This is a genomic window from Rhodococcus sp. DT1 (assembly GCF_049844875.1).
GTDB lineage: Bacteria > Actinomycetota > Actinomycetes > Mycobacteriales > Mycobacteriaceae > Rhodococcus.
Genome location: NZ_JBNCLW010000004.1, coordinates 462,389 through 516,609 on the forward strand (window position 1 = coordinate 462,389; position 54,221 = coordinate 516,609).

Here is a 54,221-nt window from a genome sequence, read left to right on the forward strand (position 1 = left end):
GGAGCCGGTGTCCGCGTCGGCGGACGAGGCGGGCACAGAACCCGTGCGCGTGTCCGCGTAGGGACTCGCTCTTCAGGACCCCGGCCGTCGTCACGGCCGGGGTCCTGACTACTTGTGAACCGGGACACATGTGGGCGCGGCGGGATTGAGTTCGCGCACGCACAGCTCTAGAGTCACGTCGAATTGCGCAAAACGGGCGTCGGGGCTCGTTGGGGGGACATGTCGGAGCGCACAGATGCCGGGCGGAACCTGATGAATTCTTCCGAAGTGGCCGTGGCCGAACCTCTTCGCCCACTGTCTGTCTCCGCACGCCGGAGGAACCCGTGAATGCCGGCCCGGCCCCGACGATGACGCCTCGCATCGGTTGCGACGTGGTGACTGTCGCCGACGTAGCCCGGAGCATCGACCTCTTCGGGGATCGGTACCTGCGACGGGTCTTCACACCGCACGAGCTCTCGGTGTGCACCGGGGCAGGCCGCGTTCAGCGACTTGCCGCACGGTTCGCGGCGAAAGAAGCCGTGATGAAAGTGCTCCGCCCGCGCGACGACGCGATTCCGTGGCGCTCCATCGAAATACGCCGTGCGCCGTGGGGCGGATGTGCCGTGCACCTGGACGGTAACGCTGCCGCGCGCGCGTCGGATGAACAGTTGACCGATTTCCAGGTCTCGCTCTCCCACGAGCCCGACTACGCCTTCGCAACCGTGGCCGCGACCCGCACAGCAGTGACAGAAAGAGAACAGGCATGACTGAACAGGCAATCCGCAAGGTGCTCGGAGAGCACGCCAAGCTGTCGGTCGACGCCACAGAACTCGATCTCACTGCGGATCTCTACGAACTGGGACTGACCTCGCACGCGAGCGTCAACGTGATGCTCGCTCTCGAAGACGCATTCGACATCGAGTTTCCCGACGAACTCCTGCGTAAGAGCACCTTTGCGAGCGTCGGTTCCATCCGCTCCGCCCTGACCGAACTGGGTGTCGGGTGAGCGTCGTCGACGCTGCGTTCGGCAGTGCGCCCACACAGTTGTCGTTGCGAGAGCGAGCCGAGATCGTCGGCCGCGACATCGCTGCGGTGTGGGCGGACGAAGTCGATCGCGAAGCCCGGTTCCCTCGTGAGGCCGTCGACGCGCTGCGCGCCCACAAACTGCTCACGTGTGCCGTTCCGGCGGCGCAGGGCGGCGAGGACGCATCGCTGAGCGACCTGTGCGAGATCGCGCGCATCCTGGGCCGTTACTGCGCTTCCACCGCGATGATCTTCGCGATGCACCAGACGCAGATCCTCTCGCTCGTGCGGCATTCGACGCCGGGTGTGGCCGCGTTCGTCGCCGACGCCGCACAGCACGACTACCTCATCGCGTCGGCGACGACCGAACTCGGCACGGGCGGCGACGTGCGCAGTAGCCTCTGCGCAGTCGAGCGCGTCGACGATTCCGTGTCCGTCGTCAAGAACGCCCCGGTCATCTCGTACGGCGAGTACGCCGACGCGGTCCTGGTGACGGCACGCCGTACCACCGACAGCCCGCCGAGCGACCAGGTTCTCGTCGTGTGCCCCCGTGACGGCGTGACTCTCGAGCCGACCGGACCGTGGAACACCCTGGGGTTGCGTGGCACCTGCAGTCCCGGATTCGTCTTGTCCGCAAAGACTTCCGCGGATCTGATCGTGGGTGCGGCGTACTCCGAGATCTCGTCACGGACCATGCTGCCCGTGTCTCACAGTGTGTGGTCGGCCGTGTGGCTGGGAATCGCCGATGCCGCCATGGAGAAATCCCGCGCGTACGTGCGGTCGGCGGCCCGCAAGCAGCCCGGCGTCACTCCGCCCGGTGCGCTGCGTCTCGCGGAGGCGGCCGCCGCTCACCAGCAGTTCGCCGATCTCGTCTTCTCGGCCGCGGGACGTTTCGACCGGACCACGGCTGCGGAAGCAGGTTCGGTGGAGGCCGAATCGCTGACGGGGATGGGGTTCTCGCTGGCGATGAACAATCTCAAGGTCAGTGCCTCCACCGCCGTCGTCGACCTCGTGAACCGGTCGATGCTGATCTGCGGAATCGCGGGCTACCGGGAAGACGGCCCCTATTCGCTCGGCAGGCACCTGCGGGACGCGCACGGTGCCGCGGTGATGGTCAACAACGACCGCATCATGAACAACTCTGCCCAGATGTCGATCGCATACCGAGGGACGATATGACCAGCACGGCCGTCGGGGACCGCACGGAACTCGAACGGGCACGGCAGGACTTCCAGCAGCAGTTGCTCGCCGCGGGACTGCTCGTCGACACCGCGGTTCCCGGGCTCTACGGCCGCTCCGGCGAATTCGAAGACATCGTCGACGGAATCGACCGGGTCGTGGTCGCGGCCGGCCCGGGCGCGGCGGCGACCCGCCTGCGCTTCCCTCCGGTCTTCCCGCGCACCAGTTTCGAGCGAACCGACTACATCGCCTCGTTCCCGCACCTGACCGGTGCCGTGACGACGTTCGCCGGGACCAACGCCGAACACGCCGAGTTGCTCGCCGCTCGCGCGCGGGGCGAAGCGTGGGATGCCTGGCTCGAACCCGCTGATACCGTCCTGGTCTCGGCGGCATGCCACCCCGCATACGCGAAGTACAGCGGAACCCTGCGTGAGGGTGGCGAACTGCTCGATGTGTACGGCTACTGTTTCCGGCACGAGCCGGCAATCGATCCGGCACGCATGCAGGCGTTCCGCATGCACGAGTTCGTGCGTCTGGGCACCGCCGACGACGCCGCGCAGCACCGCGACACCTGGATCGGGCGCGGACTCGAGGTACTGGACTCGCTCGGCCTCGACGCCACCGCGGTGCCGGCCAACGACCCGTTCTTCGGCCGGGCCGGACGCATGCTCGCGGCGAATCAGCGCCACGAGAACCTCAAAACCGAGTTGACGGTGCGGCTCTACGGAGACCTCGACGACGGCACCGCCGTGGTGTCGTGCAACTGCCACCGCGATCACTTCGGAGACACCTTCGGCATCGTCACGCCGGACGGCGAGGTCGCACACAGTGCGTGCGTAGGTTTCGGAATGGAGCGCATCGCGCTGGCGATGCTGCGCACGCACGGCCTTGCCGTCGGCAACTGGCCGGACTCGGTGCGCAACAGGATGTTTCCGTGACCCGACGCCTCATCGACGTCCAGGTCGAGGACTACGTTCCGCATGCGATCCACGGCGCAGACCGGGTGTGGACCGAAACCAACTGCTACGTCGACCTCTGGGTCGAAGTGCTGCACTCGCTCGGACTCGACCCCGTACCGGCCGCGGCGTGTGCCTTCTCCGCGCGCTTCGACGGCAGCCAGTGGACGTTTCTGAAGTTCAAGCCCGAGGACCTGTTCTCCCTGTACGGCATCGAGGTCGCGGAGATGAACGTGTGGCGCCGGCCCATCGAACATCTCGAAGCGAACGCCGATGCAGGTCTGCTGTCGACTGTCGAGGTGGACGCCTTCTGGCTGCCCGACACGGACGGAACCGGTTACCGCCGAGAGCATTCGAAGACGACCATCGTGCCGAACCTCATCGACCGTGAAGCGGAAGTTCTCGAGTACTTCCACAACAGCGGCTACCATCGCCTCGCCGCAGACGACTTCCGCGGTGTGTTCGGACTCGACGAACCAATTTCCGCCTGGCCGCCCTACCTCGAGCAGGTGCGGCTCGGTGTCTCGCTTCCGGAATGCGACGCCTTCGACGCTGTCGTGCGCCGCCACCTCCGCCATCGGTCCGTTGCCAACCCGGTGCGCGCGCTCGCCGAGCGCGTCCTCGACGACGTCGACCAGTTGAGCTCGGGCGGGATGGAACTGTTCCACCGGTGGACCTTCGGTGTGCTGCGTCAGTGCGGGGCGAGCGCCGAACTCGCAGCCGACATATGTGAATACATGGAGGACCACGGCTATCCGGGCACAGCAACCGCCGCGCCGGGATTCCGGTCGGTCTCCGAGGGAGCGAAGAGCGTGCAGTTCCGCATGGCCCGTGCCGCCCGCGGACGGACTGTCGATCCCGCCGAACAACTCGGCCTGATGGCGGATGCCTGGGATGCCTCGATCACGACGGCCGCGCGCGCTGCCGGATCTCGCTAGGAACAGCACTCGAGCATGGATCTCCTTGCCCAAGCTCAGTGGGTATGCACCGCTGTGGAGCCAGGTTCCGTCGGCCACCCCGACGAACTCGACGCGCTCGACCAGTGGCTACCGGTATCCGTCCCGGGCACCGCGGCGGGAGCCATCCGCGACGCGAACGGGGTGGACGCGGCACGACAGGCGCAGACCGACGCGAGCGACTGGTGGTTCGTCACCGACGTGCCCGCGCGCGGACGCGGGCCGTGGCGCCTGTCCTTCGACGGCCTCGCCACCGAGGCGGAGATCTGGGTGGGATCGCAGCGTGTCGCGGTATCGGAGTCGATGTTCGTCCCGCTCGTCGTGGTCCTCGACGAACTGCCTCGCTCGGCTCGAATCGCCCTCCGCTTCCCGTCTCTCGACGCGGCATTGAAGACACGGCGGCCCCGTGGCCGGTGGCGCTCGTCGTTGATCTCCGCCCAGGGTCTTCGCTGGTTCCGCACGACACTCCTCGGCCGCGCACCCGTATTCGGTGGGGTGCCCGCTCCGGTCGGGCCCTGGCGGCCGGTCCGACTCCTCGACGGCGCCGACCCCGTGACAATCTCTCGTCGCGTCCACACGCATCTGGACGGGAGCGACGGCGTGGTGGAGATCGAAGTCGTGCTCGCCGGACCCGCCGTGACATCGGCCCTCGTCACGGTGGGTGAGCAGGAAGCCCGCGCGGAAATCGTCTCCCGGCAGGACGGTTCGCAACTCGTTCGTGCTCGCGTCGTGGTACCGAAGGCACGCTTGTGGTGGCCGCATACCCACGGGCAACCGGCCGGGTACAGCGTCGACCTGCACCTCGACGGGAAGCCCCTGCACCTCGGGTCGGCAGGCTTCCGCTCCGTTACGGCAAACTACGACGAGGACGGATTCGCGCTGCAGGTCAACGGAATCGACGTGTTCTGTCGCGGCATCGTGTGGACACCCACCGATCCGATCGGGCTGAACGCACCGCAGGAGACACGGCGAGTGCTCGAGCGGTGCGTCGATGCCGGCATCAACATGATCCGGATCCCCGGGACCACGGTGTACGAACGCGACGACTTCTATTCGGACTGTGCAGAACTGGGAATCATGGTGTGGCAGGACGTCATGCTGGCCACGACCGACCCGCCCGACGACGCGGGGTTCCGCACGTTGCTCGAGGAAGAGTTGCGGTCGTTCGCGCTGAGGCACTCGGGCAACCCCGCGCTCGTCGTGCTGTGCGGTGGGAGCGAAACGGAGCAGCAACCGGCCATGCTCGGAGTGCAGCGCCCGGTCATCCGCGCCATCGACGACGTGCTTCCGGCGATCGCGGACGCGGTCGCTCCGGGAGTCGTCTGGGTGTCGTCGTCACCCTCCGCGCCTCCGGGCTCGGACGCACTGCCGATCGATGTGAGTTCCGGTGTGGCGCATTATTTCGGGGTCGGAGGTTATCGTCGGCCACTCTCCGATGTGCGTGCGGCAGGCGTGCGGTTCGCCGCCGAATCTCTCGCCTTCTCGATTCCTCCCGGAAACGACGCTGTCGAGGCGGCATTCGGCAGTGTGGCCGTCGCGGGTCACCACCCGGCGTGGAAGGCCGCAGTTCCGCGCGACAACGGGGCGTCGTGGGACTTCGAGGATGTGCGGGATCACTACGTGCGCAGTGTATTCGGCGCCGATCCCGCAGCCGAGCGTTGGTCCGACCCCGAACGCTACCTCGATCTCGGACGTGCCGCCGTATGCGAAGCCTTCACCGAAGTCCTCCAGCACTGGCGTCGGCCGGACTCCGGTTGCCGGGGCGCTCTGGTGCTGGCGGCCCGGGATCTGGAACCGGGTGCCGGATGGGGTGTCCTCGACCATGCAGGTGTCCCGAAAGCTCCGTGGTTCGTCCTGCGCCGCGTGTTCGCGCCTGTCACAGCCCTTCTCGTCGACGACGGGCTGGACGGGTTACGGGTCCTGGTGTTCAACGACACCGACCGTCCGCTCGCCGCCACTCTGCACCTCCGTTCCCACACCGCCGCGGGTGTCGTCTCGACCGACATCACAGTGCCGCTGACGCTCGCTGCCCACGACGCGCGCACTCTGTCGTGGAACGTAGTCACCGGAGGTTTCGCGGACGTGAACCACGCATATCGTTTCGGGACAAAAGCATTCGATGCTGCTTCCGTCCGGTTGGTCGACACGTCCGGCGTCGTGCTCGCCGAGAATGTCCATCTCATCGGGGGCGCCGCCCGTCCCGTCGAGCGCAGCATCGGCCTGAGGGCGACCGCGCACCGATCCGCGAACGGGTGGTCGGTCACGGTGGACACCGACGGCGCTGCTCAATACGTGCGGCTGAACGTGGGCGGGTTCGACGCAACCGATTCGTGGTTTCATCTGCCCCCCGGAGGTTCTCGCACGGTTCCCCTGCGACCGGCCGGCCTCGTGGATCGGCCGACAGGCCGAGTGGCAGCACTCAATTCGGCGGTGACCGCTCCCATACGCGCAGGTGACGGCGGGTAGGTGCTCGTCCGGGGCGGTGGCACCGGAGGCGACACGAGAACGCCGCGGAAACCCGCGCGTGCGTTGCGCCCGTCGAAGGGGTATATGTATTCGCAAGGGGGGTCGCACACCCGTCGAGTCGATGCGCGACGGTGTTCGGCAGCGCCTTCCTCCCCGTTTCCGAGAGGAGTCGAAGTGTCTATTCGATCCACATCCAACATGTCGCCGGTGCGTAGGGAGCAGCCCAGGCCTGCCCGGCGGGTCGAACAGGATGGGCCCTCGTTCACCGAGGTCGTCCACTCCCGGTTGTTCTCCAACTATGTGCCGCCCCGAGGAGAAGCGCACCGGATCGTCTGAGGCCGCCGGGCGATGTGCGGCACACTGGAGTGATGAGTGCATCCACGTCAGCCCAGAGCACCCGCATCGTTCTCGCCTCGCGCCCGGACGCCACACCCACCACCGACAACTTTCGCACCGAGGTCGTGGACCTGCCGGAGGTCGGCGAGGGACAGCTCCTCGTGCGGGTCGTCTATCTGTCGCTCGATCCGTATATGCGGGGACGGATGAGTACTGCCAAGTCGTACGCCCCGCCCGTCGAACTCGGTGACGTCATGGTGGCGGGCACCGTCTGTCAGGTCGTCGAGTCCCGCGCCGCCGACATTGCCGCCGGCGACTATGTGCTGGCGGGCGCCGGATGGCAGTCGCACGCGGTGGTCGACGCCGGGGCAGTGCGGAAGCTCGATCCGACGGCGGCCCCGATCTCGACCGCGGTCGGTGTGCTCGGGATGCCCGGATTCACAGCGTATTCCGGACTGCTGAAGATCGGGCAGCCGAAGCCCGGGGAGACGGTGGCGGTGGCGGCCGCCACGGGCCCGGTGGGATCGGCGGTGGGTCAGATCGCGAAGCTGAAGGGCGCGAGGGCAGTAGGTATCGCGGGTGGCCCCGAGAAGTGCCGCGCACTGACCGAAGAATTCGGGTTCGACGTCGCCTTGGATCATCGCGATCCCGACTTCGCGCAGAAGCTGAAGGACGCCGTCCCCGAGGGTATCGACGTGTATTTCGAGAACGTCGGCGGCGCGGTGCAGGACGCGGTGTGGCCGTTGCTCAACACCTACGCCCGAATCCCGGTGTGTGGACTGGTCGCGCAGTACAACGGCGCTGTCGAGGAGCGGGCAGACCGCCTGCCGAGGTTCTTCTCGTCGGTGCTGACCAAGAGCCTGACGATCCGGGGCTTCATCCAGACCGAGTTCGTCAAGGAGATGTACGGCGACTTCCTGCGCGATGCCTCGGCCTGGGTTCGCGACGGATCGTTGAAGTACCGGGAGGACATCGTCGACGGCCTGGAGAACGCACCGGCGGCGTTCATCGGGATGCTCGAGGGAAAGAACTTCGGAAAGATGCTGGTGCGCGTGGCACCCGAAGAGTAAGCGGGGTCAGCGGCGCGGCGTGCCGGTGCTCCAGAGCGCCCAGAGGATGAGCACCGGCTGGAAGAACAGCCTCACCAGGCGCTTCCGGTCGGTGTCGAGCCCGAACGCGCTGCGCCGCCCGCGGTACTGCGCAAGATTTCCCGGAAAGACCGCCGCGAAGAACAAGGCGGCGATCCGGCCCACCCGGACCCGGTCGCGACCGAGGACGGCCAGCCCCGCGCCGAGCATGATCTCCACTCCTCCGGACGCCATGACCACCCCGTCCTTGTCCATGGGCACCCAGTCGGGCACCTGGGCCTGGAAGTCCTTACGGCCCCAGAACAGGTGACTCAGACCCGCGAAGACCAGTGCGGCGGCGAGCAGGAGTCGCGCGGCCGTACGGGGGCGTGTGGTGGGCGGTGTGTCCGTCCGAAGATCACTCATGCCCCGATGCTACGGAGCGCGACCGCGCTCGTGGCCGGATCAACCGATGCGTTCGAAGACCGCTGCGAGTCCCTGCCCGCCTCCGATACACATCGTTTCCAGGCCGTAGCGGCCCTCCCGCCGGTCGAGTTCGCGCAGCAGGGTGGCCAGGATACGAGCGCCCGTCGCCCCGACCGGATGGCCGAGCGAAATACCCGATCCGTGCGGGTTCAGCCGCGGATCGTCCGGCTCGAGCCCCCACACGCGCATGACCGCCAGCGCCTGTGCGGCGAAGGCTTCGTTGAGCTCGATGACGTCCATGTCGGCGAGCGTCAGGCCGAGGCGGCCGAGCGCCTTCTCCGTGGCAGGGACCGGGCCGATTCCCATCGTCCGTGGCGGGACACCTGCGACGGCCCAGCTGGCGAGCCGCGCGAGCGGACGCAATCCGAGCTTCGATGCCTTCTCCGCGGTGGTGACCACCGCGAGCGCGGCACCGTCGTTCTGGCCGCTGGCATTACCGGCGGTCACCGTGGCATCCGGATCTATCCTGCCGCGGATCGGGCGCAGCTTCGCGAGTCCCTCGAGGGTCGTGTCCGCGCGCGGATGCTCGTCGGTGTCGACGGTGATCGGATCGCCCTTGCGCTGGGGAACGCGCACCGGGACGATCTCCTCCGCGAAGATTCCGTTCTTCTGTGCGGCAACCGCGCGGTGGTGCGACTGCACGGCAAGCGCGTCCTGGTCCTCGCGACTGAGAGAGAATTCGGCGCGCAGGTTCTCGGCGGTCTCGATCATGCCGCCGGGCACGGGGAAATCGCGACCGCCGGCGGTCACGCGGGCACGCGCGAGCCGGTCGTTGAGGGCGACTGCCTCTCCCTTCACGCCCCAGCGCATTCCGGTCGCGTAGAACTCGGCCTGGCTCATCGACTCCGCGCCGCCCGCCAGGACGAGGTCGCTGCCGCCGGACTGCACCTGCATCACGGCCTGGAGCACCGCCTGGAGCCCGGAGCCGCAACGACGGTCGACCTGAAGGCCGGGAACATCGACACCCAGGCCGGAATTCAGCGCGGCGATACGGCCGATGGCAGGGTTCTCACCGCTGGGGGAGGCTTGGCCGAGAATCACGTCGTCCACGTCCGATCCCGTGATCCCGGTGCGAGCCACGAGTTCCCGGATCACGGTCGCGGCAAGGTCTTCGGGTGCGATGTCCTTCAGGACGCCACCGAATCGGCCGACCGGGGTGCGGAGGGGTTCACAGATCACTACGTCGTTCATGGGTTCCTCGGGGTGGTGTCTCAGTTGGTGCGGGTGCGGACGAGATCGTGGGAGATTGCTTCTGCGGTCGAGATCAGGGAGGGGACGAGAACGTCGTGGACGGTGTCGTCCGGGTATCGCCCGGCGTGGGTGGAGATGTTCATCGACGCCACCACCGCACCGGATTCGTCGCGGATGGGTGCGGCAAGGGAGCGCAGGCCCTCTTCCAGTTCTTGGTCGACGATCGCGTACCCGTCTCTGCGCACCTTCTCGATTTCGGTTCGCAGGTCGTCGACGGTGGTGAGCGTACGAGACGTCATCGGGGTGAGTTCGGCTCGCGTGAGGTACTTTTCGAGTTCGGAAGGCGACAAGCCCGCGAGGAGTACCCGTCCCATGGATGTCGCGTGTGCGGGAAACCTGGTTCCCAAGGTGATGGACACCGTCATGATGCGGCGGACGGGCACGCGCGCGATGTAGACGACGTCGTCGCCGTCGAGCACCGACACCGAGGTCGACTCGTGGACTTTCTCTGCAAGCATTTCGAGATGGGGCCGTGCGACATCCGGCAGGGACAGTGCCGACAGGTAGCTGTAGCCGAGTTCGAGCACGCGGGGTGTGAGCCAGAACTGTGAACCGTCGGTACGCACGTAGCCGAGTTCGACCAGTGTCAGCAGAAACCGGCGCGCGGTGGCGCGCGTGAGGCCGGTCGCCCGTGCAACGTCCGAGAGGGTCTGCCTGGGGTGGTCGGCCCCGAACGCTGTGATCACCGAGAGTCCACGCGCGAGCGATTGGACGTAATCGGTCGACGCGACGGAACCCTCGCGCGGGTCGTTCAGGTCCGAGGTGCTCACGAGGCGGCGCCTTTCGAGGAGGAGTCGAGGAACGAGTGTCGCGCGGGAGATCCACCGCTGCGGATTTCTGTGCTGACGTGGACCGTCCTGCCGTGCTCTGTGCGCGCGATGTGCTCGACATGCAGCGGGACGGTCATCGGTGGTCTCCTGCGGGTCGCTGCGGGCAAGCGGGCCGGTTCAGCGTTCGCTATGTGGACGATCGAACGCTATGCGAACAGCGTAGATCCGCCGGAGCGCGCCTCGCAAGGCGCGCCGCGGAGAGTGTTCACAATGCGAACGCAGGTTCACATTACGCACAATCGGGTCTATTCTGGGATACATGGACAAAGTTGTTGCCTCAGCCGACGAGGCCGTAGCCGACATCCCCGACGGCGTGACCATCGCTGTGGGCGGGTTCGGCCTGGTCGGAATCCCCGAGATACTCATCACCGCGCTCCTGGAACAGGGCGCCACCGATCTCGAGACCGTGAGCAACAACTGCGGCACCGACGGGTTCGGTCTCGGGCTGCTCCTCGAGAAGGGCCGCATCCGGCGCACGATCTCGTCCTATGTCGGCTCCAACAAGGAGTTCGCCCGTCAGTACCTGTCCGGCGAACTCGAAGTGGAGTTGACGCCCCAGGGCACGCTCGCGGAACGGCTACGTGCCGGAGGCGCCGGAATCCCCGCATTCTTCACCCCGGCCGGTGTCGGTACCGCCGTCGAAGAGGGCGGCCTGCCGCTGCGCTACGACGGACACGGTCACATCGCCGCCGCGTCGGAGCCGAAGGAAACCCGCGAATTCGATGGGAAGACCTACGTACTCGAGCGCGGCATCACCGCTGATTACGCTCTCGTCCACGCGTGGAAGGGCGACCGCCACGGCAATCTGGTCTACCGCGCCAGCGCCCGAAACTTCAATCCGCCCGCCGCGGCCTCCGGCCGCATCACCATCGCGCAGGTCGAGCACCTCGTGGAGCCGGGCGAACTCGACCCCAACGAAATCCACACACCAGGCATCCACGTTCAGCGTGTGGTGCACGTCGGCCCGGTCGAGGTCGGCATCGAGAATCGGACGGTGCGAGCATGACCCAGGCAGATATCCGCAGGCTCACCCGTCAGGAGATGGCGGCCCGTGTGGCACGGGAACTGTCCGACGGTCAGTACGTCAATCTCGGTATCGGCATGCCCACGCTGGTGCCGAACTACCTCGATCCCGATATCGAGGTCATCCTGCACTCGGAGAACGGCGTGCTCGGCGTCGGCCCGTACCCGACCGAAGAAGAACTCGACCCGGAACTCATCAACGCCGGCAAGGAAACCATCACGGCTGTTCCCGGTGCGTCGTACTTCGACTCCGCGGCCTCCTTCGGAATGATCCGCGGTGGCCGGATCGACGTCGCGGTTCTCGGGGCCATGCAGGTCTCGGCGAAGGGTGACATCGCGAACTGGATGGTGCCCGGCGCGATGGTCAAGGGGATGGGCGGCGCGATGGACCTGGTCCACGGCGCCAAGCGCGTCATCGTCATGATGGAGCACGTCACCAAGAAGGGCGACCCGAAGATTCTCGAGGAGTGCACTCTGCCCCTCACCGGGCGGCATTGCGTCCAGCGCATCATCACCGACATGGCCGTCATCGATGTCACCGACGCGGGTCTGGTGCTCGTCGACACCGCTCCCGGAGTGACCGTGGACGACGTGCTCGCCGCCACCGCCGCGCCTCTCGCCGTCTAGGGTCTCCCGCCCGGTGGGACACGACGCTCCCGCCCCCGCGTGCCGGACGGTTAGCATCTGCCGACGCCGGACCGACGGAGGAACGCAATGGTGGACTGGGCCGAGGAATGCGACGTACTCGTGGTCGGATCGGGAGCGGGCGGGTGCTGCGGCGCGTACACCGCTGCCCGGGAAGGTCTTTCGGTGATACTCATCGAGGCCTCCGAGCACTTCGGTGGGACCACTGCGTATTCCGGTGGCGGGGGAATGTGGTTCCCCACCAATGCCGTATTGCGGCGGGCGGGTGACACGGACACCCTCGACGACGCCCGTACCTATTTCCGTTCCGTGGTCGGAGACCGCACCCCCCGCGACCTGCAGGACACGTTCGTCACCAGTGGCGCGCCCCTCATCGACTACCTCGAAGCGGACGACAACTTCGAGTTCCAGGTGCTGCCGTGGCCCGATTACTTCGGCAAGGCACCCAACGCCAGCGCCACCGGCCGGCACATCTGCGCGGCGCCGCTGCGGGTGCGTGACGACCTCGAACTCAACGAATCCATCCGCGGCCCCCTCGGTCGCGAACGCGCCGGCGAGCGCCTCCGCAGCACCCTCATCGGAGGACGGGCGCTGGTCGGCCGTTTCCTCGTCGCCCTTCGGCAATACCCGAACGCCGACACCCATCTCGACACCGCCCTCGAAGATCTCGTGGTCGAGAACGGTGGCGTGGTCGGAGCGATCGTCTCGCACGGAGGTGAGCGACGTGCCATCCGCGCACGGCGGGGTGTGGTCCTCGCTGCCGGTGGATTCGAGCGCAACGACGACATGCGGGCCGAATTCGGAGTCCCGGGCCACTCACGCGATTCGATGGGGCCGTGGTCCAACCTCGGCAAGGGGCACCGCGCGGGAATCGCGGCGGGCGCGGATGTCGATCTCATGGACGAGGCCTGGTGGTCGCCCGGACTGACCCACCCCGACGGCCGCTCGGCGTTCGCGCTCTGGTTTACCGGTGGAGTGTTCGTCGACGACCGCGGTGAGCGTTTCGTCAACGAATCCGCACCGTACGACCGGATCGGGCATGCCGCCCTCGCACATGCGGAGAGCGGAAAGCTGACCATGCCGTTCTGGATGATCTACGACGACAAAGACGGTCTCGCACCACCCGTCCAGGCCACCAACGTGCCGGTCGCGGAGACGGAGCAGTACGTCGAGGCCGGTCTGTGGAAGACCGCGGACACGCTCGAGGAACTCGCCGACATGATCGGTGTTCCCGCCGACGTGCTGGCCGCGACGGTCGAACGATTCAACGCCTTCGCGGCGGCCGGCGTCGACGAGGATTTCGGCAGGGGGGACGAACCCTACGATCGCGCGTTCTCGGGTGGCGAGTCGCCTCTCGTGCCGGTGGACACGCCGCCGTTCCACGCCGCAGCGTTCGGACTGTCCGATCTCGGTACCAAGGGAGGGTTGCGCACCGATACCTGTGCCCGTGTCCTCGACACCTCCGGAGCACCGATACCCGGACTGTATGCGGCCGGTAACACCATGGCGGCGGTCAGCGGAACCGTGTATCCCGGCGGCGGAAACCCCATCGGGGCGAGCATGGTGTTCGCGCACCTCGCGGCACGTGACCTGGCTTCACGCACCTGATCCTTCGTCCGGTGCCCGTGTGTCTCCGGCGTCTCCGATGTCGCGCTTCGCGTCCGGCGCATCGGGCCCGGGTGAACCGGCGATTTCGGGCACGAGTTCGTAACGCCGGCCGAACGTTTCGATCAGCGACTGGATCACCGCGATGACCGGCACCGAGACGAGCGCGCCGATGGCACCGAACAGTGACGCACCGATGATCACCGCACCGAAGGCCACGGCGGGATGGATGGCCACGGTGCGCGCGGTGACGCGCGGATGCAGCACGTAGTTCTCGATCTGCTGGTAGAGCGTGCCGAAAACCACGACCCACACGGCGTTGATCGGATGCGTCGTTGCCGCGATGATCGCGGGCAAGGCGATCGCCAGGTAGGTGCCCAGTGTCGGGACGAACTGGGAGACGACGCCCGTCCACAGGGCCAGGGGCAGCCAGTAGGGCACATCCAGCGCGACCAGGAACACCCCGGTCGCCACGGTGCTGAAGGCCGCGAGAATGAGGCGGGAGACGACGTAACCGCCGGCCTTGTCCACCGAGATCTCCCAGACGGTCGAAATCACTCGTTGCTGCTGAGCCGGAAACCAACTCGCCACCGTGCGCCGCAGGGCAGGGCCCTCCGCCGACATGTAGAACGCGAAGAGCAGCATCGTCAGCAACTGGAACACGACTTCGAAGAGCGAGGTCACCACACCGAGCACACCCGGAGTGAACCGGGCGGCGAGTTCGCGCACCGTGTCGGGCGTGATGCGGAGATCATCCGAATCGACCGAAAAGTTGGTGTCGAATGTGCGGTTCGCCCACTGGGTGACCGAGGACAACGCGTCCGGCAACGCGGTGACGAGCTGGGAGAGCTGCTCGGCGAGCAACGCGCCGAACAGCGACAGGAACCCGACCACCAGGAGGACCAGCCCGAACAGCACCAGTCCCGCTGCGGCCCCCCGTCGCATCCCGAAGCGTTCCATCCGGTCCACGACGGGCTCGACGGTGATGCTGAAGAGCCACGCGAGGAACAGCAGCCCGAGGAAGCCTTTGAGATTGTGGAACAGCCACCCGGACATCTGGTACGCGGCGATCGCGAACAGGACGTAGAGGATCACGGGGCGGAACCAGCGGGGAAGCCCGGAGCGCTCGACGCGCCGGGCACCACCCCGCGGCGCCCTCGTCGGTTCCGGGCTGTCTACGTCGTCCATGTCGCCCCCGCGGCCGCTACTGATGCAGGCACAGCGAATCTACCGTGGGGAAAGCAAAACCGGCCCGGACTCGTGAGAGTCCGGGCCGGTGGTGGTAGCGGGGACAGGATTTGAACCTGCGACCTCTGGGTTATGAGCCCAGCGAGCTACCGAGCTGCTCCACCCCGCGTTGCCTGACCAACGATACACGACTTTCGGAGACGATTTCACCAGGGTTCCCGCCGCCGGCGATAGTGTGGGACGGACCACAGATTGATGCGGAGAACTCGATGCGGATCGCGCTGTTCGGCACATGTCTCGGCGACACCCTCTTCCCGTCCGCGCTCGAGGCCACCGCTGTCCTGCTCACGAGACTCGGACACGAGGTGGTGTTCCCGCCCGGGCAGACCTGCTGCGGCCAGATGCACATCAACACCGGATACCAGCCGGACGCGCTGCCGCTCGTGGAGAACTTCGCCGAGGAGTTCGGCGACACCGCGATCGACGCGGTCGTGGTGCCGTCCGGATCGTGCACAGGGTCGATCCGTCACCAGCACCACATCGTGGCCGACCGCTATGGAACTCCGGCGCTCCGCGGACGGGTGGAGGTGGTGAAGGCCAAGACGTACGAGTTGTCGGAACTGCTCGTCGACGTGCTGGGGGTGACCGACGTCGGTGCGTCGTTCCCCCACCGTGTCACCTACCACCCGACCTGCCACTCGTTGCGGATGATCAGGGTGGGAGACAAGCCGCTCCGGTTGCTGCGCCGGGTACACGACATCGACCTCGTCGAACTTCCCGAAGCCGACGTGTGTTGCGGGTTCGGTGGAACGTTCGCGATCAAGAATGCGGAGACGTCCACCGCGATGCTCGGCGACAAGATCAGAAATGTGGCCTCGACGGGTGCCGAGGTCTGCACGGCCGGAGATTCGTCGTGCCTCATGCACATCGGCGGGGGAATGTCGCGTCTGCGGATGGGGACACGCACCCTGCATCTCGCCGAGATTCTCGCGTCCGTCCGCGAACCCGCTCCGGTGGTGGGCTCGTGACCGCGGCCTCGCTGGGGATGCCGCCGATCCCGCCGCGCGGCACCGGAAACGTGCGCGGAACCGAAACCTTCCCTGCCGCAGCACGACACGAACTCGCCGACGCGCAACTGCGGCGCAATATCGGTAAAGCGACGCACACGATCCGCGGCAAGCGACTTGCGGTCACCGAAGAATTACCGGACTGGGAAGACCTCCGGGTCGCCGGAGAGGGAATCAAGAACGACGTGCTCACGCGACTACCCGAGTTGCTCGAGCAGTTCGAAGCAGCCGTCGTCGCACGGGGCGGTGTGGTGCATTGGGCCGCAGATGCCGACGAGGCCAATGCACTGGTGACACAACTGGTTCGGGAAGCGGGGGCGGACGAAGTCATCAAGGTGAAGTCCATGGCCACCCAGGAGATCGGTCTCAACGAACATCTCGAGTCCGAGGGCATCACCGCGCACGAGACCGACCTCGCCGAACTCATCGTCCAACTCGGCCACGACACACCGTCGCACATTCTCGTGCCCGCCATCCATCGCAACCGGTCCGAGATTCGCAGCATCTTCCTCAGCGAGATGGACGGCGTGGATCCCGATCTCGACGCGAACCCGGCACATCTCGCCGAAGCATCCCGGAAATACTTGCGGCACAAGTTCATGACGGAGCCGGTCGCGGTCTCGGGAGCGAACTTCGGCATCGCCGAAACCGGGACACTCGCGGTGGTCGAATCCGAAGGCAACGGACGAATGTGCCTGACATTGCCGCAGACCCTCATCACCGTCATGGGTATCGAGAAGCTTCTGCCCACCTACCGTGATCTCGAGGTGTTCCTCCAATTGCTCCCGCGATCGTCGACGGGGGAACGGATGAACCCGTACACCTCGATGTGGACCGGTGTCACCCCCGGGGACGGACCACAGACGTTCCACCTGATCCTGCTCGACAACGGACGCACCGCAACCCTTGCGGACACCGTCGGACGAGCGGCGCTGCGCTGCATCCGCTGCTCGGCATGCTTGAACGTGTGCCCGGTGTACGAACGCACCGGCGGTCACGCCTACGGGTCGACGTATCCCGGACCGATCGGTGCGGTGCTCACCCCGCAACTGGCCGGCATGGACGAACCCCACGACCCCAATGCCACCCTGCCGTTCGCGTCGAGCCTGTGCGGCGCCTGTTTCGACGCCTGCCCGGTCCGAATCGACATTCCGTCCCTGCTGGTCGAATTGCGGCACCAGAAAGCCGAGCACGCGCGGCCGGGTGCCGAAGCCGCGGCCATGAAGGCGGCCTCGTTCGCGATGTCTTCGGCCGCGCGATGGACCGCAGCCCAGAAGGCCGCGGGCATCGCGCGACTGCTCGCGGGACGGAAGGGTCGCATCACGACGCTGCCGTGGCCGCTGAGCGGGTGGACCGACGCCCGCGATATCGCCGCACCTCCGAAACAGACGTTCCGTCAGTGGTGGGACACCGAAGAACGCCGGGTCACCCTCGAACGGGCGAGACAATCGGGGGAACAGTCATGAGTTCGAAAGACGTTGTCATGGGGCGTATCCGAGATGCACTGATGCTGTCGGACTCTCCTCCCGTGGAGGTTGTCCGCCGCTACCGGACAGGAAGGACACTGCCCGACGACCAGCGTTACGAGATGTTCGCCGACAGGGTGCGTGACTACAAGGCGACCGTGCATCGTCACACCTCCGCGGAACTTGCGAGTGCGCTCTCCGGGATTCTCACCGAACTCGGAGTGCAGAGCCTCGGGGTGCCGCCCGGACTGGACCGGTCGTGGCTCGCGGAATTCGATGGCCGGATCGTCGTCGACTCTCCGGAAGTGCCCGCTCCCGACCTGGGGCAACTCGACGGTGTGCTCACCGGATCGGCTGTGTCGTGTGCGGAAACGGGCACCATCTTCCTCGACGGAAGCCCGGATCAGGGTAGGCGAGCACTCACGCTGGTGCCCGACCTCCACGTGTGCCTGGTGGGACTGGATACCCTCGAAGTCGGTGTGCCCGAGGCGCTGGCGAGGCTGGTGCCCGAGCGGCCCACCACACTCGTCAGCGGGCCCTCCGCGACCAGCGACATCGAACTCGAACGTGTCGAAGGGGTGCACGGTCCGCGGACACTCGTGGTGGTCGTCGTCGGCTGAGCGGCGGAGGTCAGATCCGGGCGACGAAGTTGTGCGCTTCCCGGGCGGCGTGCCGCCAGGTGTCCAAGGTGCCGGCAAGGTCGTTTCCGTCGAGTGGGAAAGCAACCCACTCCTTCATGGTCCGGCTGCCCATCGTGACGTGGTGGGCGGTTCCGGTGTCGACCGCTTCCAGAGCGCGGGAACGGGGAAGTTTGACGATCAAGCGCTGATCCCCACCGAGAAACGCGAAGATTCTGCCTCCCACGCGCAGGCCCGGGCTGCGGAACATCGTGCCCATCTCGACCGCGGGATCACTGCGATACTCGACTGCGATCTCGTCGAGGAATGCTTGTGCCGGATCAGGATCGGCTTCATAGGACAGATCGGTTTCGTCGGACACGGGCTTCTCCTGGCGATGGAGTCGACGGGACAACCGTCCGACAACCGTACCCCGGGATCCGTGGCGCACGGCGTCGATCGCCGGACATAGTCGAGCAGGTGTGGCGTGTCAGTTCTGCAGTTTCCACGATGCCAGGTCGATGGCGGTCGCGACCGATTCGGTCAGCACCTCCACGCGCTCGGCCGGGCCGGGTGTCGCGAGCACCGCATACCGATCCGCCTCACCCATGGGAATGTGACGCGCGATCGCGAACAACCGCGCGCCCGGATCGTCGGGAAGCTCCGTGGGGGACGGCAGCGGTGGAGCATTGCCGTCGGTCAGGCGGTCGAGGAGATCGTGAAGACGCTCGAGTGCCTCCATCAGCGGCGCCATGTCGACCGGCCCCGAGTCGGTATCGGGCCACGGTTCCACCTCCGCGCGCGGATACGGATCGTCCGGGAGCCAGTGATCGATGCGGATCCGTTCTTCCGCAACGCATTCCAGAACGTGCCGTCCGCCGCCGATTTCGGTGTCGAGGAGGATTCTCGCGACGGTCCCCACGTCGTTGCGCTGATCGCCGCCGCCGACCTCGTGTCCCCGTGCAATGAGCACCACGCCGAAACGCGGGCCGTCCGGCGCGGTCGAGCAGTCGCGTACGAGTTGCTGGTAACGCGGCTCGAAGACGTGGAGCGGTAGGCCGGCTCCGGGGAGTAGTGCGGTACCCAGAGGGAACATGGGGAGAATCGGCATCAGGGCATCCTCAGCATCGGGATCGGTGGTTCGTCGGTGGGGTCGCCGCGTTCGATCTCGGTCAGGAGATGAGTTGCCCACGCGGACAATCCGTCGATGTCGAGGCCGTACGGTGGTGCGTCCTCGTAGTGGCGGATACGCGACCTGCCCTGTTCTAGCAGCGAGGCGGCGCCTCGGGGGTTGCCGCGCAGCAGGTGGGTCAGGCCCACGGCGAGCTGAGCGAGACCCTGCCACAGCGGGCGTTCTTCGGGCGGAGCCTTTTTCCACATGGATTCGAACACTTCGTGGGCGTGGAACGGATGCCCCTGATCGAGCAGTCGCTGCCCTTCGGAAATGGTCTCCTCGGTGTCGAGATCGAGGTCGTCGGGGACGCGCGGGACGCCCTCTTCGCCGGGTGGCAGGGGACGGCCGAGCGCGTCACGGGGACGTGCGTTCTGCGGTCGGCCGTCGGGGGTGCGGTCCCGATCCGTCATGGCCTTCAGGGTAGACGACAGTGGACGTCGGCGGATCGCCGCAAAGGCTGGTCAGTACGGTTGCAGCGGCCGGCGGAACTGTGTTCGCGGTGCGGCGCGTGCGACGTCCAGACGCGACGACAACTCGGTGTGCAGCGCTTCGGTCGTGCCGGGAGCCACGCGCGTGTCGGCACCCTGGACGAACAGATACCGGCCGTCGTCGACGACATCGAACCAGCCCACGTCACCCGCCCCGGTAGGACCTGTGCCGGGGGAGCGGAGAAGAAACCGGATGCTGCCGGTCGCCGTCCTGGGTCGGAACAGGACGTCGCGAACGGCCGGTGCCGCCCCACCGCCGAGCGGGAGACGCACGGCGGTGTTGACGGGCAGATCCAGGAGCGAGCGTGTCGGCGCGGTGTGCTCCGGTATCCGGCCGGGTGGAACGGTGGGCAGCAATGCGGCGATCGACCCGGGAAGCCGGCCGATCGGCATGGTCGTGACCTCGATGTCTCCGGCGTTCACGTGCTGCCGGGCCAGAACGGCGTCCTCTCCGGCGACGGCACCCGCGAGGAACAGCGATTCGCCCGGACGGGACGAGTTCGCATAGATCTCGATCGCGATCTCACCCGCGCGCAGAATGTGGAGCGCGCGTTCGAGGACAGGGTCGCCGAGTTGTTGCCGCCATCGTTCGGCTGCGCGGAGGTCGGCGATATGTTCGTCTTCCCACCGGGCCGCGGAGCGGTACCGCAGGGGGAACGGCAGGTCGTCGTCTCCCGAGGCGGTCCACAGAGACCGAAACCGATCCGGTGTCAGGCGTCGGCTCATGTCGGGTCCGCCCCCAGCACGGGCGGCGCGGTGTCCGGTATCGAGCCGATGAGTTCGCTGCCGTGGTCGTTGGTGACGAGGTAACCGGGGACGCGGCGCTGGTCGTCGTTACCCTGCGCCGAACTCGGCGGCATCATGCCGGGATACATGCCCATCGGGCGTGCGCCACCGTTGCGTGACCCGGCCGCTGCCTGTGGTGCCGAGCGGTCGGTTCCCGCAGGTGCCGCTCCGCCGAGGGCACCGGCGCCGAGCCCCTGAACCCAGGGTGACGAGACACCGCCACCTGCGCCGCCGGCGCCGCCGGAGGCTCCGAGGCCGGCGGGAGATCCGGAGGCCCCGGAACCATACGGCTGACCGGGCAGTGGTGACGGCCCCGAGGCGCCGGCCGGTGTGGTCGTTGCCGGATCGGAGCCGGAAGCTTCGAACGGGCTTGGCTGCGCCGCATTCTCGCGCTTCGCGGAACGGTCTTCCGAATTGTCGTGGGGTCCGTCGGCCGTACGGGACGTCGCGGAATCGAGGTCTTCGCGGCGGTTCGAGCCGAACCCTCCCGCCGTCGGATCCACGCCCGCGGAATCTCGGCCGGACTCGCTCGCGGCGCCCCATTGCCGGCCACCGGCAACCTCTCCGCCGGACGCCGTGGCCGCCACAAACGGCGGCGGGAGCACCGGAACCGCCGCACCCGAATCCCGGTAGTACGGCTTGTACAGCGATTCCATCACATGCACCGACTGCACCCGGATCGCTTCCGCTTGTCGTGCGGCCTCGGCCCCGGCCACCGGATCGAGCGCGGTGAACGCCATCGGAATCCGGGCGGTGGGCGGCGGAACGGACGACTTGACCCGTTCCCCGACATCCGCGGCGATGTGCAACTTCTGGGCGACCGCCTGCGCTGCGTCGCACAGTTGCTGAGCCGATTCGCCGAAACGCCGGGTGGCTTCGGCCGCCGCCGTTGCTGCGTCTCCTTCCCAGTGCCGCGCGATCCGGTCGCGGATCATCACGGTGCCGAGCGAGACCGCAAGGCTGAAACCCTTTCCCAGCTCGGCCCATTCACCGGCCAGTGTGGTCATCGCGATAGGGCTGATGGTCTGGGCGATGCGATAGATCTCGGCATGCTCCATGCTGTGGAAGTTCTCGAAGTCGCGGATGTATTCGGGATCGAATCCCGCGTCGAGTCGCGCGGCGAGTTCGTCGTGCCGGGCCTGTCGCCTGGTGACCGACCCGGGCACACCCGAGCCGAGAAGAGGTTGGAGGAGTTCTTCCAGCGGAGTGTCGTCCGACATGCAGCTACCGCCCCTGTCCGACGAATGTCAGCGCGTACGCGCGCTGTGAACCGGTGACGGCTCCTTCGCCGCCGGAACGCGACACGACTCGATGTTCCCCCACCACGACCCCCCGATCTGTTGGTGGCGAGATGCTAGCGCACCGCACCCACCAGGCGCAGTGCGAGATCGGCGTACAGGGTGCTGATGGCCTCGGGCTCGCTGTAGCGGCCGGACGGATACCACCGGCAGATGTCGACGCACAGCGACATGAGTGCGAGGGTGACGCCTTCGGCGTCGGGGACGGTGAACTCACCGGACTCGAGCCCCGCGTCGACCACGTCCCTGACGACCTGGGTCGTCTGCCGGCGCAGCCCGGTGATGATGCGGTAGTGGTCGCGGTCGAGGGCGTTCAGTTCGTACTGGATGACTCGCGCGCGCCGGTGATGTTCGGCTTGCCATCCGGCGAACCGGCCGATGACGGAGGAGAGGCGCGTGACGGCGTCGGCGCCGGGGATGTCGGCGTCCCGCGCTACCCGCAGGGCGAGGTCGTGCCCCTCGTAGGAGATGGCATAGAGAAGCTCTTCCTTCGACTTGTAGTGCGGATACATCGCGGCGGGACTCATCTCCAGCCGGGTGGCGATCTGCCGGGTGGTCGTGCCTCCGTAACCGTGTTCCGCGAACGCCTCGATTGCGGCCTCGCGGAGGCGCGCGGCTGCCTTCGAGGTGCTGATGACGCCGGTGCTCGGTGTGGTCACGGTTTACTCCAGTTCTTGCCTGCTCGTGTGGTTGACAGGCTCACCACAACGCTTCATCATAAGCGAGTGCTTAGAAAATAAGCACTCGCTTATTTCACTCTAGGAGCTTTGGATGCGACGCACCCTGTACGGTCCCGATCACGAGGCCTTCCGGGACTCGGCCCGGGAGTTCGTCAATCGGTTCGTACTGCCCCGCGCAGAGGAACTCATCGATCGCCACGAGATTCCCCGCGACATCTGGCTCGAAGCCGGTAAGGCGGGCTTCCTGGGGCTCGAGATCCCGGAGCGCTTCGGTGGCATGGAGGCCGGTGACTACCGCTTCAACGCGATCGTCGCCGAGGAATTCGCGCGTGCCAACATGGCGCTGTCGTCCTCGATGGGTATCCACTCGGACATCACGGTTCCGTACATCGTGCACCTCGGCAACGAGGAGCAGCGCGAACGCTGGCTGCCCCGTTGTGCAACAGGCGAGCTCATCTGTGCCATCGGCATGACCGAGCCCTCCGGCGGCTCCGACCTCGCCAACCTCAAGACCACGGCTGTCCGCGACGGCGACGACTGGATCCTCAACGGCGCCAAGACATTCATCACCAACGGTTACAACTGTGACCTGGTGGTCGTGGCCGCCCGCACCGACCCCACGAAGGGCGCCAAGGGCATTTCGCTGCTCGTCGTCGAGCGCGGTATGGAGGGCTTCGAGAACGGCCGCAAGCTCGACAAGGTGGGACAGCCCGAGGCCGACACCGCCGAACTGTTCTTCAAGGACGTCCGGGTCCCGGGCGCGAATCTCCTCGGCGAAGAAGGCATGGGCTTCATCTCGATGATGAAACTGCTGCCGCAGGAACGCCTCGGCTCCGCCGTCAACAACGTGCACCATGCCAAGCACATTCTCCTGGAGACTCTCGAGTACTCGAAGGAACGCAAGGCATTCGGTCAGGCCATCGGCACCATGCAGTACAACAAGTTCCTGCTCGCCGAACTGGTGACCAAGATCGAGGTCGCCGAAGCGTACGTCGACCAGGCTGTCGAGGCCCACGCCGACGGCAAGCTCACCGCGGTCGACGCGGCGAAGGCCAAGTGGTGGAGTGCGCAGACCCAGTCCGAGGTCCTCGACGCGTGTGTTCAGATCCACGGTGGGTACGGGTACATGAACGAATACCGTGTCGCGCGGGCATGGCGGGACGCCCGCGTGACGAAGATCTGGGCCGGCACCAACGAAATCATGAAGGAACTCATCGGCCGCGATCTCGGCCTGTAGTCCCGGCAGACGAATCCCGGCCCGACAACTCTCGAAGGAGCTTCCGATGCCCGAAGCAGTGATCGTCTCAGCAGTACGCTCGCCCATCGGGCGCGCGATGAAGGGGTCTCTCGAGACCCTCCGGCCCGACGACATGACCACGCAGATGGTCGCCGCGGCACTCGCGAAGATTCCGGACCTGGATCCGGCGGAGATCGACGACCTGATGGTCGGCTGTGGCCAGCCCGCCGGCCAGTCCGGCTTCAACATCGCCCGCGTGGTCGCCGTGCAGCTCGGCTACGACTTCCTTCCCGGCGTGACCGTCAACCGGTACTGCTCGTCGTCGCTGCAGACCACCCGCATGGCGCTGCACGCGATCAAGGCAGGCGAGGGCGACGTGTTCATCTCCGCCGGTGTCGAGTCGGTGTCGAGCTTCGTGACCGGCAACGCCGACGGCCTGCCGAACACCAAGAACCCCTTGTTCGCGGACGCAGAGGCGCGGACCGAAACTCTTGCCCAGGGCGGTACGGCCTGGACGGATCCGCGATCCGAAGGAACACTGCCCGACGTCTACATCGCGATGGGTCAGACCGCCGAGAACGTCGCGTCCTACACGGGGATTTCCCGCGAAGACCAGGACCGGTGGGGCGTGCGCTCACACAACCGGGCCGAGGAAGCCATCAAGTCGGGGTTCTTCGAGAAGGAAATCACGCCGCTCACACTCCCCGACGGCACGGTGGTCTCCACCGACGACGGCCCGCGTCCCGGCACCACGTACGAGAAGGTCAGCCAGCTCAAGCCGGTGTTCCGTCCGGACGGCACGGTCACCGCAGGTAATGCGTGCCCGCTGAACGACGGTGCGGCGGCGCTGGTGATCATGTCCGACACCAAGGCGAAGGCCCTCGGGTTGACGCCGCTGGCGCGGATCGTCTCGACCGGGGTGTCGGGCTTGTCGCCGGAGATCATGGGTCTGGGCCCGATCGACGCGACTCGCCGGGCGCTGGCCAATGCGGGGATGGGAATCTCGGATATCGATCTGTTCGAGATCAACGAGGCGTTCGCGGTGCAGGTGCTCGGGTCGGCGCGTGAACTCGGGATCGACGAGGACAAGCTCAATATCTCCGGTGGTGCGATCGCGCTGGGGCATCCGTTCGGTATGACGGGTGCTCGGATCACGAACACGCTGCTGAACAATCTGCGTGAGCAGGACAAGCAGTTCGGTGTGGAGACGATGTGTGTCGGTGGTGGTCAGGGTATGGCGATGGTGCTCGAACGCCTGAGCTGATCTCGCCGATATAGGCCCCAGCTATTCCACCGTTAGGCCGCATGTCTGAAAAGACATGCGGCCTAACGGGTTTCAAGAGCTTTCTGCTTTGTAAAACCGCCAGTACTGGGCTATACATCTTGTGTAGGCCCCGTCACACCGAGGAGATCATCGCATGTCTGTGCTCGACAGATTCCGTCTCGACGACCGCGTCGCCATCGTCACCGGCGCATCCTCGGGTCTCGGTGTCGCGTTCGCGCAGGCGCTCGCCGAGGCCGGGGCGGACGTCGTTCTTGCGGCGCGCCGCGTCGACAGGCTCGAGCAGACCGCCGAACTCGTCCGTGCCGCCGGGCGCCGCGCGGTAACAGTCGAGACCGATATCGCCGATCCCGACCAGGCGCAACGCATGGTCGACACGGCTGTCGAGCAGCTCGGCAAGGTCGACATTCTCATCAACAACGCAGGGATCGGCACCGCGGTACCCGCGACCAAGGAAACCCCCGACCAGTTCCGCCGCGTCATCGACATCAATCTCAACGGGTCGTACTGGGCGGCACAGGCCGCCGGCCGCGTCATGCAGCCCGGAAGCTCCGTCCTGAACATTTCGTCGGTGCTGGGCCTGACCACGGCGGGTCTTCCGCAGGCCGCCTACGCCGCCAGCAAAGCCGGCATCATCGGCCTCACCCGCGACCTCGCGCAGCAGTGGGGCACCCGGAAGGGCATCCGCGTCAACGCACTTGCGCCGGGGTTCTTCCGGACCGAGATGACCGACGAATACCAGCCGGGATACCTCGACACCATGAAATCCCGAATCATCCTGGGCCGCACCGGAGACCCGGCGGAAATCGCCGCCACTGCCGTGTGGCTGGTCTCGGAGGCGGCCGCGTACGTGACCGGTCAGACCATCGCGGTCGACGGCGGCCTCACCATCAACTGACCGCTCCACCCATCCCGACGATCCACCCCCACGGAGGTTTGCAGTGAGCTCAACAGTCCGCACCGCCATCGTCACCGGAGCCGCACGCGGTATCGGTGCTGCCGTCGCCAAGCGACTCGCCCAGGACGGCCTCCAGGTCGCTGTTCTCGACCTCGACGCCGACGCCTGCGCCGACACGGTCTCCGCCATCGAGGCGGCCGGCGGCAAGGCGCTCGCCGTGGGCGCGAACGTCGCCGACGAAGAATCCGTCGCTGCGGCCGTGGAGAAGGTCGCCACGGAACTCGGCGAGCCCACCGTGCTGATCAACAACGCCGGGATCACCCGCGACAATCTCCTGTTCAAGATGACGGTCGACGAGTGGGATTCCGTCATGGCTGTGCACCTGCGCGGTGCGTTCCTGATGTCGCGCGCAACGCAGAAGTACATGGTCGACAACAAGTTCGGACGTATCGTCAATCTGTCGAGCACGTCGGCGCAGGGAAATCGCGGACAGGTCAACTACTCTGCGGCCAAGGCGGGCATGCAGGGCTTCACCAAGACACTCTCCATCGAACTGGGCAAGTTCGGTGTCACCGCCAACGCGATTGCGCCGGGCTTCATCGAGACCGAGATGACCGCCGCTACCGCAGAGCGCGTCGGGGTGCCGTTCGAGGATTACAAGAAGGCCGCCGCGGCTCAGATCCCGGTCGCGCGCGTCGGCAAGCCCGACGACATCGCGCACACCGCCTCGTTCCTCGCATCCGAGGGTGCGGGGTTCGTCTCCGGGCAGGTCATCTACGTGGCAGGTGGACCCAAGGACTGAGGCACACCGCAGTCGGCGGCGCCGCGATCCCTGAAGCTCTCGGGGATCGCGGCGCCGCCGTTGTATGTGGCCTGCCGACCGGGTGGCGAGACCCCGTCCGACCACGAGCAACGACCCCCGACTCTTCTGAAACACGGCTGAACCGGGCGCGCTTTCCGTACAGTCGTAACGGCAATGCCGGCGGTTCCGATTTCACACGGTGAAGGCACGCGCGGCGCGTACTGCGGAGATTTCCGCGGTGCGCGCCGACGCCTGCCACAGCTGTAGAGCTCCATCGGAGGAAGCATGAATGTCGTTGTCCCGCAGTGCGGGGTCAGATGAGAAGGCGCGCCGGTGTGCGGGCAACTCTGGTGGCCGCCGTCGCGACTGTGAGCATGGTGTGGCCCGGGTCGGCGATGAGCGACACGGTGGTGGATCAAGGTGTTCGGTACGTCGCGCTCGGTGATTCGCGGGCCGCAGGACCGTACCTCGACGCAGCCGCAATGATCGGTGGATGTGCCCGTTCCGATGTGGGATACCCGGCGCTGGTGGCGCACGCACTGCGTCCCGCGTCGTTCATCAATGTGTCGTGCGCAGCCGCCCGCACCGACAACGTCACCAGAATCCCGCAGGACACGAAGACCGGACAGGTACCGCGCCAGATAGACCTGCTCGCAGCAGACACCACCCTGGTGACACTCAGCATCGGCGGCAACGACGTCGGATGGCGCACCCTGGTCTCCGCCTGTTACACCGATCTTCCGGGCGGAGATGCGCACTGCCGGTCCAATCCGAACGTCGCGACTCGAATGGCCGCCGCACTCGACGCGCTGGGTCCGAAAGTGACGGCGACGCTCGGCAAGATCCGGCAGAAGGCGTCCGGCGCGAGGGTCCTGCTCGTCGGGCACGGCGGCATCTTCGGCGACCGCGGGTGCTGGCCGAACATCCCCACCAGCGACGCCGACGCCTCCTTCGTCAAGGGGTTCTTCGGCCGGATGAACCAGGTACTCGCCGGTGCAGCCGCGAACACCGGTGCCGAATTCGTGGATGTCGCCGGGGGTTCGGAGGGGCACGACGCGTGCGCCGCTCCCGACCAGCGCTGGTTCGAGGGACAGCAGTCGCTGTCTTTTGCAGCACCGATGCATCCGACCACGGCCGGGATGCGTCATATCGCGGGACGTGTCGTGGCTGCGTGGTAGCAGGCCCGATCTCCCACAGTCCCGAGGCGGATCGGGAAGAGTAGTCCCTGTGCGACCGCGCAGGGTCGCGTGGGGAGGGCCCATGTTCGGCGACCGCTGGGGTGTGACCGACGCCGAGGTCGCCCGCCGCTACCCGTGTGACGACTTCGTCCCCGATCCGACTCTTCAGGCGTGGAGGGGCGTCACCGTGCGCGCCGCTCCGGCTGTCGTCTGGCCTTGGGTCACCCAGCTCCAGATGGCGCCGTATTCGTACGACTGGATAGACAACGGTGGCCGTCGTTCTCCGCAGAGACTGCTCGATATCCCTCCACCGGAGCCCGGCCGGCCCTTCACGCGCACGGCGAACCACCCGCAAGGACGGTTGCTCGCGGTCGAAACGCAGGTGCACTACACGGGACGGATCATGGGCGCTGTCATGTCGTATGTGCTCGTCCCCGCGGGCCCGCACACGAGGTTGCTGTTGAAGCTCGTGATGAGCGGGGCCGGCGTGCTGGCTCCGGCGATCTGTGTCGGCGACCTCGTCATGGCGAGAAGGCAACTGCTCAATCTCGCAAGGCTCGCCGAGCACACGTCGCCGCCGGACGACGCACATGGGTCCACGGCGATCTAGCTTTGGTGGGATAGTGCCCGCTATCCGGGCACTTTGTCACCAAACTTTTCACTCGACCTCCGCCGTCCCGTACCGAGTGTTCCGCCACACAACATCTTCCACCGTGCCGCATCACCGTTCCGGCACCGCTGTCGTCTGCGGTGGGCGATACGCGGGTGCCTTCGCCGACCCGCTGGGTTGGAGTGTGCGCAACAGCGGCATCACCCGGAAGGGCACGACGTTCGACAGCACCATCACGCTCGTCGAGCGGGTGATGATCGACGACCGGTTCAACTCGATGAGGGTGTGTTGTAGTCCGAGGTGGGAGTCGGCGGCGATGCGGCACAGGATGTCACCGGTTCCCGTGGTCGAAAATGCTTCCAGCACGCCGGGAATGGATTCCAGTACTTCGCGAATGGTGGCGAGTGCCCCCTGGGCGATCTCCATCGTGACGAACGCCTGGACATCGAATCCTGCGGCGGCGAGATCGACCTGTGGCCCGTATCCGGCGATGAGGCCGCCGTCTTCGAGTCGTCGCAACCGGGCAGCGCCGGTGGCACGAGCGACGCGGAGTCGCCGGGACAGTTCGAGTACTCCGATCTTGGGATCCGAGTGGAGGACTTCGAGGAGCGCGAAATCCAGTTTGTCGAGTTGCAGGACGTCACGCACGATCGTTCCTTCCCGCCGGGTCTCGGAATGTAGGCCGATTGTATAGCTGAACGGTCGGATGCCGGTGTATTCCGGTCCGGTCGACCAGTTCTGCGAGAACAGATTGCCACCGGCTCCCGACGGGTTTCTCCTGGTGACATCCGACGACGAACCACCTCGCACTCGCGGCAGGAGATCGCTATGACTCTCGAACGGGACCTCACCGATACCGAGCGACTCGCTCGCCTGGACCCGGACGAATTACGCAGGCTCGTCGGAGCCGTCGAGTACGACGCGGCACACGATCCGTTTCCGGTCAGCGGCTGGGACGCGGTGTCGTGGGTGGTCGGCAACGCCACTCAGGCGGTGCACTTCTACCAATCCGCCTTCGGTATGGATCTCGTCGCGTACTCCGGGCCCACGACGGGAAACAGTGACCATCACGCCTACGTATTGTGCAGCGGCGCGGTGCGTTTCGTGATCAAGGGAGCTGTCGACCCGGACAGTCCACTTGCCGATCACCATCGGGTGCACGGAGACGGTGTCGCCGACATCGCGTTGCAGGTTCCCGATGTCGACGCGTGCGTGGAACATGCTCGCGCACAGGGTGCCAGGATCCTCGACGAACCGCACGACGTCTCCGACGAGTACGGCACGGTACGCCTTGCCGCGCTCGCCACGTACGGCGACACCCGGCACACGCTGGTCGACCGGTCGCGATACTCGGGCGTCTATCTGCCCGGATATGTCGAACGTGTCTCCTCCTACCGCCGACACGGCGACGCGGGGGCGCGGATGTTCGAGGCACTCGACCACGTGGTCGGCAACGTCGAACTCGGCCGGATGGACGAGTGGGTCGATTTCTACCGGCGGGTCATGGGTTTCACGAACATGGCGGAGTTCATCGGGGACGACATCGCTACCGATTACTCGGCACTGATGAGCAAGGTGGTGTGCAACGGCAACCATCGTGTGAAGTTCCCGCTCAACGAACCGGCGGTCGCGAAGAAGCGTTCGCAGATCGACGAGTATCTCGACTTCTACCGCGGTCCCGGAGCGCAGCACCTCGCGCTGGCGACCCGCGACATCCTTGCCGCGGTGGACCGCATGCGAGATCAGGGCATCGAATTCCTGCCCACACCCGATGCGTATTACGAGGACCCGGAATTGCGTGCACGCATCGGGGCCGTCCGGGTTCCGGTCGAGGAATTGAAGAAGCGCGGCATCCTCGTCGATCGTGACGAGGACGGATACCTGCTGCAGATCTTCACCAAGCCGGTAGGGGATCGCCCCACGGTGTTCTTCGAACTCATCGAGCGACACGGTTCCGCCGGATTCGGCAAGGGCAATTTCAAGGCCTTGTTCGAAGCTATCGAGCGGGAGCAGGCGGCGCGCGGCAACTTCTGACGACGCGCACGGTCATCGGTCCGGTGCCGGCGGCGACTCCGAGACGATTCCGCGCACCGCGAGCGAGAGTGCGTGACGTGCGAGTGGATCGGACACGTTGCCGGACCCGAGCAGGAGCGCCCCGGGCAGGTCGACGACGCAGTACTTCACGAGGGTGAGTGCGGTCGCATCCTCCCTGCCCCACTGTTCGACGGCGAGCACGGTGAGCAGGGTGGTCAGGGTGCGTCGCAGTCCGGCCAGCTGGTCGCGCTGAGACTCTGCGAGGTCCGGGGTGCGCAGATCGTCGAGGGTGACCGCGAGCAGCAGTTGCGCGCCGAACTCGTCGCGCTCCGCATAGGTGGCCGGCGCGAGCGCTGCCGCGACGATCGCTTCCGTGGGGCCGGAGGCCGTCAGGGTGCTGTCGGCGATGTCGCGCTGGAACTCGAGGAATCGGGTGGCCTCGCGTGCCCACACGGACGCCAGCAGACCGTCCCGGGAGCCGAACGCGTTGTAGATCGCACCGTTCGATGCTCCCGAGACGTCGCTGAGTGCCCGGATCGTCACGCCGGGTGTGCCTCGCCGTACCCATAGGTGGCGCGCGTGATCGAGCAGATCGTCGAGGTCGTGCCGGCGAGGTCGTCCCACGGTGTCCCTATCGGTCGGCGGGGTGTGCAGGTGTGGTGACGGTCAGCCCATCGGCTGCTGGAGGGCTGCGACGGCCGAGGTGAACATCGTCTGCTTGATCGCACCCAGCGTCTTGCGGTCCTTGCCTGCGAGAGACCGGACGATGTCGGCCGCACCGGTCTGCAGATCGTCGAGGCCGGCGACGGCGTCCACGAGACCGTCCTGGAGGGCCTGCGGTCCGGGGTAGCGATGTCCGGTGGTCATCGCGGTGACTGCCGTGCGGGGGGTGAGTTTGCTGGTGATCAGGGAGGACATGCCGGGCGTGAACGGGATGTGGATGTCGACTTCCGGGAAGCACAGGTAGCCGCGGTCGTCTCGCATGATTCGGTAATCGTGTGCCATCGCCAGCATCGCCCCTGCTCCGAAGGCGTGTCCGTTCAGGGCCGCGACCGTCGGCACGGGCAGGGTCAGGACGCGCGCGAACAGAGCATGGACGCGGTCCACGTAGGACGTGTACTCGTCCAGGTGCTGCCCGAGCCAGTCGAGATCCAGGCCGTTGGAGTAGAACTTTCCGGAACCGATCGTGACCAGTGCGGCCGCGTCGGTGCCGGCCTCGAGTTCGTCGAGGCACTTCTCGACGGCGGTGAGCCACTCCGGGCCGAAGCGGTTCTCGTCGTCACCGAGGTTCAGCGTCCAAATCGGGCCGTCCTGAGTGATCGATGGCATGTGTGACCCCTTTCGTAGGCAGGTCCGCAACGACGGTGGCGGAACAGCGCCGACCATAACAGAGCGGATGCTCTAAAATGGATCTTCCTCGTGCATGCCGCTGTCCCGGGCGGAGGTGAACGGTGCCTCGAATAGGGGATCCTGGTCAGGCCAGGTCGCGAAGCTGACTGCGCAGGGCCTGCTCGGTGTGCCGGACGGCGGTGCCCACGATCGGCCCGATCAGCTTGCCCAATGCCATTCCTGCCAGACCGCCCGGCAATTGGTATGCGAAATCGACGTCGAGCCGGGTCCTTTCGTCGCCGATCTCGATGAAGCGCCACGTCGAGGCCGACCGCATGCCCGCCACGGACTCGAGGGCGAGGGAGCGGCCGAATTCCCATTCGACGACCTCGACCCGCGAGTCGAGAGTCTTGGGTCCCACGCGCATTGTTGCGTCGTAGACGGTTCCCAGGCCGCTGACCTGCGTGCCCACGGGCTGGAATCGGGTCATTCCGAACATCCACTCGGGAACGGTCCGGTGGTCGTCGACGTAGGCGAAGGCGACGTCGGCCGGAATCTCGGCTGTCGCGCTATGGCGGAGATGGATCATGTCACCGGTCCTTCGAGGTAAGTGCGACGGAGGGTACGGGGAACCGCAGCGCCGGGACAGGGGGATTCCCGAACCCATTGCCCGATCGTCCGCGCAGTGCTTGAATTCGGCGTGACGCACATCACAATTATCCTGCTCAGGAGGCCCGGTGAAGACGAAAGCGGCAGTGATCAAGGGAATCGACCGCCCGTGGGAGATCGAGGAGATCGACCTCGGCGACCCGGTGGCGGGTGAGGTGCAGGTCCGTTTGGCTGCCTCGGGCCTGTGCCACTCGGACGAGCATCTCCGCACGGGCGCAACTCCGCTTCCGTTCTTCCCGGTTCTGGGCGGACACGAGGGTGCCGGCGTGGTCACCAAAGTCGGTCCGGGAGTGACGACCCTCGAGGAGGGTGACCACGTCGTCCTCGCATTCATCCCCGCGTGCGGCCGCTGCCGATCGTGCGCCAAGGGCTTGCAGAACATCTGCGACGAGGGAGCGGGCCTGCTCACCGGGCAGGCGATCTCGGACAAGACTTATCGCGCGAGCTTGAACGGCGACCCGGTCCTGCAGATGTGCCTGCTCGGCACTTTCGCCCCGTACGTCACGGTCAACGAAGCCTCGGTGATCAAGATCGAGAAAGACATTCCGCTCGAGAAGGCCGCACTCCTCGGCTGCGGGGTCGCTACGGGATGGGGTTCGGCCACGGAAATCGGCGGAACCAAGCTCGGCGACACCGTCGTGGTCGTCGGTATCGGCGGCGTCGGCATCAACTCGGTTCAGGGCGCGGCTCACGCGGGCGCCCGGTTCGTCGTCGCAATCGATCCCGTCGAGTACAAGAGGCAGAAGGCGAAAGAATTCGGCGCAAGTCACACGTTCTCGTCACTCGAGGAGGCGGCGCCGGTGATCGGTGAGATCACCTGGGGCGCAATGGCCGATGTCACGATCATCACTGTGGGGGAGATCCACGGGGACATCATCGCGCCCGCGCTCTCGGTCACGGCGAAGGGTGGGCAGGTCGTCGTCGTCGGAATGGGCAACGCAACCGACACGCAGGTCACTCTGAGTCTGTTCGAACTGACGCTTCTCCAAAAGAGACTGCAGGGCGCCATTTTCGGCGGCACAGGTCCGCGTTCGCAGATCCCGAAACTGCTCGACCTCTACCGCAACAAACAACTCGATCTCGACGGCCTCGTCACCAACACCTACAAACTCGAGGACATCAACCAGGGGTACGAAGATATGCACGCGGGCAAGAACCTGCGCGGCCTCATCGTCTACGGAGACGACGACTACTGACCCCGCTCCGCTCGGGTGAGGTGGCCGGGGACCGTCCCCTACGGTGTTGTCCATGGACATGCATGAGGATCCGGTCTCCGGCGACGTCGGGTCGTGGCGGCGTTACGGACCCCCGACCTTGCCGAAACCTCTTGCGGCGGCCCTCGAAGCGTTCGCCGAACGCGGGTACGACGGCACCTCGATCCGGGAGATCGCGTCGAGGGCTGGATTGTCGGTGCCTGGGCTGTACCACCATTACCCGTCGAAGCAGGCCCTGCTCGTCTCGCTCACCACCACCGTGATGCACGACCTGCTCGACCGCAGCCGCCGGGCGCTCGCCGAGGCCGGCCCGACACCGTCGGAGCAGTTCGACGCCGTGGTCGAATCGCTCCTGCGTTTCCATATGGTCCGGCGGGATCAGGCGTTCGTGGCATCCACCGAGATGCGCAGTATGGAACCCGCGAGCCGTGCGGCCTTCGTCGCCTTGCGCGACGAACAGCAGCGCATGCTCGACGGGATCGTCGAAGGCGGGGTGGCGACCGGGGAGTTCACGACTCCGTATCCCAAGGACGCCAGCCGCGCGGTGACGACGATGTGTGTCGGTGTCGCGAGCTGGTATCGCCCGGACGGCCCGTCGAGTCCCGATGACATCGTCCATCGGTACCTGGTCATTGCACGGAGCACCGTCGGGGCGCGGTAGAGCCGGGGTTGACCCACTCTCCGGGATATGCCACCGTAGCGGTCACCGAGCGATCGATCGGTCGGTTGGTCTGGAAGGAGTATCAGCATGGCGGTCGACCTGGCCTACCCCGAGCACGTGCAGGATCTCGTGGCTCGAACCGAAGCGTTCGTTCGCGACGAAGTGCTTCCCGTCGAGGACGCCCATCGGGGCGACATCGCCGCAGCGGGTGGCGATTCCGTACGGGTGGCACTGCAGAGCGCCGCCAAGACAGCGGGTGTCTTCGCCCCCCATGCGCCGGTCGAGTGCGGCGGCCAGGGCCTCGGGATGGTGGACCGAGCTCCCGTGTTCGAGGCGGCCGGCTACTCCCTGTTCGGCCCCGTGGCCCTGAACATCGCCGCTCCCGACGAAGGCAACGTGCACATGCTCGCGCATATTGCGAGCGACGAACAGAAGAGCCGATACCTGGCTCCTCTCGCTGCGGGCGACATGCGCTCGGCCTTCGCGATGACCGAACCGGCACCCGGCGCCGGCGCCGACCCCAACGCACTCACGACCCGCGCCGAGAAGGCGACGGGAGGCTGGAAGATCAACGGCCGCAAGCACTTCATCACAGGGGCGGACGGCGCCGGATTCTTCATCATCATGGCCCGCACCTCCGGGGAGCCGGGGCAGCGCGGCGGAGCGACGATGTTCCTCGCTCCCGCGGACTCCGACGGGCTGAAGGTCGGTCGTCACATCGAGACGCTCGACAAGTCGATGATCGGCGGACACTGCGAGGTCGACTTCGAGGATCTGTACGTCCCGGACAGCGCAGTGCTCGGTGAAGTGGATCAGGGATTCGCCTACGCGCAGGTCCGGCTCGGCCCGGCTCGCATGACACACGTCATGCGCTGGCTCGGTGCCGCCCGGCGCGGTCACGACACCGCGCTCCGGTATGTGGCAGGACGTGAAGGATTCGGCTCCAAGCTCGGTGATCTCGGCATGATCCAGAAGATGGTCGCCGACAACGAGATCGACATCGCAGCGACCCGGGCTCTGCTGGTGCAGGCATGCTGGGAACTCGACCGGGGATCGCACGCCGCGAACGCCACGTCCATCGCCAAGACCTTTGCCGCCGAGGCCATCTTCCGCATTGTCGATCGTTCGGTCCAGATGTGCGGTGGTCTCGGGGTTTCCGAAGATCTCCCCCTCGCCAGGCTCTCGCGCGAGGTCCGCCCGTTCCGCATCTACGACGGACCGTCCGAGGTGCACCGCTGGGCCATCGCAAAGCGTGCCGTCGGTGCGGCGCGCAAGGCCGCCGCAGCCGAAGAAGCAGCGAAGTGACCGCGGTGCACAAGGGGCTCGACCTCGTCGCCCTCGACCGATTCTTGCGTCGATCCGGGGTTGCGGTCGACGGCGAACTGCGGGCAGAACTCATCTCCGGCGGGAAATCCAATCTCACCTACGGCATCCTCGACGACACATCCCATTGGGTCCTGCGGCGACCACCCACGGCGGGACTGACACCGTCGGCACACGACGTCGCCCGTGAATACCGCATCACGTCCGCGCTGCAGGGCAGTGCGGTGCCGGTCGCGCGCACCGTCGCGCTGTGCGAGGACGACTCCGTGATGGGCGCACCGTTCACGGTGGTGGAGTACGTCGGGGGGCGCGTCGTACGCAGCAAGGACGACCTCGATTCGCTGTCCGATACCGACATCGACCGCTGCACAAGCGAACTCGTGCGCGTGATCGCCGAGCTCCACGCCGTCGACTACGAAGCCGTGGGGCTGGGCGGGTTCGGACGGCCCGACGGGTACGTCACCCGCCAGGTGAAGCTGTGGCAGAGCCAGTGGGACAGGGTGAAAACCCGGGAACTTCCCGATGTCGAGCGGCTGCACGCCGCACTCGCGGACTCGATCCCGGAGTCGCCCGCCCCGTCGATCGTGCACGGTGACTACCGTATCGACAATACGATTCTCTCTCACGACGACGTGGGAAGCGTTGCAGCCGTGGTCGACTGGGAGCTGTCCACTCTCGGCGACCCGCTGACCGACCTCGCCATGATGTGCGTGTACCGGCATCCCGCGCTCGACCAGGTGCTCGGGTTCCCCGCAGCCTGGACCAGCAACAGGCTGCCGTCGGCGGACGACCTCGTCGAGCGATACGCCACCGTCTCGGGACGCGACATCGCCCACTGGAGTTTCTACATGGGCCTCGCCCACTTCAAGCTCGCCGTCATCGCCGAGGGCATCAATCATCGCTGGCGGGCCGGCGCGACCGTCGGCGACGGGTTCGACCGCGCGGGTGACGCGGTGCCCGCGCTCGTCGCCGCAGGACTCGACTTCGTGACGGGAGCAGGTTCGTGATCGCGAGCGCCCTCGTCACCGGGGCGACACGGGGCATCGGCCTCGGCGTCGCCACCCGCCTCGCGGAGCGCGGATTCGCGCTGACGATCTCCGCCCGGGACGCAACCCGGCTCGACGAGGTCGCCGCTCTGTTGCGGGATGCGGGTGCGACGGACGTCCGGACCGTCGCCGCCGACCTGGCGGACCCCGACGCCGCGGGCAGGGTGGTCGCCGCACACGCCGACGCGTTCGGCGCGATGAAGGCCCTGGTACTCAACGCGGGTGTCGGCACCGCCGGCACCATCGCCGAGTTCCCCTCCCGCCGGTTCGACAAGACGGTGGCAGTCAACCTCAACGCGCCGTTCGCTTTGATGCAGGCGGCACTGCCGCTGCTGCGGTCCGGTGCGCGGAACGATCCGGGTCGCGGCGCGAAGGTGATCGCGCTCGCGTCCGTCGCCGGTGTGTACGCCGAAGCCGGTCTCGCCGCGTACGGCGCGACGAAGGCCGCACTCGTGTCGCTGGTGGAAACCCTCAACGCCGAGGAATCGGGTAACGGCGTCTCGGCGTCCGCAATCGCTCCCGGGTATGTCGACACCGACATGTCCGAGTGGATCAAAGACCGGATCCCGGCGGAGGACATGCTCGAGGTCGGCGACGTCGTCGAGCTCGTCGACGCACTGCTGAAGTTGTCGTCGCGCGCGGTCCTGCCCCGGCTGGTGCTCAGCCGCGCGGGAGCGAGTCTCTACAGCGCCTGACCTTCCCGCCTGCGCATCACTCGTCGTCCGAGTTCTCCTTTTCTTCGCCTCGCCGGCGAAGGAAGTTGAACCCGGGCACGCCGGTGATCGCCTGACGGAGGTCCTTCACGACGCAGAGCAACTCGTGGATCTCCGGCGCGACCGTGTCGAGCGTGCCGAGGATCGGCATGATCATGTTCATTCGCTCGGACAGCTCGGGAAGCCGGTCGAGCATGAGGATTGCCGCGTGCACTTCCTCCGGCGACAGTTCCTCGATGAACTGGGCCGCGAGGGGCGCAGCCTGACGTGCGAGGGGCTCGTAGGTCTCGAGGAGTTCGCTCGCGATGTCGGCACTTCGTCCGGCGGAGTCGATGATCGTGCGGGCGTCCCCGGCGACGAGAGCGACCTCTCCGACGACCGTCCGGGCCTGCCCGGCGACGGTGCCGACATCTCCGACGATGGCCTCGGCTTGCGTGGCGACGGTGCCGACCTGGCCGACGATGGTGCGCGCTTGTCCGGCGACCGCGTCGGCGTCCGCGACGACCGAAGTCGTCGACGCGATGATCGCCTCGACCCGAGCGACCGCCACTGCGGCATCGTCGACCACGGCGTCGACGCGCCGGATCAGCGATTCGACATTGTCGAGCAGCGCCTCGGCACGGGCGGGCACCGACACCGCGAAGGTGGCGGTGGCGACTGTGCGCTCGACCACCGTGCGCGTGGCACCGAGAAGGGAACCGACGAGAGGGACAGCGGGTAAGGCGATCATCTCGCCATCTTTCACCACGGCGGCCACGGTGCGACAGCAACCTCACGTTTCGGTCGTCCCGTGCGTCTACTCGATGTGAACCTTGCATCGGATGGAAGGATCGAACCCGTGACCGCATCGCGCACGCACACCCTGATCGACACCCCGATCGGTGAGTTGACGTTGGTCAATACCGACGGCGTCCTGTCGGGCCTGTACATGGTGGAGCACCGTCCTTCCCCCGATCGCACTTCCTTCGGGTCCCGGACCACCGAAGGGTTCGACGAGGCGCGGACACAGTTGGACGAGTACTTCGCAGGTGAACGCACCCGCTTCACTCTTCCGCTCGCACCGGCCGGCACCGACTTCCAACGGACGGTGTGGGCCGCGTTGGCGGAGATCGAATACGGCACAACCTGCACCTACACCGCCGTTGCGGCCGCGGTGGGACGGCCCACCGCGGTTCGCGCGGTGGCCGCGGCGAACGCGAGGAACCCGTTGTGCATCGTGGTCCCGTGTCATCGGGTGATCGGGAGCAGCGGCAAGCTCACCGGATATGCCGGGGGTCTCGACCGCAAGCGCCTGCTGCTCGATCGGGAAGCGGCGTTCCGGAGGGCACAGGCCACTCATGCCCCGGTCTGACACGACGGAGCCCACACATCTACCCCCGTTCGAACGGGTGGTCGCCGACCACGGTCCGACGGTATCGAGGGTGTGCAGGGCTCTGCTGGGTCCCACCGACGCAGACGACGCGTGGTCCGAGACGTTTCTCGCGGCGTTGCGTGCGTACCCCGCCCTGCGGCCCGGCAGCAATATCGAAGCGTGGCTGGTCACCATCGCCCACCGCAAGGCGATCGACGTGCACAGGCTGCGTGGTCGTGCGCCTGTGCCGACGGAGATCGTCCCCGAACGCCCCGCAACAGCGGGATTGCCGGGATCAGGCGACGACCAACTGTGGTCGGCGGTGGCGGCGCTGCCGTTCACGCAGCGCGCAGTGCTGGTGTATCACTACGTGGGCGGGTTGCCGTATGCCGAGATCGGCGCGATTCTCGGCAACAGCGCCGACGCGTCCCGGCGAGCCGCCGCCGACGGCCGGGAAGCGTTGCGCCGCTCCTATCACGCCGAAACAGGAAGCCGCTCATGAACTTTCCTATCCCGTCGGTGTCTACTTCCGATCTGGCCTGGCTGCACGACAAACTCGTCCTCGACGCCGAAGCCGCAGGGTTGCTGGATGTCGCCTACCGCGTCGTCGATACTCCGGTGGGTCCGCTGCTGTTGGCGTCCACCACGGTGGGGCTCGTGAAGGTGGCCTTCGTCGCGGAGGGCGAGGACGCCGTGCTCGACGAACTCGCCCGGCAGATCGGGCCACGCATCCTCGACGCACCCGCCCGGTTCGACGACGCGGTACGTCAGCTCGACGAATACTTCGGCGGCACTCGCACCGCGTTCGATCTCCCTCTCGACTTTCGTCTCGCGACAGGCTTTCGGCGGGAGGTGATCTCGCGGCTTGCCGACATCGAGTACGGACGCACCGCCAGCTACGCGGACGTTGCCGCATCAGCGGGAAGTCCTCGAGCGGTGCGTGCCGTGGGGACGGCATGCGCGAAAAACCCCTTGCCGGTGGTTCTCCCGTGTCATCGCGTCGTCCGCACCGACGGAGGACTCGGGCAGTACGCGGGCGGTGTGGAAGCCAAACAGATCCTGCTGCGGCTCGAAGCCGCCGCGTGATCACTGTCGCCCGGCTCCCGGTGGCGCTCCCATTTTCGGTGCGTCCACTGCTCGCCACCATGCGGAGCCATGCGGTTCCGGGGCACGAACGTCACGATGTAGCCACCGGAACGCACTGTATTGCGCTGCGCACCGCGCACGGTATTGCGAGCGCGGCCGTGACACTCCGCGCCGATACCGGCAGCGTGGTGGCGCGGATCGATGCGCCGCGCCGGGCCGACATCGCAGATGTCGAAGCGGCGGTGCGCCGTTGGCTCGACCTCGACGCCGACCCCACCGTCGTCGACGCCGCGCTTGCCGCCGATCCTGTCCTTGCTCCATTGGTGCGAGCCCGGCCAGGCCTGCGGGTGCTCGGCAGTACCGACTGGTTCACCACGGCCGTGCAGACGATCCTCGGGCAACAGGTGAGTGTCGCGGCAGCAGCCACTTTCGCGGGGCGGCTCGTCGCGGCGTTCGGCGACGACGCGCCAGGTGGATTGCGGTGCTCTCCGACACCGCAACGGATCGCTGCCCTCGCGCCGGAAGATCTGCGTGCGGCGATCGGCACCACACGGTCTCGGGCGAACACCCTGCTGGTCTTGGCCCGAGCGGTATCCGACGGCCTCGATCCCGCGTCGGCGTCCTTTTCCCGTGATCTGCTCGCGCTGCCCGGAATCGGGCCGTGGACCGTCGACTATCTCGCCCTGCGAACCGGCGACCGCGATGCGTACCCCGCCGGTGACCTTGTGCTCCGGCGCGCCCTCGAGGTCGGCACCGCACGCGAAGCGACTGCGCTCGCGGCACAGTGGCAACCGTGGCGTGCCTACGCGGTTGCTCATCTGTGGGCGCATGCAACATTGAATCGGCACCCGTAACGCCCGAACGCACGTATTCTTCGACCAGTCCGGAATGTGCCAGCAGTCCGTCAGCAGTACCCGAGACGGGGGTGTAGACCGCCATGTCGACGAAGCCACGCGTCACGTCCGGTCTGTTGTGGCGGTGTATCGCGTGCGTGACAGTTGCCGTCACGGCCATGGTTCTCGGCGCGGGCAGCAGTGTGGCACAGCCGATCCCGGAGCCCCTGCCTTCGCAGGATCCGTTCTACACCTATGACGGTCCGCTGGCGGATTTCGCTCCGGGCACGATTCTTCGCTCCAGGCCCTCGGTGTTTGCCGCACCGGGTGTCACCACGCCGGTCACCAGCACACAGGTCCTCTACCGTACGACCGACCAGCAGGGCGAGCCGACCGACACCGTTGCGACTGTGCTTCAACCGCTCGCACCGGGGCCCACCAAGCTCATTTCGTTCCACATGGCGTACGACGCACTCGGATCCGAGTGCGATCCCTCCTATACGTTGACCGGGAGCGCTGACAGTGGTGTGTCGCTTGCGGAGCAGACCGTCATCGCCGGATATATCGCCGCGGGATACACCGTTGTGGCTCCCGATTACGAAGGGCCGGAACTGGAGTGGACGGTCGGACGCGAATCGGCGTACGCGGCACTCGACGGGATCAAGGCTACCGAAGAACTGCTGTCGCTTCCCGATTCGACGCCCGTCGGCCTGATCGGCTACTCCGGTGGATCGGTACCGACCCAGTGGGGCGCCGAGGTGGCGCCGAGTTACGCGCCCGAACTGAATATCATCGGCGCTGCCGCCGGCGGCGTGCCGGTCGATCTCGCACACAACCTGCCCTACGTCAGCGGTAGCGCGAAATGGGCGGGCGTGATTCCGGCTTTGGTTGTGGCCTATCAGCGTACATACGACCTCGACACGGACGCGTTTCTCTCCGACCGGGGCAAGCAGGTCGTCGCCGAGGTTGCCAACCGGTGCATTGCGGAGTTCGCGTCCGACTATCCGGGGCTCACCGACGCGGATATGGTTCGTGCGCCCTACCGGTCGTTGCTCGACGTCCGAGAAGTGGCGATCGCGATCAACGACAACATCATGGGCACCGCCGGTACCCCGATTGTTCCGATGTTCCTGGCTGTCGGCCACAGCGACCCGATCGGCGACACCATCATGGTGACCGGCGACGTCGAAGGGCTTGCCCATACGTACTGCACTCGCGGAGTCGCGGTGGCCTATTCCCAGTACGACGGCCTCGACCACGAGGAGGCATTCGTTCCGTTCCAGGCGCAGGCGGCCGAGTTCCTGAACAGTCGCTTCGCCGGCGACAACGTCCGAAACGACTGTGCCTCGATCGGAGTCGGAAATTCGCTCGCGCCTGTTCCGGTGCCCGCAGGCTGATGTCGGGGCTCAGGTTCCTCCGGACCGTGCCGCGTGCGACTAGGCGAGTGCGAAGACCGGGAAACCTGGTGCGATAGCCGCCAACTCGTCATCGCTGGAGTTTTTGGTGACACCGTCGAAAAATTTCCCGACTTCCCAGCCCCACCGTTGCAGATACTCGCGCAGCACCGGGATCTTGTCGGCGTCCGCAACTTCGGAGGCGCTGAATTCTTCGACGCGACGCCCGAGGCGAAGTTCCCCGGTGCCGGCTACCCGCAGATTGCGCACCCATTGCGTGTGGCCGCGCGGGGCGACGAGGTAGCGCCTGCCGTCGGAGGTGGTCAGCACATTGACCATGGTGGTGCGCCATTCGCCGCTTTTCCTGCCGCGCACTGCGAGCAGGCGAGAGCCCGCGACGCTGATTCCGAGCTTGGGAAGTGTGTTGAAGAACCGGTTCATGATCGAGTCCAGTCCGGTGGGACCGATGTAGCGGGTGGAGGCATCCACGACGTTTCCTCACTCTCATTCAGAGAGCGGTGCTCTCTGTTGAGAGCCAGTGTGCGCCGGTTGGCGGGGCAGAGTCAAGAGCAGTGCTCTCTGTTGCCGTGTCGCCTGCCCGGGACCGGCCCGTCACCACTGCGAGACGCTTACTCCGGGTCGTCGGCGTAGGTCGTGCGCACGGCTGTCTTCATCGGAAAGCGGACCCGCGTATTGCCGAACATCAATCGGGTGGCGACGTCGACCGACGCGGAGATGTGCGCGGACGCGAGCGCGGGGTTGCGGGTGTGCACCACGACTTCGTCGTGCTGGAAGAACACGAGCTCGCCTGCGGTCGGGTCGGGATCGGTGGTCAGCCGTCGCCGCAGTTCGGCGAGGAGGCACAGCGCCCACTCGGCGGCAGTGGCCTGCACGACGAAGTTCCGGGTGAAGCGGCCGCGGGCACGGACGTCGGGCCCGGACTGAAAACCCGGCGGTGCGGGCGGGCAGGCGCGCCCGAGCCACGAATGCACGACCTCCCCGCGTTCACCGGCCTTCGCTGCACGCTCGACGAATTCCACCGCGTCGGGAAAGCTCTTTCGAAGGACAGCGAGCAGCGACCGGGAGTCACCGGAGGTCGCGCCGTACAGCACTCCGAGCACCGCGACTTTCGCCTTCGCGCGGTCGCCGGCGAACGCAGTGGCGGCAACGGGTGCGTACAGGTCGTCCTCGCCCGCGGCGGCGACCATCCGGGGATCACCGGACATCGCCGCGAGGATCCGCGGCTCGAGTTGCCCCGCATCGGCGACGACGAACGTCCACCCGGGGTCGGCAACCACACTCGAGCGGAGCGCTTTCGGGATCTGAAGTGCACCGCCGCCGCGGCTTGCCCAGCGGCCCGAGACGACGGCGCCGGGGACATAGACCGGCCGGAACCTGTTGCCGTGCACCCAAGTATCGAGCCAGTGCCACCCGTTGGTGCTGAACAGTTTCGCCAGGTCGCGGTGCCGGAGAAGCAGCGGCACCGCAGGATGGTCGATCTCCTGCAGGATGTGCTTGCGCGTGGACTGCACTTCGATGCCTTCGCGCCGGAAGGCGTCGAGTACCTCGGTATGCGAGGCGGGATTGACCGGGCGGCCGAACGCCGACCCGATCTCCTCGGTCACGGCGACGATGCCGGCGGGCATCTCGTAGCCGGTGGGCCGTGGTCCGAGAGTGCGTTCGAGGTGTCGTCGATGGGATTCGGCCGAGAACGGCAGTCCGCCGAACCCCATCTCGGCAGCGGCCAACGTCCCCGCCGACTCCGCGGCCACGAGTAACTCCAGACGGGGATCACCGGTGATGCGGCGGCGCTGGTCGGCGAACCGGGAGATCACGGTGTCGAGGTCCACGGCCGGTGCTGCGTCGAACAAGCCTGGTCGCTCGTCGACCGGGTCGTCGGCGGGCGGAGGGGGTAGGCCCTCGCGCGTGCTCAGGATTGCGCCCGTCGTCGCCAGGTCGTGGCATCGCTGGACGCGCACGCCGGCACGAACGAGTTCGCCGTACACCGACGAAGTGGACGTCCACACCCATCGGGGACGATCGGTGGCTTCGATCTCGGCCACCGCGGCGGCGAGGTCGCGATGCTGTCGCACCGCTGCGTCGGGGGTTCCGTTCTCGTCGACGGTGACGGTACTGGCGCCGCGTACGGCACCGCTACCGGATGGATGAGGAACGACAACCGTGCGCACCGCTCAAGTGTGCCTCTCGAGGTGTGGCTCTTCTCCGCCGCCCGGCCTCCGGCCCGTCGGGCCCAAGATCGTCTTCACCCCCCGTTTCACCCAAGACCGGCGGCCCCGGGCTCCGCAGCGCGGCTACGGTGGTCGTGCGGAGCCCCGCCGCAACCCCGACATGCGGTGGGGTTCCGTTGTGCCGGGACTATCCGATCTTGACGCTCTCCAGGACGCGTGTGGTCGCAGGCGCATCCTCGAGACGGTGGAATCCGCGCCGATCGTAGATCCAGGTGACCACCACACCGATCAACAGGCCGACACCCAGACCCACGAGGGTCATCTTCGTGCCTTCGGCGAGGCCCGCGGAAAGGTTGCCGTCGAAGTAGAGGATGGCGCGCACCGCGAGGTAGATCTGATGCATCGGTTCGAAGGTGGCGAGCCACTCGAAGAGCGGCGGCGACGCCTCGATCGGAATCGTGCCGCCGGAGGACGGCAGTCCCAGCACGATGAACAGCATCAGGTTCACGATCAGTCCGGCGGGTCCGAACACGGACATCACCGAGAGCGAGGTGATGCCGACCGCGGAGATGGCGAGGGCGCCGTACTCCCAGAGCAACAGCGGGCGTGGCACGGGCATCCCGAGCGCCGTGCCGATCCCCAGATACAGCGCGGACACGACCAGTGCGAGGACGACCAGGATGCCCCATTTGAGGAACAGCACCTGAAGTCGCGACATCCTGGTGGTTTCCTTGGTGATGTACAACGGTCCGTATTCGGTGGGCACGAACCCCAGCGCGGAATCGACGATGGAACTGACGATGGTCGCACCGGTGAAGCCCGCCAGGATGAGAAGCAGCGTGTAGTAGAACGCGGACAGCCCGGAACCGGTGTGGGCAGGCAGGGGTTTGTGCTCGACGTCCAGGACGTTGATGGGCTCAGCAAGTGTGAGCGCGCTACCGCCCGAGAGCTGGAGATCGGGCGCGGTCTCCGCAAGCGTCGTACGGACGGTCTTCGTCAGTTCTTCGCCCACCGACTTGTTGACGGTGGTCAGCGCCTCGTCACCGATGATCCCGACGATGGCTGACGCGAACGTTCCGGTGCGGGGGTTGCTGTAGAGGGTGATGACGGGTTTCTCGATGTCACCGGGGACGACGCTGGCTTGCGCGAGGATCGACGTGCGCTTCGTGAAATCGCTCGGAATCACGATCGCGCCGTACAGTTCGCCGGTGTCGAGGCCGCGGTGCGCTGCGGCTATCCCCATTTCCTGGAGAGCGATGCGCTCGGAATCGACGCCGTCGAGCACCGCGGCGGTGATCTCGGATCCGAGGTTGCGGCGCGCATCGGCTCCCGGCATGACGTCGCCGACATCCTGGTTGACGATCGCCATCGGGAACTCGCGGAGATTCTCGGACGGCTCGAGCATGCTGCCCAGGTAGAAATAGCCCAACGCAGCCATCACCGCAGTGACCACCACGAGTGGTGCCAGCCAGAACCGGGCGCCCCGCAGGGTGTGTCGATGTGGATCGACCGGGATGTCGGAAAAGCTCACCCGTCGATTGTGCACACGTGTGTGCTGATTCGTAGAACCAAGTGGCGGAGTGCACATGGGGCGCGTGGAGAAAGCGTGGGTCACGCCGGGGTGAACCAACCAGCAATGGCGACAGGACTCTGGCTCTTCACAATAGTGTGTGTCACACAGTATGGTGAGCCGCATGAGTGATCTTGATGTGTATGCCGGGCACGACCAGGAGGTGCGACGAGGGTCCGTCGTCGTCGCGAGCCTCCTGATGCTGCGCGTTCCGGGCTACGGCTACGGATTGCTCGAGGCTCTCGCAGCCGCCGGAATCGCCGTCGACGCCGGCACGCTGTATCCGTTGCTGCGACGACTCGAAAAGCAAGGCCTGCTCGTCAGCGAGTGGAACACCGACGAGGCGAGACCACGCAAGTTCTACCGGACCTCCGAAGCCGGCGAGGAAGTTGCGCAGCGGCTCCTCGACGAGTGGTCGGGTCTCGCTCGCACCTTGCAGGCCATCGCATCCACCTCGGAAGAAGGCGCATCATGACGCTCACAGACCGCTACATCGCCGCAGCTTTGCGCAGCCTTCCTGCCGACAAGCATCAGGACATCGGCCGTGAACTCCGCGGCTCGATCGCGGACGCCGTCGACGCCCGGATCGCGGCGGGCGAGTCACCGGTGGATGCGGAGGCCGCGGTACTCACCGACCTCGGCGATCCGGACCGGCTCGCGGCAGGGCTCGCGGGACGCCCCATGTACCTGATCGGGCCCGAGTTCTTCCTCGACTGGTGGCGCCTGCTGAAGGCGCTGTTGTGGATTGCTCCTCTCGTCGGGGCGATCCTGCTCGTGGTCGACCTCATCGGGGGCAGTACCGGCGTCGAGGTGCTCGTCACGGGGTTGTCCAGCACCGTGGAAGTGGCCCTGCAGATCGTTTTCTGGGTCACGGTCGTCTTCGCCGTGTTGGAGCGCAACGGCACCCGTCGCAAGGATTTCGCCGCCGAGTGGACCGTCGACCAGCTACCGCAGTCCGTCACCAACGGACGCGTGTCGCTGGGGGATACCGTCTTTTCCGTCGGAATGCTCGTGTTCCTCATCGTGGTGTTCATCGCGCAGCGGACGTCCTCTTCCTTCGAAGACTCCGAGGGTGTCCCGATCCCGTTCATCGCACCAGACCTGTGGAACTTCTGGATGCCGGTGCTCCTCGCCGTACTGGCGCTCGAGGCCGTGTTCGAGATCGTCAAGTACACGGTCCGGCGCCGGACGGTTCTGCTGGCCGGCGTCGACACCGTTCTCAACCTGCTTCTCGCGATTCCGCTGGTCTGGCTGCTGACGAGCGACAGGTTTCTCAACCCTGCGTTCTTCGACGCCGTTTTTTCGGGTGTCACCTTCGCGGGCGGACCCGAACAGATGGCGCGCTTCTCTCAGGGGATCCTCGTCGTAGTCGTGGTGGTGGCGGCGTGGAGCATCGGTGAGGCGTGGTTCAAAGCACTGCGCCCGCTGTCCCGCTCGTCGGCGGCGGTGTCGCTGTAACGTCGTCACCGACCTGCGCGGCACCACCCCAGGAACCCCCGGGAGTCGAACCATGGCGTTCTACCGACAGCTCGGCGTCATCCCGCCCAAGCGTCACACCCAGCACCGGGACGACCGCGGCGCCCTCTACTACGAGGAATTGATGGGCGAGGAGGGATTCTCCTCGGACTCGTCGCTGCTCTACCACCGGTACATCCCGTCCGCGATCGCCGACGCCACCACATGGGAACTCGGCGACCAGAACACCGCGCCGAACCACCCGCTCGCACCACGGCACCTCGAACTCCACAAGCTCTTCCCCCCGGAGATCTGGTCGGAGACCGACGTGGTCACCGGACGTCGTCTGATCCTCGGGAACCCGGACGTGCGGATCTCATATGTCGTCTCGTCGAAGGAATCACCGCTCTACCGCACCGTGGTCGGCGACGAAATGGTGTATGTCGAGTCCGGAACCGCCGATGTCCACACGGTTTTCGGCACTCTCTCGGCGAAACCCGGCGACTACGTGCTGCTGCCGGCAGCCACCACGCATCGCTGGGTGCCGACCGGTGACGAACCACTGCGTGCCTACATCATCGAGGCGAACAGTCACATCGCTCCGCCGAAGCGTTACCTGTCGAAGTACGGGCAGTTCCTCGAGCACGCCCCCTTCTGCGAGCGCGATCTGCACGGTCCCGCGGAACCGGTACAGGTCGAGGAGGAGAACGTCGACGTCCTCGTCAAGCACCGCACGTCACGCGGGATTGTCGGCACGCGATACGTGCTGGCGCATCATCCCTTCGACGTCGTCGGGTGGGACGGCTGCCTGTACCCGTACACGTTCTCCGTTCACGACTTCGAGCCGATCACCGGCCGTGTCCATCAGCCGCCACCCACGCATCAAGCGTTCGAAGGCAACAACTTCGTGATCTGTAATTTCGTGCCCCGCAAGGTGGACTACCACCCGCTCGCGATTCCGGTGCCGTACTACCACTCCAACGTCGATTCGGACGAGGTGATGTTCTATTGCGGCGGAGACTACGAAGCCCGCAAGGGTTCGGGCATCGGGCAGGGGTCGGTTTCCGTCCACCCGGGCGGTCACGCGCACGGTCCGCAACCCGGTGCCTACGAGCGCAGCATCGGTGTCGAATACTTCGACGAACTGGCCGTCATGGTCGACACCTTCCGCCCGCTCGAACTCGGTGAAGGTGCACTCGCCTGCGAGGACCCGTCCTATGCGCGCAGTTGGAGTCGCACTCCGGGAGCAGGGGAATGACCCGCCCACGACGCGCTGTCATCGCAATCCCCGAGGGTTCACTCTTCGGACCGGACAACCTGCCCTACGGGATCTTCTCCATCGCGGATACCGAACCGCGCGTCGGTGTGCGCGTGGGTGATTCGGTTCTCGACCTGAGTCGGCTGTTCGACGACATCGTCTTCGCCGAACCGTCACTCAACGCATTCATGGCACAGGGACGCACGCGGTGGGACGAGGTCCGTGCCGCAATCCAGGACGCGATCACCGGCAGCCTCGACGACGACGCGGTATTCACGATCGACGACGTCACGATGCATCTTCCGATCGAGGTCGCGGATTACGTCGACTTCTATGCCTCCGAGAATCATGCCTCGAACCTGGGCCGGTTGTTCCGTCCCCAGAACCCCGACCCGCTCATGCCCAACTGGAAGCACCTGCCGGTGGGGTATCACGGCAGGTCTAGCACCGTCGTGACCTCGGGTGTGGATATCGTGCGCCCGTGCGGTCAGCGCAAGGGACCGAACGACGAGGTGCCGGTCTTCGGCCCGTCGATCCGGCTCGACATCGAAGCGGAAATGGGGTTCGTCGTGGGCGTCGGTTCGCCGATGGGCTCACAGATCGCTCCCGACGAGTTCGCCGACCACTGCTTCGGCGCGGTGATCCTCAACGACTGGTCGGCCCGCGACATTCAGGCGTGGGAGTACGTCCCGCTCGGCCCCAATCTCGGAAAGTCGTTCGCGACGTCCATCTCTCCGTGGGTGGTGCCGCTTGCCGCGCTCGAGGCCGCGCGGATCGACACGCCGGTGCAGGACCCGGAACCGCTGCCCTATCTGACGGGCAACGAGAAGTGGGGTCTGGACATCGATCTCGCCGTCGAATGGAACGGCCATATCGTGTCGCGTCCCCCGTACGCGCAGATGTATTGGTCGCCGGCGCAGATGCTCGCCCACACGTCGGTCAACGGGGCGGCCACGAGGACCGGCGATCTGTTCGGTTCCGGCACCGTCTCCGGGGCGGAGAAGGACCAGCGCGGCGCCTTCATCGAACTCACGTGGGGTGGCAAGGAACCCGTGCAGGTCGGAGATGACACCCGCACGTTCGTAGAGGACGGCGACGAAATCGCCATCTCGGCCACCGCACCGGGCCCCAACGGCACCCGTATCGGATTCGGCGAGGTCCGCACTCGTATTCTGCCGGCCACGGGCGCGGTGAACTGACCGGCACTCATGCCCGTCGATCGTGGGCTTCGGGCTCTTCGTCGACCGAGAGAAGTTCCCCGACAGTGCAGTTCAAGACCCGGCATACCGCGGTGAGGGTGGAGAATCTGATCGCGCGGGCGCGCCCGTTCTTGAGCACCGAAAGATTGACGACGCTCACACCGACCTGGTCGGCGAGGTGTGCCAGCGTCATGCCGCGTGCCTCGAGCAACTCGTCCAGGTGGCACTGCACGGCGTGATCGTTGTCGGGCGGCATCAGACGAGTCCCTCGTTGTCGCGGGCCACACGGCTACCGATGCGCAGTACGACGGCGACGGCGGACAGCGCCATGCAGAAGACGTACGCGTACCAGAACTCCGGTCCGATTCCCTGCGCGCCGACACCGTCGTCCCAGGCGAGATCCCGAATGGCGAGATTGGAGCCGAGAACGCGGGGAAACGTCGGCGCAATGATGGTGATGACGGCGGCGACCGACGCGGCGGTGACTCCGCGGATGACCCCTTTGTCGAACAACCGCCCGCGCACGAACCTCACCATGACCCAGGTGAGAAGAGCCAGAACCGCCAGGTAGCCGATTGTTTCCAGTGCGTCGGCGCTGCGGAGGAAGCCGACGGTCACGGGCGACACGTCCCCGGTCGGAATGTCGATGTTCGATGTTCCTGCGACGGAGACTGGAGTTCCATTGGGAGAGAACATGTTCGGCGGAGGCGTGTGCTCGAAGGAGAACCGCGCCGTCACGGTCCGGTTCTCCAGGTCGTCGAGGAGTCCGACGACGTAGTTGACCACGACGACGAGGGCCGTGGCCGCGAACACTGTGATCGACGCCCAGAGGTCCCTCCGGTCCTTGTTCGACGTCTCGGTAGGAGTGATCGATGGTGCGTCTTCGACCGTGCGCATGGGGCCTCCCGGCATAACGAAAGTCGATAATATCGATATTCGTTATACACATCGAAAAACGATATGTCTATCGGACTCGGACGGACTACCGGATCTCGAGTGTGTCCCCGACCGCGATCAGCCCGCACCGGGTGACGGTCGCGTAGACCCCGACGTACGCACCCGGTTTATCGTCCGTGAGTCCCGGTGCGACGGGCCGCGCCATCACCGTGCGGAGCATGTCGCGCCGCGCGGGCACCTCCTGGTGTGCGAGCGTCACCATCACGCACCGTGAGGTGAGCTTGTTCGGTTCGACCGTCGCGGAGCCGATCCCGACCTGCTTCCCGACCCAGCCGTCTTCGAGGAATCCCGCATCCTCGTCCGCCGCCACGACGATCTGTGGCCGGAAACGACGCAGCGCGATCTCCGATGCGTCCCCGGTGCCGAGCGCGTCGACCGCGGACGTGGACACCAGATGGAGTGGCGCTTCGTCGTAGGTGCGCGGGCGGGTCTCCAACCGGACGGGCCGTCCGGTCGTGTCCGACAACAGATCCTCCACAGCGGGGTCGTTGCCGTGCACCACAGTGCCGTCGGGCAGGGTGATCTCCAGGGCGGCAGGGTCGCGCGGATCGACTTCGTCGAGCAGTCGCGCACGGCACGACAGCAAAGAACCCCAGCGGCGGAACCGCTTTGCGCTTGCGACATCGCCGGTCTCCGGATCGACGACCGCCCATACATGGTCCCCGCGCAGCCCGTCCGACTCGACGGTGGCTGCGTCCATCCGCTCACCACCGAACGACTTCACCGGATAACGCCAGAGCTGACCGATTCGCACAACATGCCAGCATACGGCGCGGCCGTGTGACCGGGGAGGACAGCTCACCGGGTGACAGGGGCCACATGATGACTAGGGTGTCGCCCATGACGGACAACACGACACGGCGGTGGGGCCTCACCATTCCGCTCGACGGCATTCCCTTCTCCGAGCAGCGACGGGTGATCGAGGAATTACCGGACCTCGGTTACACCGACGTCTGGTCGTCGGAGGCGGGGGCTGCGGACGCCTTCACGCCCCTCGCGCTGGCGAGCACCTGGGCGCCGTCCCTCCGCCTGGGCACCGCGATCGTGCCGGTGTACACCCGCGGGCCGGCCACGCTCGCGATGTCTGCCGCGACTCTCGCGGCCGCGGCGCCCGGCAGGTTCGTGCTGGGTGTAGGTACGTCCTCCGACGTGATCGTCGGGAAGTGGAACGGGATCCCGTTCGAGGAACCGTTCAAGCGCGCCCGCGACACCCTGCGGTTCCTGCGGTCCGCCCTCGCCGGTGAGAAGGTGAGCCACGAGTACGACACCTTCTCGGTCCAGGGCTTCCGTGCGGGCCTCGTCCCGGACCCCGCGCCGCCGGTTCTGCTCGCTGCGTTGCGTCCGGGCATGCTCAGGCTGGCGGGTAGGGAAGCGGACGGTGCGATCGTGAACTGGTTGTCCGCCGACGACGTGCGCACCGTTGCCCCGTATGTCGACGAAGGCGGCGCCGGTAAGGAGATCGTCGCGCGGATCTTCGTGCTCCCCGGCATGGATGCAGAGACTTCCCGCGCGATCGGGCGCCGCATGATCGCCGCGTACATGAACGTTCCGGTCTACCGCGCCTTTCACGAATTCCTCGGACGGTCCGACGATTTCGCGGGAATGTGGCGGCTGTGGGCCGAAGGTGACCGCAAGGGGGCGCTCGAGGCGATCCCGGACCGGGTCGTGGACGCCCTCGTGGTGCACGGTCCTCCGGAAGCATGCCGTGAGCACGTGGAGCGCTACATGGACAACGGCGTGACGACGCCGGCGATCGCGCTTCTGCCCTCCGAGGATCCCGCGCCGATGATCCGCGCTCTCGCCCCGCGCTGAGTTCTCACCGAGTGTCGCGGTGGTGCGGGCCGGGCCGGTCCGGCAGGCTGGGAGCATGACCGACACCAGTACCGCGCCCGTGCTCGTCGCCGTCGACGAGGCCAGTGGAATCGGCGTGCTCACCCTGAACAACGCCCGGCAGCGCAATACGTTGTCCGTGAACACGATGCGCGAGGTGATCGCGGGGCTGATCGCACTGTCCGCGGATACGAAGGTGATCGTGATCCGTGCGGAGGGGCCGGCGTTCTCGGCGGGCCACAATCTGCGGGACATGATCGGGCGCACCCTCGAAGAAGAGCGCGCCATCTTCGACACCTGCAACGAGATGATGAAGACCGTGCAGGCGATCCCTCAGCCGGTGATCGCGTCGGTCCAAGGGCCCGCGTTGGCGGCGGGCTGTCAACTGGTCGCCGCATGTGACCTCGCGGTGGCTGCGGACAGTGCGGAGTTCGGAACACCCGGCGTACGGATCGGGTTGTTCTGCTCGACACCGATGGTCGCGGTCAGCCGGGCCGTCGGGCGGAAACGCGCACTGCAGATGCTGCTCACGGGCGACATGATCGATGCCCGGACGGCGGCGGACTGGGGCCTGGTCAACTTCGTCGTGGAGGCGGAGGCGCTGGACACCGAGACGACGGCACTCGCGGTGAAGATCGCGGCCGCGTCGCCGGTGACGGTGCGGATCGGCAAGGAGGCGTTCTACCGGCAGATCGAACTCCCTCAGGACGCCGCGTACGAGGCGATGGCGGAGACGATGGCGACCAACGCCGTCCTCGACGACGCGCAGGAGGGTATGTCCGCGTTCGTCGACAAGCGTGCGCCGGTGTGGACGGGACGCTGACCGCGGCGCTTATCGAGCGTTAGGTCTCGACCAATTGTTGGACGTCCTATAACGTTGCCCGCATGAGTTCCGATCCCCGTGCGAACACCGTCGACGCTGTAGTGCACCGCTCCGCTGCCAGGTTCCCCGACCGTGTCGCGCTGCGGTTCGCCGATCGCAGCCTCACCTACCGGGAACTGGACGCTGCCGTGTCCCGGACCGCCGCGCGTCTGCTGTCCCTCGGCCTCACCGCCGGCGATCGCGTGGCCGGGTACGGCACCAATTCCGACGCGTATGTGCTGGGTTACCTCGGGGCGGCGCGCGCCGGTCTCGTGCACGTGCCGATCAACTACGCGCTGCGCGGCGAAGAGTTGTCCTATCTCCTCGCGCAGTCCGGGGCCAAGGCTGTGCTCGTCGATCCGGCGCTGCGCGGCGAACTCGACCGCGTTCTGCCCGACGTTCCCGCCGAGCACGTGCTCGCACTGCGCGACGAGGACGCGTCGCTGCTGAGCGAGGCGACGGACGGTCCCGTGCCGGCACTCGACGCCGCGCCGTCCGCCGACGATCTCGTGCAACTGCTGTACACCTCGGGAACCACGTCGAAGCCCAAGGGCGCCATGATGACTCACGGCGCACTGGTACACGAGTACACGTCGTCGATCGTCGCCCTCGACTTGCGCGCCGACGACAACCCGCTGATCTGCATGCCGCTGTACCACTCGGCGGCCATGCACG

At 66.6% G+C, this 54,221-nt stretch carries 60 protein-coding genes and 1 tRNA gene (2 of these 61 running past the window's edge); 38 read left to right on the forward strand and 23 right to left on the reverse strand.

The genetic code is table 11. The annotated features are described in order from the left end of the window. The 8 genes from ACLQ3J_RS12820 to ACLQ3J_RS12855 form a co-directional block, all read left to right on the forward strand. Positions 1-61, forward strand: the final stretch of a protein-coding gene (locus ACLQ3J_RS12820) for an NAD(P)/FAD-dependent oxidoreductase (protein ID WP_169622964.1). It extends 1,280 nt beyond the left edge of the window; only the last 61 of its 1,341 coding nucleotides appear in the window; its start codon lies beyond the left edge, outside the window; the stop codon is at positions 59-61. Between the two features lie 286 nt (positions 62-347). After that, positions 348-746 (forward strand): holo-ACP synthase, encoded by a 399-nt coding sequence (locus tag ACLQ3J_RS12825; RefSeq protein ID WP_169622965.1) that lies wholly within the window; start codon positions 348-350, stop codon positions 744-746. Then, positions 743-985: an acyl carrier protein gene (locus ACLQ3J_RS12830; RefSeq protein WP_169622941.1), complete on the forward strand. Its 243-nt coding sequence runs from the start codon at positions 743-745 to the stop codon at positions 983-985. The genes ACLQ3J_RS12825 and ACLQ3J_RS12830 overlap by 4 nt, the downstream gene beginning before the upstream one ends. Continuing rightward, positions 982-2,181 (forward strand): acyl-CoA dehydrogenase family protein, encoded by a 1,200-nt coding sequence (locus ACLQ3J_RS12835; RefSeq protein WP_425903457.1) that lies wholly within the window; start codon positions 982-984, stop codon positions 2,179-2,181. The genes ACLQ3J_RS12830 and ACLQ3J_RS12835 overlap by 4 nt, the downstream gene beginning before the upstream one ends. After that, positions 2,178-3,119 carry an amino acid--[acyl-carrier-protein] ligase gene (locus tag ACLQ3J_RS12840; protein WP_169652863.1) on the forward strand — a complete coding sequence of 314 codons (942 nt, stop codon included), beginning with the start codon at positions 2,178-2,180 and terminating at the stop codon, positions 3,117-3,119. Before ACLQ3J_RS12835 ends, ACLQ3J_RS12840 begins: the two co-directional genes overlap by 4 nt. Next, positions 3,116-4,075 (forward strand): DUF1839 family protein, encoded by a 960-nt coding sequence (locus ACLQ3J_RS12845; protein ID WP_169652864.1) that lies wholly within the window; start codon positions 3,116-3,118, stop codon positions 4,073-4,075. Before ACLQ3J_RS12840 ends, ACLQ3J_RS12845 begins: the two co-directional genes overlap by 4 nt. Positions 4,076-4,090: 15 nt before the next feature. Then, positions 4,091-6,559, forward strand: a complete 2,469-nt coding sequence (locus ACLQ3J_RS12850; protein ID WP_425903459.1) for a glycosyl hydrolase 2 galactose-binding domain-containing protein — start codon at positions 4,091-4,093, stop codon at positions 6,557-6,559. 368 nt (positions 6,560-6,927) lie between these two features. Beyond that, positions 6,928-7,965: an NADP-dependent oxidoreductase gene (locus ACLQ3J_RS12855; protein ID WP_425903461.1), complete on the forward strand. Its 1,038-nt coding sequence runs from the start codon at positions 6,928-6,930 to the stop codon at positions 7,963-7,965. 6 nt (positions 7,966-7,971) lie between these two features. Here ACLQ3J_RS12855 and ACLQ3J_RS12860 read toward each other — a convergent pair whose 3' ends face one another. Genes ACLQ3J_RS12860 through ACLQ3J_RS12875 form a run of 4 tightly spaced genes read right to left on the reverse strand, consistent with a single transcriptional unit; the run spans position 7,972 to position 10,606 of the window. Then, positions 7,972-8,388, reverse strand: coding sequence for a DoxX family protein (locus tag ACLQ3J_RS12860; protein WP_169622947.1), 417 nt, complete (start codon positions 8,386-8,388; stop codon positions 7,972-7,974). A gap of 39 nt (positions 8,389-8,427) precedes the next feature. Further along, positions 8,428-9,639 carry an acetyl-CoA C-acetyltransferase gene (locus ACLQ3J_RS12865; protein ID WP_422423452.1) on the reverse strand — a complete coding sequence of 404 codons (1,212 nt, stop codon included), beginning with the start codon at positions 9,637-9,639 and terminating at the stop codon, positions 8,428-8,430. Positions 9,640-9,659: 20 nt separating this feature from the next. Next, positions 9,660-10,469, reverse strand: a complete 810-nt coding sequence (locus ACLQ3J_RS12870) for an IclR family transcriptional regulator (protein WP_296550387.1) — start codon at positions 10,467-10,469, stop codon at positions 9,660-9,662. Beyond that, positions 10,466-10,606, reverse strand: a complete 141-nt coding sequence (locus ACLQ3J_RS12875) for a hypothetical protein (protein ID WP_169652868.1) — start codon at positions 10,604-10,606, stop codon at positions 10,466-10,468. The genes ACLQ3J_RS12870 and ACLQ3J_RS12875 overlap by 4 nt, the downstream gene beginning before the upstream one ends. 182 nt (positions 10,607-10,788) lie before the next feature. On the opposite strand from ACLQ3J_RS12875, the gene ACLQ3J_RS12880 reads away from it, so the two are divergent. The 3 genes from ACLQ3J_RS12880 (at position 10,789) to ACLQ3J_RS12890 (ending at position 13,805) form a co-directional block, all read left to right on the forward strand. Further along, complete coding sequence (locus ACLQ3J_RS12880) at positions 10,789-11,535, forward strand: CoA transferase subunit A (RefSeq protein WP_169622950.1); 747 nt, start codon at positions 10,789-10,791, stop codon at positions 11,533-11,535. Continuing rightward, positions 11,532-12,179, forward strand: a complete 648-nt coding sequence (locus tag ACLQ3J_RS12885; protein ID WP_169622951.1) for a CoA transferase subunit B — start codon at positions 11,532-11,534, stop codon at positions 12,177-12,179. The genes ACLQ3J_RS12880 and ACLQ3J_RS12885 overlap by 4 nt, the downstream gene beginning before the upstream one ends. Positions 12,180-12,266: 87 nt before the next feature. Further along, the gene (locus ACLQ3J_RS12890; protein ID WP_425903464.1) at positions 12,267-13,805 is read left to right on the forward strand and encodes an FAD-binding protein; all 1,539 of its coding nucleotides are present in this window, start codon (positions 12,267-12,269) and stop codon (positions 13,803-13,805) included. Here ACLQ3J_RS12890 and ACLQ3J_RS12895 read toward each other — a convergent pair. Together ACLQ3J_RS12895 and ACLQ3J_RS12900 are read right to left on the reverse strand one after the other, a co-directional pair. Continuing rightward, the gene (locus ACLQ3J_RS12895) at positions 13,794-14,990 is read right to left on the reverse strand and encodes an AI-2E family transporter (protein WP_296550389.1); all 1,197 of its coding nucleotides are present in this window, start codon (positions 14,988-14,990) and stop codon (positions 13,794-13,796) included. The two genes, ACLQ3J_RS12890 and ACLQ3J_RS12895, sit on opposite strands and share 12 nt — an antisense overlap. A gap of 92 nt (positions 14,991-15,082) precedes the next feature. Beyond that, positions 15,083-15,159 (reverse strand) — tRNA-Met (locus ACLQ3J_RS12900). Between the two features lie 100 nt (positions 15,160-15,259). Here ACLQ3J_RS12900 and ACLQ3J_RS12905 point away from each other — a divergent pair. From ACLQ3J_RS12905 to ACLQ3J_RS12915, 3 genes are read left to right on the forward strand one after another with little or no spacing between them, the layout of a single operon-like run. Continuing rightward, the gene (locus tag ACLQ3J_RS12905) at positions 15,260-16,018 is read left to right on the forward strand and encodes a (Fe-S)-binding protein (protein ID WP_169652871.1); all 759 of its coding nucleotides are present in this window, start codon (positions 15,260-15,262) and stop codon (positions 16,016-16,018) included. Between the two features lie 17 nt (positions 16,019-16,035). Further along, complete coding sequence (locus ACLQ3J_RS12910) at positions 16,036-17,523, forward strand: lactate utilization protein B (RefSeq protein ID WP_425903541.1); 1,488 nt, start codon at positions 16,036-16,038, stop codon at positions 17,521-17,523. Then, entirely contained in the window at positions 17,520-18,143 is a 624-nt protein-coding gene (locus ACLQ3J_RS12915) for a LutC/YkgG family protein (protein ID WP_169652872.1), read from the forward strand. Before ACLQ3J_RS12910 ends, ACLQ3J_RS12915 begins: the two co-directional genes overlap by 4 nt. A gap of 10 nt (positions 18,144-18,153) precedes the next feature. On the opposite strand, the gene ACLQ3J_RS12920 is transcribed toward ACLQ3J_RS12915, so the two are convergent. From ACLQ3J_RS12920 to ACLQ3J_RS12945, 6 genes are all read right to left on the reverse strand, one after another. Then, positions 18,154-18,522, reverse strand: a complete 369-nt coding sequence (locus ACLQ3J_RS12920; protein ID WP_422424853.1) for a hypothetical protein — start codon at positions 18,520-18,522, stop codon at positions 18,154-18,156. 108 nt (positions 18,523-18,630) lie between these two features. Further along, a complete protein-coding gene (locus ACLQ3J_RS12925) occupies positions 18,631-19,251 on the reverse strand; it encodes an LON peptidase substrate-binding domain-containing protein (protein WP_169622957.1) in 621 nt (206 codons plus the stop codon). Continuing rightward, on the reverse strand, positions 19,251-19,724 hold the full coding sequence (locus tag ACLQ3J_RS12930; RefSeq protein ID WP_296550390.1) for a DUF309 domain-containing protein: 474 nt from the start codon (positions 19,722-19,724) through the stop codon (positions 19,251-19,253). Before ACLQ3J_RS12930 ends, ACLQ3J_RS12925 begins: the two co-directional genes overlap by 1 nt. A gap of 51 nt (positions 19,725-19,775) precedes the next feature. Continuing rightward, complete coding sequence (locus ACLQ3J_RS12935; protein ID WP_425903466.1) at positions 19,776-20,528, reverse strand: ESX secretion-associated protein EspG; 753 nt, start codon at positions 20,526-20,528, stop codon at positions 19,776-19,778. Further along, positions 20,525-21,808 (reverse strand): PPE domain-containing protein, encoded by a 1,284-nt coding sequence (locus ACLQ3J_RS12940; RefSeq protein WP_425903468.1) that lies wholly within the window; start codon positions 21,806-21,808, stop codon positions 20,525-20,527. Before ACLQ3J_RS12940 ends, ACLQ3J_RS12935 begins: the two co-directional genes overlap by 4 nt. Positions 21,809-21,942: 134 nt before the next feature. Further along, a complete protein-coding gene (locus ACLQ3J_RS12945; RefSeq protein WP_169622961.1) occupies positions 21,943-22,545 on the reverse strand; it encodes a TetR/AcrR family transcriptional regulator in 603 nt (200 codons plus the stop codon). 112 nt (positions 22,546-22,657) lie between these two features. Between ACLQ3J_RS12945 and ACLQ3J_RS12950 the strand changes: the two genes are divergently transcribed. The 6 genes from ACLQ3J_RS12950 to ACLQ3J_RS12975 all read left to right on the forward strand — a co-directional run bounded on the left by ACLQ3J_RS12950 (position 22,658) and on the right by ACLQ3J_RS12975 (position 28,573). After that, positions 22,658-23,803, forward strand: a complete 1,146-nt coding sequence (locus ACLQ3J_RS12950; RefSeq protein WP_169622962.1) for an acyl-CoA dehydrogenase family protein — start codon at positions 22,658-22,660, stop codon at positions 23,801-23,803. 46 nt (positions 23,804-23,849) lie between these two features. Further along, complete coding sequence (locus ACLQ3J_RS12955; RefSeq protein WP_425903470.1) at positions 23,850-25,067, forward strand: acetyl-CoA C-acetyltransferase; 1,218 nt, start codon at positions 23,850-23,852, stop codon at positions 25,065-25,067. 154 nt (positions 25,068-25,221) lie between these two features. After that, positions 25,222-25,983: an SDR family NAD(P)-dependent oxidoreductase gene (locus ACLQ3J_RS12960; RefSeq protein WP_169653278.1), complete on the forward strand. Its 762-nt coding sequence runs from the start codon at positions 25,222-25,224 to the stop codon at positions 25,981-25,983. A gap of 43 nt (positions 25,984-26,026) precedes the next feature. Beyond that, positions 26,027-26,785, forward strand: a complete 759-nt coding sequence (gene fabG / locus ACLQ3J_RS12965; protein WP_407445346.1) for a 3-oxoacyl-ACP reductase FabG — start codon at positions 26,027-26,029, stop codon at positions 26,783-26,785. A gap of 317 nt (positions 26,786-27,102) precedes the next feature. After that, a complete protein-coding gene (locus tag ACLQ3J_RS12970) occupies positions 27,103-27,963 on the forward strand; it encodes an SGNH/GDSL hydrolase family protein (protein WP_425903471.1) in 861 nt (286 codons plus the stop codon). Between the two features lie 82 nt (positions 27,964-28,045). Continuing rightward, the gene (locus ACLQ3J_RS12975) at positions 28,046-28,573 is read left to right on the forward strand and encodes a polyketide cyclase (RefSeq protein WP_169622832.1); all 528 of its coding nucleotides are present in this window, start codon (positions 28,046-28,048) and stop codon (positions 28,571-28,573) included. A gap of 111 nt (positions 28,574-28,684) precedes the next feature. Here ACLQ3J_RS12975 and ACLQ3J_RS12980 read toward each other — a convergent pair whose 3' ends face one another. After that, positions 28,685-29,221, reverse strand: a complete 537-nt coding sequence (locus tag ACLQ3J_RS12980) for an Lrp/AsnC family transcriptional regulator (protein ID WP_169622833.1) — start codon at positions 29,219-29,221, stop codon at positions 28,685-28,687. Positions 29,222-29,401: 180 nt separating this feature from the next. Here ACLQ3J_RS12980 and hppD point away from each other — a divergent pair, with 180 nt between their 5' ends. Next, positions 29,402-30,607, forward strand: coding sequence for a 4-hydroxyphenylpyruvate dioxygenase (gene hppD, locus ACLQ3J_RS12985; RefSeq protein ID WP_169653281.1), 1,206 nt, complete (start codon positions 29,402-29,404; stop codon positions 30,605-30,607). 12 nt (positions 30,608-30,619) lie between these two features. Here hppD and ACLQ3J_RS12990 read toward each other — a convergent pair whose 3' ends face one another. From ACLQ3J_RS12990 to ACLQ3J_RS13000, 3 genes are all read right to left on the reverse strand, one after another. Continuing rightward, the gene (locus tag ACLQ3J_RS12990) at positions 30,620-31,231 is read right to left on the reverse strand and encodes a TetR/AcrR family transcriptional regulator (RefSeq protein WP_296549173.1); all 612 of its coding nucleotides are present in this window, start codon (positions 31,229-31,231) and stop codon (positions 30,620-30,622) included. Positions 31,232-31,273: 42 nt separating this feature from the next. Further along, positions 31,274-31,936: an enoyl-CoA hydratase/isomerase family protein gene (locus tag ACLQ3J_RS12995; protein WP_296549175.1), complete on the reverse strand. Its 663-nt coding sequence runs from the start codon at positions 31,934-31,936 to the stop codon at positions 31,274-31,276. 145 nt (positions 31,937-32,081) lie between these two features. Further along, positions 32,082-32,525: an SRPBCC family protein gene (locus tag ACLQ3J_RS13000; protein ID WP_425903472.1), complete on the reverse strand. Its 444-nt coding sequence runs from the start codon at positions 32,523-32,525 to the stop codon at positions 32,082-32,084. Between the two features lie 148 nt (positions 32,526-32,673). Between ACLQ3J_RS13000 and ACLQ3J_RS13005 the strand changes: the two genes are divergently transcribed. From ACLQ3J_RS13005 to ACLQ3J_RS13025, 5 genes are all read left to right on the forward strand, one after another. Then, complete coding sequence (locus ACLQ3J_RS13005) at positions 32,674-33,801, forward strand: NDMA-dependent alcohol dehydrogenase (RefSeq protein ID WP_422423675.1); 1,128 nt, start codon at positions 32,674-32,676, stop codon at positions 33,799-33,801. 52 nt (positions 33,802-33,853) lie between these two features. Continuing rightward, complete coding sequence (locus ACLQ3J_RS13010) at positions 33,854-34,480, forward strand: TetR/AcrR family transcriptional regulator (RefSeq protein ID WP_169622839.1); 627 nt, start codon at positions 33,854-33,856, stop codon at positions 34,478-34,480. Between the two features lie 87 nt (positions 34,481-34,567). Further along, entirely contained in the window at positions 34,568-35,785 is a 1,218-nt protein-coding gene (locus ACLQ3J_RS13015) for an acyl-CoA dehydrogenase family protein (RefSeq protein WP_425903474.1), read from the forward strand. Continuing rightward, complete coding sequence (locus tag ACLQ3J_RS13020) at positions 35,782-36,810, forward strand: phosphotransferase family protein (RefSeq protein ID WP_422423677.1); 1,029 nt, start codon at positions 35,782-35,784, stop codon at positions 36,808-36,810. The genes ACLQ3J_RS13015 and ACLQ3J_RS13020 overlap by 4 nt, the downstream gene beginning before the upstream one ends. Then, on the forward strand, positions 36,807-37,544 hold the full coding sequence (locus tag ACLQ3J_RS13025) for an SDR family NAD(P)-dependent oxidoreductase (RefSeq protein WP_422423678.1): 738 nt from the start codon (positions 36,807-36,809) through the stop codon (positions 37,542-37,544). Before ACLQ3J_RS13020 ends, ACLQ3J_RS13025 begins: the two co-directional genes overlap by 4 nt. 16 nt (positions 37,545-37,560) lie before the next feature. Here the strand turns inward: ACLQ3J_RS13025 and ACLQ3J_RS13030 are convergent, their stop codons facing one another. Then, positions 37,561-38,310: a ribulose 1,5-bisphosphate carboxylase large subunit gene (locus ACLQ3J_RS13030; RefSeq protein ID WP_425903476.1), complete on the reverse strand. Its 750-nt coding sequence runs from the start codon at positions 38,308-38,310 to the stop codon at positions 37,561-37,563. 90 nt (positions 38,311-38,400) lie between these two features. Here ACLQ3J_RS13030 and ACLQ3J_RS13035 point away from each other — a divergent pair, with 90 nt between their 5' ends. From ACLQ3J_RS13035 to ACLQ3J_RS13055, 5 genes are all read left to right on the forward strand, one after another. Continuing rightward, positions 38,401-38,913, forward strand: a complete 513-nt coding sequence (locus ACLQ3J_RS13035; RefSeq protein ID WP_169653286.1) for a methylated-DNA--[protein]-cysteine S-methyltransferase — start codon at positions 38,401-38,403, stop codon at positions 38,911-38,913. Then, a complete protein-coding gene (locus tag ACLQ3J_RS13040) occupies positions 38,900-39,415 on the forward strand; it encodes an RNA polymerase sigma factor (protein WP_169622844.1) in 516 nt (171 codons plus the stop codon). Before ACLQ3J_RS13035 ends, ACLQ3J_RS13040 begins: the two co-directional genes overlap by 14 nt. Beyond that, positions 39,412-39,999, forward strand: coding sequence for a methylated-DNA--[protein]-cysteine S-methyltransferase (locus ACLQ3J_RS13045; protein WP_169622845.1), 588 nt, complete (start codon positions 39,412-39,414; stop codon positions 39,997-39,999). Before ACLQ3J_RS13040 ends, ACLQ3J_RS13045 begins: the two co-directional genes overlap by 4 nt. Continuing rightward, a complete protein-coding gene (locus tag ACLQ3J_RS13050) occupies positions 39,996-40,853 on the forward strand; it encodes a DNA-3-methyladenine glycosylase family protein (RefSeq protein ID WP_169622846.1) in 858 nt (285 codons plus the stop codon). The genes ACLQ3J_RS13045 and ACLQ3J_RS13050 overlap by 4 nt, the downstream gene beginning before the upstream one ends. An 83-nt stretch (positions 40,854-40,936) precedes the next feature. After that, entirely contained in the window at positions 40,937-42,229 is a 1,293-nt protein-coding gene (locus tag ACLQ3J_RS13055; protein ID WP_169653290.1) for a lipase family protein, read from the forward strand. 39 nt (positions 42,230-42,268) lie between these two features. Here the strand turns inward: ACLQ3J_RS13055 and ACLQ3J_RS13060 are convergent, their stop codons facing one another. From ACLQ3J_RS13060 to ACLQ3J_RS13070, 3 genes are all read right to left on the reverse strand, one after another. Further along, entirely contained in the window at positions 42,269-42,715 is a 447-nt protein-coding gene (locus ACLQ3J_RS13060) for a nitroreductase/quinone reductase family protein (RefSeq protein ID WP_169622848.1), read from the reverse strand. Positions 42,716-42,855: 140 nt separating this feature from the next. Then, positions 42,856-44,415, reverse strand: coding sequence for a bifunctional 3'-5' exonuclease/DNA polymerase (locus tag ACLQ3J_RS13065; RefSeq protein ID WP_169653291.1), 1,560 nt, complete (start codon positions 44,413-44,415; stop codon positions 42,856-42,858). Between the two features lie 187 nt (positions 44,416-44,602). Then, positions 44,603-45,946, reverse strand: coding sequence for a YhgE/Pip domain-containing protein (locus tag ACLQ3J_RS13070; protein WP_296549186.1), 1,344 nt, complete (start codon positions 45,944-45,946; stop codon positions 44,603-44,605). Positions 45,947-46,109: 163 nt separating this feature from the next. Between ACLQ3J_RS13070 and ACLQ3J_RS13075 the strand changes: the two genes are divergently transcribed. From ACLQ3J_RS13075 to fahA, 4 genes are read left to right on the forward strand one after another with little or no spacing between them, the layout of a single operon-like run. Further along, positions 46,110-46,460, forward strand: a complete 351-nt coding sequence (locus tag ACLQ3J_RS13075; protein WP_425903479.1) for a PadR family transcriptional regulator — start codon at positions 46,110-46,112, stop codon at positions 46,458-46,460. After that, positions 46,457-47,443: a permease prefix domain 1-containing protein gene (locus tag ACLQ3J_RS13080; protein WP_425903480.1), complete on the forward strand. Its 987-nt coding sequence runs from the start codon at positions 46,457-46,459 to the stop codon at positions 47,441-47,443. Before ACLQ3J_RS13075 ends, ACLQ3J_RS13080 begins: the two co-directional genes overlap by 4 nt. Positions 47,444-47,495: 52 nt before the next feature. After that, positions 47,496-48,698 carry a homogentisate 1,2-dioxygenase gene (locus tag ACLQ3J_RS13085; protein ID WP_425903482.1) on the forward strand — a complete coding sequence of 401 codons (1,203 nt, stop codon included), beginning with the start codon at positions 47,496-47,498 and terminating at the stop codon, positions 48,696-48,698. Beyond that, positions 48,695-49,897: a fumarylacetoacetase gene (fahA, locus tag ACLQ3J_RS13090; protein ID WP_425903484.1), complete on the forward strand. Its 1,203-nt coding sequence runs from the start codon at positions 48,695-48,697 to the stop codon at positions 49,895-49,897. The genes ACLQ3J_RS13085 and fahA overlap by 4 nt, the downstream gene beginning before the upstream one ends. 7 nt (positions 49,898-49,904) lie before the next feature. Here fahA and ACLQ3J_RS13095 read toward each other — a convergent pair whose 3' ends face one another. The 3 genes from ACLQ3J_RS13095 to ACLQ3J_RS13105 form a co-directional block, all read right to left on the reverse strand. Then, complete coding sequence (locus tag ACLQ3J_RS13095) at positions 49,905-50,153, reverse strand: helix-turn-helix domain-containing protein (protein ID WP_169622859.1); 249 nt, start codon at positions 50,151-50,153, stop codon at positions 49,905-49,907. Further along, positions 50,153-50,794, reverse strand: a complete 642-nt coding sequence (locus tag ACLQ3J_RS13100) for a hypothetical protein (protein WP_240952783.1) — start codon at positions 50,792-50,794, stop codon at positions 50,153-50,155. The genes ACLQ3J_RS13095 and ACLQ3J_RS13100 overlap by 1 nt, the downstream gene beginning before the upstream one ends. 85 nt (positions 50,795-50,879) lie before the next feature. Continuing rightward, entirely contained in the window at positions 50,880-51,608 is a 729-nt protein-coding gene (locus tag ACLQ3J_RS13105; protein ID WP_169622861.1) for an MOSC domain-containing protein, read from the reverse strand. Positions 51,609-51,694: 86 nt separating this feature from the next. On the opposite strand from ACLQ3J_RS13105, the gene ACLQ3J_RS13110 reads away from it, so the two are divergent. The 3 genes from ACLQ3J_RS13110 to ACLQ3J_RS13120 form a co-directional block, all read left to right on the forward strand. Beyond that, positions 51,695-52,666 carry an LLM class F420-dependent oxidoreductase gene (locus ACLQ3J_RS13110; protein WP_425903486.1) on the forward strand — a complete coding sequence of 324 codons (972 nt, stop codon included), beginning with the start codon at positions 51,695-51,697 and terminating at the stop codon, positions 52,664-52,666. Positions 52,667-52,721: 55 nt separating this feature from the next. Next, on the forward strand, positions 52,722-53,507 hold the full coding sequence (locus ACLQ3J_RS13115) for an enoyl-CoA hydratase (RefSeq protein ID WP_169653299.1): 786 nt from the start codon (positions 52,722-52,724) through the stop codon (positions 53,505-53,507). Between the two features lie 62 nt (positions 53,508-53,569). Further along, a protein-coding gene (locus tag ACLQ3J_RS13120) for an acyl-CoA synthetase (RefSeq protein ID WP_296549194.1) crosses the window boundary here: on the forward strand, positions 53,570-54,221 show its 5' portion. 866 nt of this gene lie beyond the right edge of the window; 652 of the gene's 1,518 nt are visible here — the first part of the coding sequence; its start codon is at positions 53,570-53,572; its stop codon lies beyond the right edge, outside the window.

What these genes read in the sequence shown, in the direction of transcription:
- ACLQ3J_RS12840 (WP_169652863.1), top strand. Translation starts at nt 2,178, where the DNA reads ATGACCAGCACGGCCGTCGGGGACCGCACGGAACTCGAACGGGCACGG.
- ACLQ3J_RS13045 (WP_169622845.1), top strand. Translation starts at nt 39,412, where the DNA reads ATGAACTTTCCTATCCCGTCGGTGTCTACTTCCGATCTGGCCTGGCTG.
- ACLQ3J_RS12960 (WP_169653278.1), top strand. Translation starts at nt 25,222, where the DNA reads ATGTCTGTGCTCGACAGATTCCGTCTCGACGACCGCGTCGCCATCGTC.
- ACLQ3J_RS13080 (WP_425903480.1), top strand. Translation starts at nt 46,457, where the DNA reads ATGACGCTCACAGACCGCTACATCGCCGCAGCTTTGCGCAGCCTTCCT.
- ACLQ3J_RS12935 (WP_425903466.1), bottom strand. Translation starts at nt 20,528, where the DNA reads ATGAGCCGACGCCTGACACCGGATCGGTTTCGGTCTCTGTGGACCGCC.
- ACLQ3J_RS12905 (WP_169652871.1), top strand. Translation starts at nt 15,260, where the DNA reads ATGCGGATCGCGCTGTTCGGCACATGTCTCGGCGACACCCTCTTCCCG.
- hppD (WP_169653281.1), top strand. Translation starts at nt 29,402, where the DNA reads ATGACTCTCGAACGGGACCTCACCGATACCGAGCGACTCGCTCGCCTG.
- ACLQ3J_RS13075 (WP_425903479.1), top strand. Translation starts at nt 46,110, where the DNA reads ATGAGTGATCTTGATGTGTATGCCGGGCACGACCAGGAGGTGCGACGA.
- ACLQ3J_RS12825 (WP_169622965.1), top strand. Translation starts at nt 348, where the DNA reads ATGACGCCTCGCATCGGTTGCGACGTGGTGACTGTCGCCGACGTAGCC.
- fahA (WP_425903484.1), top strand. Translation starts at nt 48,695, where the DNA reads ATGACCCGCCCACGACGCGCTGTCATCGCAATCCCCGAGGGTTCACTC.
- ACLQ3J_RS12885 (WP_169622951.1), top strand. Translation starts at nt 11,532, where the DNA reads ATGACCCAGGCAGATATCCGCAGGCTCACCCGTCAGGAGATGGCGGCC.
- ACLQ3J_RS12955 (WP_425903470.1), top strand. Translation starts at nt 23,850, where the DNA reads ATGCCCGAAGCAGTGATCGTCTCAGCAGTACGCTCGCCCATCGGGCGC.
- ACLQ3J_RS12865 (WP_422423452.1), bottom strand. Translation starts at nt 9,639, where the DNA reads ATGAACGACGTAGTGATCTGTGAACCCCTCCGCACCCCGGTCGGCCGA.
- ACLQ3J_RS13040 (WP_169622844.1), top strand. Translation starts at nt 38,900, where the DNA reads ATGCCCCGGTCTGACACGACGGAGCCCACACATCTACCCCCGTTCGAA.
- ACLQ3J_RS12880 (WP_169622950.1), top strand. Translation starts at nt 10,789, where the DNA reads ATGGACAAAGTTGTTGCCTCAGCCGACGAGGCCGTAGCCGACATCCCC.
- ACLQ3J_RS12910 (WP_425903541.1), top strand. Translation starts at nt 16,036, where the DNA reads ATGCCGCCGATCCCGCCGCGCGGCACCGGAAACGTGCGCGGAACCGAA.
- ACLQ3J_RS13085 (WP_425903482.1), top strand. Translation starts at nt 47,496, where the DNA reads ATGGCGTTCTACCGACAGCTCGGCGTCATCCCGCCCAAGCGTCACACC.
- ACLQ3J_RS13015 (WP_425903474.1), top strand. Translation starts at nt 34,568, where the DNA reads ATGGCGGTCGACCTGGCCTACCCCGAGCACGTGCAGGATCTCGTGGCT.
- ACLQ3J_RS12860 (WP_169622947.1), bottom strand. Translation starts at nt 8,388, where the DNA reads ATGAGTGATCTTCGGACGGACACACCGCCCACCACACGCCCCCGTACG.
- ACLQ3J_RS12875 (WP_169652868.1), bottom strand. Translation starts at nt 10,606, where the DNA reads ATGACCGTCCCGCTGCATGTCGAGCACATCGCGCGCACAGAGCACGGC.
- ACLQ3J_RS13000 (WP_425903472.1), bottom strand. Translation starts at nt 32,525, where the DNA reads ATGATCCATCTCCGCCATAGCGCGACAGCCGAGATTCCGGCCGACGTC.
- ACLQ3J_RS12970 (WP_425903471.1), top strand. Translation starts at nt 27,103, where the DNA reads ATGAGAAGGCGCGCCGGTGTGCGGGCAACTCTGGTGGCCGCCGTCGCG.
- ACLQ3J_RS12830 (WP_169622941.1), top strand. Translation starts at nt 743, where the DNA reads ATGACTGAACAGGCAATCCGCAAGGTGCTCGGAGAGCACGCCAAGCTG.
- ACLQ3J_RS12950 (WP_169622962.1), top strand. Translation starts at nt 22,658, where the DNA reads ATGCGACGCACCCTGTACGGTCCCGATCACGAGGCCTTCCGGGACTCG.
- ACLQ3J_RS12925 (WP_169622957.1), bottom strand. Translation starts at nt 19,251, where the DNA reads ATGCCGATTCTCCCCATGTTCCCTCTGGGTACCGCACTACTCCCCGGA.
- ACLQ3J_RS12890 (WP_425903464.1), top strand. Translation starts at nt 12,267, where the DNA reads ATGGTGGACTGGGCCGAGGAATGCGACGTACTCGTGGTCGGATCGGGA.
- ACLQ3J_RS12915 (WP_169652872.1), top strand. Translation starts at nt 17,520, where the DNA reads ATGAGTTCGAAAGACGTTGTCATGGGGCGTATCCGAGATGCACTGATG.
- ACLQ3J_RS13055 (WP_169653290.1), top strand. Translation starts at nt 40,937, where the DNA reads ATGTCGACGAAGCCACGCGTCACGTCCGGTCTGTTGTGGCGGTGTATC.
- ACLQ3J_RS12855 (WP_425903461.1), top strand. Translation starts at nt 6,928, where the DNA reads ATGAGTGCATCCACGTCAGCCCAGAGCACCCGCATCGTTCTCGCCTCG.
- ACLQ3J_RS12995 (WP_296549175.1), bottom strand. Translation starts at nt 31,936, where the DNA reads ATGCCATCGATCACTCAGGACGGCCCGATTTGGACGCTGAACCTCGGT.
- ACLQ3J_RS12895 (WP_296550389.1), bottom strand. Translation starts at nt 14,990, where the DNA reads ATGGACGACGTAGACAGCCCGGAACCGACGAGGGCGCCGCGGGGTGGT.
- ACLQ3J_RS13100 (WP_240952783.1), bottom strand. Translation starts at nt 50,794, where the DNA reads ATGCGCACGGTCGAAGACGCACCATCGATCACTCCTACCGAGACGTCG.
- ACLQ3J_RS12975 (WP_169622832.1), top strand. Translation starts at nt 28,046, where the DNA reads ATGTTCGGCGACCGCTGGGGTGTGACCGACGCCGAGGTCGCCCGCCGC.
- ACLQ3J_RS12940 (WP_425903468.1), bottom strand. Translation starts at nt 21,808, where the DNA reads ATGTCGGACGACACTCCGCTGGAAGAACTCCTCCAACCTCTTCTCGGC.
- ACLQ3J_RS12930 (WP_296550390.1), bottom strand. Translation starts at nt 19,724, where the DNA reads ATGACGGATCGGGACCGCACCCCCGACGGCCGACCGCAGAACGCACGT.
- ACLQ3J_RS13115 (WP_169653299.1), top strand. Translation starts at nt 52,722, where the DNA reads ATGACCGACACCAGTACCGCGCCCGTGCTCGTCGCCGTCGACGAGGCC.
- ACLQ3J_RS13110 (WP_425903486.1), top strand. Translation starts at nt 51,695, where the DNA reads ATGACGGACAACACGACACGGCGGTGGGGCCTCACCATTCCGCTCGAC.
- ACLQ3J_RS13095 (WP_169622859.1), bottom strand. Translation starts at nt 50,153, where the DNA reads ATGCCGCCCGACAACGATCACGCCGTGCAGTGCCACCTGGACGAGTTG.
- ACLQ3J_RS12850 (WP_425903459.1), top strand. Translation starts at nt 4,091, where the DNA reads ATGGATCTCCTTGCCCAAGCTCAGTGGGTATGCACCGCTGTGGAGCCA.
- ACLQ3J_RS13010 (WP_169622839.1), top strand. Translation starts at nt 33,854, where the DNA reads ATGGACATGCATGAGGATCCGGTCTCCGGCGACGTCGGGTCGTGGCGG.